Here is a 57,671-nt window from a genome sequence, read left to right on the forward strand (position 1 = left end):
GGGCGGGGAGGAGGGCGGCGTCGCCGCGTTCTCTATGACCGGACCACGACGCGATTGCTCCGGCGCCTGAGGGCGCTTCTTCTCCGCAGACGGGAGCGTGTCGCGGACGACGTTGCGCGGGCCGGACGGCTCTGCCGGCTTCGGCGTGATGATCGGCGCCGGCTCAACGTCGACCGGAGCCACCTGATCGGCAGGCGCCGGCCCCTCGACCGGGGAGAACAGCGGTGCGAAGGGGTCGAGCACGCCGAGGTCCGTGAGCGCCGCTGTGCTCGTCGTCGCCGGAGCATCGTCTGCGGTGCCTCGCAGGATCGCGGCCCCCGCTGTGCTGGTGGCCACGCCTGCGGCGACCACGACTGCTGCGATCGTCACGACGGCCGGTGTCGCCGTGCGGACGGATGCGGGACCGAAGATCGGGATCAAGCGCCTCCGTCGAGGTCGCGGCGCCGCATCCGCCTGGATATCGATGCTCGGTTGCTCGGCAGCCGTCTCCGTCGGCAGAGCGGCGACGGACCGACGCTCTGCGCCGAGTTCCTCCAACACGAGCACCGCAGCGCCGAACGCAGCGGCGCCATCCGGGGCGGAGACGAGAGGCCGGTCGAACCGCTCGGACAACCGCTGAGCGACCAACGGGACATGCGAGGACCCGCCGATGAGCAGGATGTGATCCACCTGGTCCGACCGCACCTGCGCGTCGTCCAGAGCGCGCTCGAGGGCCTCCACCGTGCGATCGAGCGTCGAGTCGATCATCGTGTCGAGCTCCGAGCGGGTGATCCGCACGCTCGCGCTGCGCCCGGCCAGGGTCACGGGGATGGCGGCGTCGGAGTCGAACGAGAGCGACTCCTTGGCCGAGACGCACGCTCGCCGCAGCCGTGCAAGGGCCACGCGGTCGCCGGCATCCGGAATCGACGAGCCATCAGCGCCGGCGGACATGCGGATGGCGTGCTCGAGCACGAGGTCGTCGAACAGCGCGCCCCCGGCGTCCGGCAGGGCGACCGGCTCACCGATGATCCGATACTCCGCCGCTCCGTCCTTGCGCAGCACGGTCGCCTCGAACGTCTCGCCACCCAGGTCGTAGACCGCGGTGATGCTGCCCGTCGCCAGGGCGGGTGCGTCCATGTCGCGGAGCATCCGCTCGTGGTGATGCAGAGCAGCTGCCGCAGACGTCATCAGGTGAGCGTCCTCGAGCCCGGCGTCGCCGAGCGCTGTGCGCAGCGCATCGATCCGATGCGCACTCCACGACGACGGGTGCGCGATCGCGAGAACCGGGGGCCGCGCGTTGTGCCGCTCGGCGAGCCCTGCCGCCCACGAGATCAGCGCGGCGGTCAACTCGGCCGCGGTGATCGAGCGCGTCCCGGCGACGAGGGGCACGTCGTCGCCGACATCGCCGATGAACGAGCGGATGAGGTTCTCCGGGTGGGTGAAGCCGCGCTGCTCTGCGACGTCGCCGAACAGCAGATCGCCCTCGGGAGTCACATAGGCGAGCGCGGCGAGGGGGCCGCTCCGGTGCCCCAGCACCTTGGAGTCGGCGTCGATCTCTTCACTCTGCGCGAGACCCGCTGATGCCGCTGTGATGCGGCTGTTCCCCAAGTCAAGCGCGAGTACGAATTCGGACTCGCCCATTCCCTTTCCGCCTACCATCCCCCAGCTGTGGAGTCGGACACGCTCACTATAGGTCGTTTGGCCGCCGGGCGGTAGGGGTGTTCCCGGCGAGGGCTAGTGTGAATCTGTGACCCCCGATGCGCCCGCGAGAACCAGTGCGGCGGGAGTCGCCTACGCGGGCGGGGCCTATCTGCTGTGGGGGTTCCTGCCCCTGTACTTCCTGCTGCTCGTCCCGACCGGCCCGTGGGAGGTCGTCGCCGCGCGCGTGCTGTTCTCGTTCGTCTTCTGCGTGCTGCTTCTGACGATCATGCGCGGTTGGCGGCGGATCATGGCGATCATCCGGCAGCCGCGGCTGCTCGTCTGGACGGCGCTCGCCGGCGTGCTCATCTACGTCAACTGGCAGGTGTTCCTGATCGGAACCTTGAGCGGTCGGGTGGTCGAGACGGCGCTCGGCTACTTCATCAACCCGATCACCACCGTGCTGCTGGGCGTCTTCGTGCTGCATGAGCGGATCCGTCGCCTGCAGTGGATCGCGATCGGGATCGCCGCGCTCGCCGTCGTCGTCATCGTCGTCGCGTACCGCTCCTTCCCGTGGATCGCGCTGTCGCTGACGGCGTCCTTCGGCGTCTACGGCCTGATCAAGAAGAAGATCGGACCGGCGGTGGATGCCGTGAGCGGTCTGACCCTGGAATCGTTCTGGCTCATCCCGATCGCGATCATCCAGCTCATCGTGGTCGCGCAGGCGGATGGCATCACCTTCGGCACCGTGAGCGCCTGGCACACCGCGCTCATGCTGTTCGCGGGCATCGCCACGGCCGTCCCGCTGCTGCTGTTCGCGGCAGGCGCCCGACGCATCAACCTCACGGTGATCGGGATGATCCAGTTCGTCACCCCGATCCTGCAGTTCCTCACCGGGGTGCTGATCCTGCACGAGCCGATGCCGCTGGAGCGCTGGGTTGGCTTCATCGTCGTGTGGATCGCCGTCGGGGTGTTCGTCGTCGATCTGCTGCTTGCGACCAGATCGTTAGCGCACCGAGACCCACCGGCCCCGCCCGCACCATAAAGTTGGATCACCCGAGAGCATGCATGCATGCCCATCGTTGCAAAGGAGCACTATGAACCGCACGCTGTCGCGTACGAAGTGGCTGACTGGCCTTGCGCTCGTCAGCGCCTCGGCGCTTGTGATCACGGGCTGCAGCAGCAGCACACCCGAACCCGAATCCAGTGAGGGCACGAACACCGAGCGCCCGGCCGATGTCGACCTGACACTCGAGCTGGGATCGCTGCTTCCCTCGACCGGATCGCTCGCCTTCCTGGGCGCCCCGATGGAGTCAGGCGTGCAGCTCGCCGTCGCCCAGATCAATGAGGCGGATGCCGGCATCCAGGTCAACCTCACCCCCGCTGACGAGGGCGACCTCGACAACAAGGCGTACGAGACCTCGATCACCAACCTGCAGAGCGCAGGCATCACCGCCATGGTCGGTGCCGCCTCGTCGAGCGTCACGAAGCTGATCCTCGACGGCAACGCCGGCTCAGGCATCCTCACCGTCTCGCCGTCGAACACGTCGCCGGACTTCACGGGCATCAACCCGATGTACTTCCGCACGGCGCCGAGCGACAACCTGCAGGGCGAGGTGCTGGGCAACCAGATCGCCGAGGACGGTCACAAGACCCTCGGCATCATCTACCAGAACGACCCGTACGGCACCGGCCTGTTCGAGGCGATCAAGTCCACGTTCGAGGGCACAGGCGGCGAGGTCGTCGCCGAGACGTCCTACAACCAGGGCGACGGTCAGTTCAACGCCCAGGTGCAGGAGGTCGCAGCGGCCAACCCGGACGCCGTGGCCATCGTCTCGTACGACCAGTTCGCCACGATCGCCCCGCTGCTCGGCAACGCGGGCGTCGACACCGGCGCGCTGTACCTGGTCGACGGAAACCTGAAGGACTGGCCGGACCTCGGTGTGAGCCTCGAGGGCTCGAAGGGCACGCGCGCAGGCGCTGAGCTGCCCGACGACTTCATCGACCAGCTCAACGAGGTGTGGACCGCGCAGGGCAACCAGCCGATCGACGCCGTGACGTACTCCGCTGAGGCGTACGACGCGACGATCCTCATCGCACTGGCTGCTCTCAAGGGCATCTCGGTCGAGGGCAAGGACATCGCGGCCAACATGCAGGAGGTGTCCGGAGGCTCGGGCGAAGGCGAGAAGTGCACCACGTTCGCCGACTGCGCCGAGATCATCAACGGCGGAGGCGTGGCCGACTACGACGGCCTCTCCGGCGAGGTCACGTTCAACGACGACAACGACCCGCAGGGTGCCGCGATCGGCGTCTACGAGTTCGATGCCGACAACGTGACCACTCGCATCAAGTAACAACAGCACACAGGAAGCGCCCCGGATGCAGCATCCGGGGCGCTTTCGTGTGTGCCGGCTTTCTACCCGGCGGAGCGGGCGTGGGCGATCATGCGGTCGAACTGCGCGTCGCGCTCTGCATCGACGACCTGCGCCTCCGGATGCGCGTCGTGGTACGAGACGGCCCGCCGCGCGCCCTCGTCGAACGTGATCGTCGTGGCGAACTCGGGCACCAGCGCCTGCAGCTTCGACGTGTCGAAGAGGGTCGAGTTCGCCTTGTCTCCGATCAGGGTCGGGCCGAGATCCGGCGCGAACGCCGCGATCGTGTCGGATGCCACGTGCACGAGCTCCGGCGCATCGACACCAGCCGCAGCGCCCATCCAGGTGTAGATCTGATTCCACGTCGGCGCGTGGGAACCGGTGATCGTGAAGTCCTCGCCGATCGCGCCCTTGTGACCGATGAGCCCGGTGAAGCCGACGGCGAAGTCATCGGCGTGCGTGACGGTCCACAGGCTCGTGCCGTCGCCGAGCACGACGACCGGGCGTCCGGCGCGCATGCGCGCGATGTCGTTCCAGCCGCCCATCGTCGGGAAGCGGCGCTCGTCGTAGGTGTGCGAGGGGCGGATGATCGTGATCGGCAGTCCGCGGTCGGCGGATGCTGCGCGCAGCAGGTCCTCGCACGCGATCTTGTCGCGGGAGTACTGCCAGAACGGGTTCTCGAGCGGCGTGCGCTCGGTGATCGGCAGCTGCGCCGGCGGCTTCTGGTACGCCGACGCTGAGCTGATGAACACGTACTGTCCCGTGCGCCCCTCGAACACGTCGAGGTTGCCGGCGATGTCCGCAGGGGAGAAGGACAGGAAGTCGGCCACCGCATCGAACTCGCGCCCGGCGAGTGCATCCCTCAGCGCCGCGGGGTCGCGGACATCCGCCGACACCGTCGTCACGGCATCCGGCAGACCACGCCGACCGCTGCCGCGGTTGACCACAGTCACGTCGTGGCCTCGTTCGACGGAGCGGCGCACACACGCCGCGCTGATGGTTCCGGTGCCGCCCAGGTAGAGAATGCTCGTCATAGGACGAGCCTAGGGCGGGCGCCAGAACCTACGCGGCGTCCGTGCCCAGCGTGCCGAGGTACAGCCCGATGACCTTCGGGTCGTTCAGCAGGTCGCGCCCTGACCCCTCGTATGCATCCCGACCCTGGTCGAGGACGTAACCGCGATCGCAGATCTGCAGGCAGCGGCGAGCGTTCTGCTCGACCATGATCGTCGTGACACCGGCCTTGTTGATGTCCGAGACGCGGATGAACGCGTCATCCTGACGCACCGGTGACAGGCCGGCGGACGGCTCGTCGAGCAGTAGCACAGACGGGTCCATCATCAGTGCCCTCGACATCGCGACCATCTGCCGTTCTCCGCCCGAGAGGGAACCGGCACGCTGCTTCAGGCGCTTGCCGAGCTCGGCGAAGATGTCGCTGACGAACTCCAGACGCTCGGCGTAGATCTTGGGGTTCTGGTACAGCCCCATCTGCAGGTTCTCCTCGATGGTGAGCGAGGGGAAGACGTTGTTCGTCTGCGGTACGAACGCGACACCGCGTCTGACGAGCTTGTCGGCCTTCAGACCCACGATGCTCTCGCCCTTGACGGTGATGTCGCCGTCGCGGACCTGCACCATGCCGAAGATGGCCTTCAGCAGCGTCGACTTCCCCGCACCGTTCGGGCCGATGATCCCGATCAGCTCCCCGCGGCGCGCCACGAGGTTGGCGCCGTTGAGGATGTTCACGCCCGGCAGGTATCCGGCGTGCACGTCCTTCATCTCGACGATCACGTCATCGGCGCCCTGCCCGGTCGACACGTTGTCGGTCATGCCTTCTCCTCGTCGGTGGCCGCACTGTCGGCCTCGAGCTCTGCTTCTGCCTCTGCCTCGATCTGCTCGCGCAGCTCGGCGGCGTCGGCATCCGGGATGACCTGCAGGCGTCCGGTGACGGCGCCGAGGTCGACGTCCTGGTGGGCGCCGAGGTAGGCGTCCACGACGGCCGGATCCTCCATCACCGTGTCCGGCGGGCCCTCCGCGACCACTCGGCCCTCAGCCATCACGACGACCCAGTCGGCGATGTGGCGGACCATGTGCATGTCGTGCTCGACGAACAGCACCGTCATGCCGAGTTCCTTGAGATCCAGGATGTGATCGAGCAGCGACTGCGTCAGCGCCGGGTTGACGCCGGCCATCGGCTCGTCGAGCATGACCAGCTGAGGGTCGCTCATCAGCGCGCGCGCCATCTCGAGCAGCTTGCGCTGACCGCCCGAGAGCGAGGCGGCGAAGTCCTTCTCCTTCGCGTCGAGCTTGAACCGGGTGAGCAGTTCACGGGCTCTCTCCTCGATCTCGGCGTCCTGCGCCCGCCAGAGGAACGGGAACAGACTCGCCCAGAACCCCTCGCCGCGCTGGTGCGTCGCACCGAGCTTCATGTTCTCGAGCACCGTCAGCAGCGAGAGCGACTTGGTGAGCTGGAACGTGCGCACCTGGCCCATGCGGGCGACCTTGAACGACGGGATGCCTGACAGGTTCTTGCCGTCGAACGACCACGTGCCGGTGTTCGGGCGGTCGAACCCGCACAGCAGGTTGAACAGGGTGGTCTTGCCGGCGCCGTTCGGCCCGATCAGCGCCGTGATGGCGCCGCGGGGGATCTCGAGGTGATCGACGTCGACGGCGGTGAGTCCGCCGAAGCGGCGGGTCACGGCATCCGCGACGAGGATCGGATCGACCTTCGCCACGCCCGGTGCAGCCGGTCCCTTGGCGAGGCCCGCCGTCTTCGGACGGCGGATGCTGCCCGTTTGGGCCCCTTCGACAGGCTCAGGGGTCGAAATGTTACTTGACAAAGGTCATCTCCCTCTTGTTCCCGAGGATGCCCTGCGGACGGAAGATCACGATCAGCATGAGCACGATGCCGATCACGATGTAGCGGACGACGTCGGCCTGGTTCGTCGTCATCGGCAGCCAGCCGACGCGCGCCATCTCGGGCAGCAGTCCGCCGAGGAAGGCGAACACGACCCAGAAGAGCACCGCACCGAGGGTGGGGCCGAACACGGTCGCAGCTCCGCCGAGGAGCAGGATCGTCCAGAGGAAGAACGTCAACGACGTCGAGTAGCTGCCGGGGATCACGGCCGACGGCAGGACGAAGACGACGCCGCCGAGTGCGCCGATGATGCCACCGACGACGAGCGCCTGCATCTTGTATGCGAAGACGTTCTTGCCGAGCGAGCGCACGGCGTCCTCGTCCTCGCGGATGCCCTTGATCACACGGCCCCACGGGCTGCGCATGAGCGCCCAGACCACGAGCACCGACAGCCCGAGCACGATCAGGCCGAACAGGCGCACCCACAGGTCCGTGGCGTTGTACGTCCACGGGCCGAAGCCGTAGGTGCCCTCGGGGAACGGGTTCATGTCGCGGAAGCTCTGGTGGTACCCGCTGAGACCGCCGGCCGAGTTCGTCCACTCGCGGAAGAGCTCGGTCAGGAACAGCAGGCGGACGACCTCGGCCGTCGCGATGGTCGCGATGGCGAGGTAGTCGGCTCGCAGACGCAGAGTCGGGATGCCGAGGAGCAGCGCGAACACGGCGCCGGCGAGAACGCCGAACGCCACACCGCCCCACCAGGGGAAGCCGAAGCTGAGGATCGAGATCGCGTAGCCGTATCCGCCGACGGCCATGAATGCCGCCATGCCGAAGTTGAGCAGACCCGCGTAGCCGAAGTGCACGGCCAGACCCGTCGCGGCCAGCGCGTACGCGATGGTCGTCGGGCTGAGCAGGTACGAGGCGGTATTGCCGAAGATGTTGCCGAAGTCCATGATCAGCCCAGCCTTTCCCTGCGTCCCAGCAGACCCTGGGGCCTGACGAGGAGGATCACGATCAGCGCCACCAGCGCCGTCGCGTACTTCAGATCGGAGGGGACGCCGAGCAGCGTTGACACCTCGACGGCGAGGCCGACGATGATGGAGCCGATGAGGGCGCCGATCGCCGACCCGAGGCCGCCGAGCGTGATGGCGCAGAAGATCAGCAGCAGCATCTGCATGCCCATGTCCCACTTCACACCGGGGCGGAAGTACGCCCACAGGACGCCGGAGACCGCCGCGAGCATGCCGGCGAGGACCCAGACGATGCGGACGACCCTGTCCACGTCGATTCCGGATGCCGCGGCCAGCTGCGGATTGTCGGAGATGGCCCTCGTGGCCTTGCCGACTCGGGTGCGCGTGAGGAAGTAGGCGACGCCGAGGATCACGATGATGCTCGTGCCCATGCCGATCATGTCGATGTACGACAGCGACACGGGGCCGAGCTTGATCGGGGTCGGGCTCGCGCCCTGCAGCTGGTATGTGGCGCCGCCGATCATGTACTGCAGGAAGTAGCGCAGTGCCAGCGAGAGCCCGATGCTGACGATCATGAGCTGCACGATGCCCAGGCCCCGGTGGCGAAGAGGACGCCAGAGTCCGGCGTCCATCGCGAGACCGAGCAGGCCGCCGGCGATGATCGCCGCGATGATGCCGAGCCACATCGGCAGGTGCCAGAACGAGGTGCACAGGAGCGCGATCACGGCGCCCCAGGTGACCATCTCGCCATGGGCGAAGTTCGACAGGCGGGTGGTGCCGTAGATCAGGGCCGCGCCCATGGCCGCGAGTCCCAGCAGCAGGCCGAAGTTCAGGCCGCCGACGATGCGGGACAGCAGCTGATCGATGAACGACGTGGTCTCTCGAACGCCCTCGCCGAGGAAGAGGTTGACGATCTTCGTGTTCGTGAGGGCGAACTCAACCTCCTGCGATGCCGAGTCGCCTTCGACGATCACGCCCTCGGGGAGCGTGTCCTCGTCGACCGTCAGCGTGTAGGTCTCCTTCTCGGGGACGTACAGGCGCCACTTGCCGTCGGCATCCGTCGTGGTCTCGGCGTCGAAGCCGTTGCCGTCGATCTTCACCGTCACATCGGGAACCGGCTCATCGTCGAAGGTGATGACCCCGGCGAAGTAGTAGTCGGTGACCTCCTGCCCGTCGTCCGTCTCGGCGAGCGCGGATGCCGCGGGCTGGAATATCAAGAACGAGAGCGCCATCAGCACACCGAGCGCGGCGACCATCCATGGTCGGGCTCGACGGACGGCAACGGACGTGGGTCTCACGCATCCTCCACATTGAGTGCTCGCCGCGGCTTCGGGTCGGCCAGGCGTGGGTTTGAGCGTACTGTGGCGCGCGGCCATTCACTAGTCACGCGCCCGAACCGAGGAATTTTCGTTACGTCTGCGCCGTTTAGACTTGGTGAACGCGCCGCTCTCGCCTGCAGGAGGATCATCCATGGACCAGCACGATCCCTTCGGTTTCGTCGGACTCACCTACGACGACGTCCTTCTCCTCCCCGGGCACACCGACGTGATCCCGAGCGAGGCGGACACCTCCTCGCGCATCACGCGCCGCATCTCGGTCGCGACTCCGCTGCTCTCGAGCGCGATGGACACCGTCACCGAGTCGCGCATGGCCATCGCCATGGCCCGAGAGGGCGGCATCGGCATCCTGCACCGCAACCTCTCCATCGCCGACCAGGCAGCGCACGTCGACCGCGTCAAGCGGAGCGAGTCGGGGATGATCACCGACCCGATCACGACGAGCCCCGACGCCACCGTCGAAGAGGTCGACCAGCTGTGCGCGAAGTACCGCATCTCCGGCCTTCCCGTCGTCGACGGCGATGGCCGGTTGGTGGGCATCATCACCAACCGGGACATGCGCTTCGTCTCGGGCTTCGAGCGGCCCACGACGTTCGTCAAGGACGTCATGACTTCTGAGGACCTCGTCACGGCGCCCGTCGGCGTCGCGGCGGGCGAGGTCATCGCGCTGTTCGCGAAGCACCGCGTCGAGAAGCTGCCGCTGATCGACGAGAGCGGCAAGCTCGCGGGTCTCATCACCATCAAGGACTTCGACAAGAGCGAGAAGTACCCGCTGGCCACGAAGGACGAGCAGGGCCGCCTGCGCGTCGGAGCGGCGATCGGGTTCTTCGGGGACGCGTGGGAGCGCGCAGAGGCGCTGCGCGACGCCGGTGTCGACGTGCTCGTCGTCGACACGGCCAACGGCCAGTCGCAGGGCGTCATCGATCTGGTGCGGCGTCTGAAGGCGGACGAGTCGTTCGCGCACATCGACGTGATCGGCGGCAACGTCGCGACCCGTGAGGGCGCCCAGGCCCTCGTGGACGCCGGCGTGGATGCCGTCAAGGTGGGCGTCGGTCCCGGTTCCATCTGCACGACCCGTGTCGTCGCCGGTGTCGGCGTTCCGCAGGTGACCGCGGTCTACGAGGCTTCGCTCGCCGCTCGTCCAGCCGGCATCCCGGTCATCGCGGACGGCGGTCTGCAGTACTCCGGCGACATCGCCAAGGCCCTTGTCGCCGGTGCGGATGCCGTGATGCTCGGCTCGCTGCTGGCAGGAACCGACGAGTCTCCCGGTGAGATCGTCTTCCAGTCGGGCAAGCAGTTCAAGCAGTACCGCGGCATGGGATCGCTCGGTGCGATGCAGACGCGCGGCAAGCAGACCTCGTATTCGAAGGACCGCTACTTCCAGGCGGACGTGCCCAGCGACGACAAGCTCATCCCCGAGGGCATCGAGGGTCAGGTCCCGTACCGCGGCCCGGTGTCGGCGGTGGCATACCAGCTCGTCGGCGGCCTGCGGCAGTCGATGTTCTACGTCGGCGCGCGCACCATCGAAGAGCTCAAGACCCGCGGCAAGTTCGTGCGCATCACGGCGGCAGGACTCAAGGAGTCGCACCCGCACGACGTGCAGATCGTCGTCGAGGCGCCCAACTACAAGAAGTAGGTCGTCCCGCCCCAGTGTCGAGCCCTCGGTGTCGAGCCCCCGTCTTAGTGTCGAGACCCCGTCTCATTCACGCTTCTACGACGGGGCCTCGGTAACAAGACGGGGGCTCGAGTGCGTGAGGGGTGCTCCCGGGGTTCCGGATGCCGCGACCGCGGCGTAGCGTGACGGGCATGTGCCGCAACATCGTCCCGCTGAACAACCTCGAACCCGCCGCGACCGACGACGAGTGTCAGGACGCGGCCCTGCAGTTCGTGCGCAAGATCTCCGGGTCGAACGCGCCGTCCAGGGCCAACCAGGCCGTGTTCGACCGCGCAGTCGCCGAGATCGCAGAGGCGACTCGCCGTCTCCTCGACGACCTGGTGACCACAGCGCCGCCGAAGAACCGCGAGCACGAGGCTGCCAAGCGCCGGGCCCGCTCCGCCGATCGCTACGAGGCGATACGGGTCTTTCAGGCCGAGAAGCGCGCAACCCGCGCCGCGAGCTAGCGGGGCGGACTACGCCGCATGACGCGGTGTGACGGTGGATGACAGCATCCATCGCGGACGAAGTCCGGCGTCGTTATCGTCGCGCTATGACTCTTCTCCAGGACCAGAATGCACCCGTCGCCGATGCGACCAAGGACGAGCGCGCACAGCGCCTCACCGACGCCGGAGCCGCGTGGAACGAACGCATCGCGGCCGACGCGACGAATGCCGAGCTCACCTACACGGTGGTCGGTCGTGGCGTCGGTTCCGTGGCGACCGAGGTGCGAGCGGGAAAGCACCGCTTCCTCGTCGACGAGCCAGGCGCGCTCGCCGGCGACGATGCCGCCGCGAGCCCCGTCGAGTACGCGCTCGGCGCCCTCGTCTCCTGTCAGGTCGTCGTGTTCCGCCTGTACGCGCAGGCGCTCGGCCTGACCATCGACGAGATCGAGATCACGGCGGAGGGCGATCTGAACGTCCAGAAGCTCTTCGGGATCGACGAGTCGGGTCGCGCCGGCTTCCACGATGTGCGCCTGAAGGTCGACATCACGGGCCCGAACTCCGACGAGGATTACGCGAACCTGCGCAAGACAGTCGACGCGCACTGCCCTGTGCTCGATCTCTTCGCGAACCCGGTTCCGACCTCCAGCGCTCTGGTCTGAGGATCCGCCCAGCCGAACTGATAGCCTGATCGGCTCGGCAGAGGGGCGGAAGGACGGCAACACCGGTGGGCTACATCGATGTCTCGGCGATCTCGCTGACCCTGCCTGACGGCAGACCGCTTCTCGACGAGGTGACGTTCCGCGTCGGCGCAGGTTCCACGACGGCCCTCATCGGCCCGAACGGCGCAGGCAAGACGACGCTGCTGCGGATCATCCGCGGCGACCAGACGGCGGATGCCGGTGTCATCAGCATCGACGGCGGTCTCGGAGTGATGGACCAGTTCGTCGGGCACGGCGAGGCGGGGCAGACCGTGCGCGACCTGCTCGTGGCCGTCGCTCCTGGTCGCATCCGCGCCGCGGCCGATGCACTGGAGGCCGCGGAGAACACCCTTATCGAGCGCGATGAGCACGACACCCAGATGCGCTACGCCACGGCGATCGCCGAGTACGCGGACGCCGGCGGCTACGAACACGAGACCGTGTGGGACCAGTGCACCGTCGCCGCGCTGGGCGTGCCGTTCGAGCGCGCCCGCTACCGCGATCTGACCAGTCTCTCCGGCGGCGAGCAGAAGCGACTGGCGCTGGAGGCGCTCCTTCGCGGCCCCGACGCCGTGCTGCTGCTCGACGAGCCGGACAACTACCTCGACGTGCCGGCCAAGCGCTGGCTGGAGGGGCAGCTTAGGCAGACGCCGAAGACCGTCCTGCTCGTATCGCACGACCGCGAGCTGCTCGCCCGTGCCGCCGACCGCCTCGTCACTCTGGAACCAGGAGGTGCAGGCGCTAGCGCCTGGGTGCACGGCGGGGGCTTCGCGACCTACCACCGGGCACGCATCGCGCGGATGGACCGGCTGGACGAACTGCGCCGCCGGTGGGACGAGCAGCACGAGAAGCTACGCACCCTGGTCGCCAACCTGAAGGTCAAGGCCGAGGCGAACGACGGCTTCGCCTCCCGCTACCGCGCAGCGCAGACCCGGTTGCGCAAGTTCGAGGAGGCGGGTCCGCCCGAGGAGCGCCCGCCGGCGCAGGAGTTCGACATGCGGCTCAGGGGCGCACGAACGGGCAAGCGCTCGGTGGTGGTCGACAAGCTCGAGCTCACCGGGCTCATGCGCCCGTTCGACGCGGAGATCTGGTACGGCGATCGCGTCGGCGTGCTCGGCTCGAACGGCTCGGGCAAGTCGCACTTCCTGCGGCTGCTGGCACGAGGCGGCACCGACCCCGATCCCACGCTCGGTCACGTGACGTCGACCGGTGAGCAGGTGGATGCCGTCGCCCACTCCGGGCGCGCAGCACTCGGCGCCCGCGTCGTCCCCGGGCTCTTCGCGCAGACCCACGCTCACCCGGAGTTCGCCGGGCGCACCCTGCTGGAGATCCTGCACAGGGGAGACGATCGACGAGCTGGCATGCCCCGGGATGCCGCGAGCTCGGCCCTCGACCGCTACGGGCTCGTGCGGCAGGCGCAGCAGACCTTCGAGTCGCTGTCCGGCGGCCAGCAGGCGCGGTTCCAGGTGCTGCTGCTCGAGATATCCGGTGCGACTCTGCTGCTCCTCGACGAGCCGACGGACAACCTCGATCTGGAGTCGGCTGAGGCGCTCGAAGAGGCGCTCACGCAGTTCGACGGCACGGTGCTCGCCGTCACGCACGACCGCTGGTTCGCTCGGACCTTCGACCGCTTCCTCGTCTTCGGCTCCGACGGCGAGGTCTACGAATCGGACGCTCCGGTGTGGGATGAGCGCCGAGTCGCGCGGACGCGGTGACCGTTCCCCGGGGGAGCGGGCCGGGTAGGCTGGACGGGTGAGCATGGACATCGAACTCGGTCGAGGCAAGCGCGCGCGCCGCGCATACACGTTCGACGACATCGCGGTGGTGCCGTCGCGGCGCACCCGCAACCCGGAGGACGTCTCGACCGGGTGGTCGATCGACGCGTTCTCGTTCGACACCCCGGTGATCGGCGCCCCGATGGACTCGGTGGTGAGCCCGCAGACCGCGATCATGCTCGGCAAGCTCGGCGGCCTCGGAGTCCTCGACCTCGAGGGCCTGTGGACGCGCTACGAGAACCCAGAGCCACTGCTCGCCGAGATCGCTGCCCTCCCGGCCGACAAGGCCACCGTACGGATGCAGCAGCTGTACTCGGAGCCGATCAAGCCCGAGCTCATCACCACGCGCATCGCCGAGATCCGTGAGGGCGGGGTCACCGTCGCGGCATCCCTCACCCCGCAGCGCACGCAGGAGCTCTACGACACCGTCGCCGCTGCCGGCGTCGACCTGTTCGTGATCCGCGGCACCACGGTGTCGGCCGAGCACGTCTCCAGCGTCGACGAGCCGCTGAACCTGAAGAAGTTCATCTACGACCTCGACGTGCCCGTGATCGTCGGCGGAGCCGCGACCTACACCGCGGCCCTGCACCTCATGCGCACCGGCGCAGCCGGCGTGCTCGTCGGATTCGGCGGGGGAGCGGCATCCACCACTCGCGCGACGCTCGGCATCCACGCTCCGATGGCCACCGCCGTCTCGGACGTCGCGGCGGCACGTCGTGACTACCTCGACGAGTCCGGCGGACGCTACGTGCACGTGATCGCCGACGGCGGCGTCGGCACCTCCGGCGACATCGTCAAGGCGCTCGCGATGGGCGCGGATGCCGTCATGCTCGGTGTCGCGCTCGCGCGCGCCACCGACGCCCCCGGCCGGGGCTTCCACTGGGGTCCCGAGGCTCATCACCCGCAGCTGCCGCGCGGCCGTCGCGTCGAGACACCGGGCATCGCGACGCTCGAGGAGATCCTGTACGGACCGGCGCCCGTCGCCGACGGCACCGCCAACCTCATCGGCGCGCTCCGCAAGTCGATGGCCACGACGGGCTACTCCGACCTCAAGGAGTTCCAGCGCGTCGAGGTCGTACTCGCCCCGTACGAGTCGTGACGGGCGCGCGCTGCCCGTGACGACCACGCCCGAGATCCCGCCGACTCAGGAGTTCCCGCCGACTCTGCGCGAGGTGATGCTGCGCGGGCGCTGGATCGGCGTGCTGTGCGCATGCCTCGTCGTGGCCGGTGTCTTCGCGTTCCTCGGCCAATGGCAGCTGGAACGCGCCATCGACACGGATCCGCCGCCGGCAGGGATCACGGAGGAGGTGCGGCCGCTCGCCGACGTCCTCGAACCGGGCGAGTATTTGGCGGAGCCGCTGGTCGGACAGCGGGTCGAGACCTCCGGCACCTGGGTGGGCGGTGACTTCCTCGTCGTCTCGTCGCGGTTCAACGACGGCGACGGAGCCGATGAGGGAACGTCGGGCTACTGGGTGACGGGGCAACTCCGCGTCGCCGATCGCACATCGATCGCCGTCGCGCTCGGTTGGGCGCCCGATCGTGAGAGCGCGGATGCCGCCGTCGCCGATCTGGACAGGAATGCCGCCGGTGCCGATGCCGAGATCACCGGCCGCATCATCTCCGATGAGGGCGCTGCCCTCCCACCGGCCGACGAGCCCTTCGCGCTGAGCAAGATGTCGCCGGCGATGCTGCTGGGGCAGTGGCACGACGTGGAGCAGCTGTCGATGTACCGTCCGTACCTCGCATCGGTGGATGCTCCGGACGGACTCGTCGACATCGTCTCGCCTGCGCCGCACGAGCTGTCCAGCGTCAATTGGCTGAACGTCTTCTACGCCATCGAGTGGGCCGTGTTCGCCGGCTTCGCGTTCTACATCTGGTACCGGCTCGCGAAGGACCGGTGGCAGCTCGAGGTCGAGGAGTTCGAGGAGCGCGCGGCCGCGGCATCCTGATCGGAGCAGCACGGCCCTTCCACTTTCGTCCAATGACTGCCGACGTTGCGCCCTGCCGAAAGTCGTAACGCAGGTCGGCTCGGAAGAACTTCCGGTTAGCGATCTCTGAACTCTCTCGGGAAAGTCTCAGCCCGCTCATAAGCTCACACGCGAGTGGCCGCATGCACCGACCCTGTGCGTCGCGAAAGCTCCCTCGTGCGCCTCATGGCGACGCCCGGGGTCTCATCTGTCGACGAGGAGAACAACCGAATGATGTCGTCCACCCCTGACGGTGCAGCGCGTCGCGCTGGGTCGTCCATCGCACGCAGACGGGGGCGCATCGCGACCCTCGCCCTGACCACCACATGCGCGCTGAGCTTCGGAACGCTCGTCGCCGCGCCCGCCTTCGCCGCCGCAGACGGCACAGGCGTCGTCATCAACGAGGCGTACCTGTCCGGCGGCAGCGCCGGTGCCGCCTTCAAGAACAAGTTCGTCGAGCTGTACAACCCGACCGATGCCGACATCACCCTCGACGGCATGTCGATCCAGTACCGGTCGGCGACAGGCACCGGCAACTCGAACGGCGTCGTCGCGCTCTCGGGCGTCATCCCCGCCGGCGGGTACTATCTCGTCCAGGGCGGCTCGAACGGTGCGAACGGAGCCGTGCTGCCTGAGGCCGACGCCGCGGGGAACCTCAACCCGAGCGGCACCACCGGCACGCTCGCCCTGGTGCAGGGCACGGCGGCCGTCACCCTCGGAACCGGTTCCGTCGTCGGCGCCGACGGCGTCGTCGACGTGCTCGGCTACGGCACGTCCAACACGTTCGAGACCGCACCGGCGACGGCTCCGGCCGGCAACACCGACGTCAAGTCCCTGAACCGAACCGACGGCGTGGACACCGACGACAACTCGGCCGACTTCACGCTCTCGGCCACCATCACCCCGCAGGCCTCCGAAACAGACCCGGGCGACCCCGGTGACCCCGGCGACCCCGATCCCACGACGGCGACGATCGCCGAGGTGCAGGGCACGACGGACGTCTCGCCCCTGAACGGACAGACCGTCACCGTCGAAGGCGTCGTCACGGCGGACTACCGCACCGGCGGCTACAACGGCATCGTCATCCAGACGAAGGACTCCGGGGGCGAGAACGACGCGACCCCCGGTGCCTCCGACGGCGTCTTCGTCTTCCTGAACGGCAAGACGGTTCCCGGAGCCATCGGCGACCTCGTCTCGGTCACCGGAACCGTCTCCGAGTACTTCGGGCAGACCCAGATCAGCCCGGCGGACGCCGCCGGCGTCACGCTCGTGACCGCCGGTGCGGGTGTTCCCGCAGCGACGCCGCTCCCCGGGACAGTTGTCGGCGGCGACCGCGAGGCGTACGAGAACATGCTCGTCGCCCCGTCCGGCGACTACCTGATCGCGTCCAGCCACCAGCTCTACAACTTCGGCACCCTGTGGCTGAACCCGGGCGAGCTCAACGTCAAGAGCACCGAGCTCGAGCGCCCCGGTGACGCGGCGAATGCGATCGCAGCATCCAACCGCGCCGATCGCATCCTCCTCGACGACGGATACAACGTCCAGATCAGCAACAGCGCGCACCCCGGCGACCAGCCGTACTTCACGAAGGACACGGTGGTCCGCAACGGCGACGCCGTCGACTTCGCCCAGGACGGCTACGTGCTGCAGTACGGATTCGACGACTGGCGCCTGCAGCCGGTCACGCCGATCAACAGCGACACGGCCGCCGCCGACAAGGCGACGTTCGCCACCGAGAACCCTCGGTCTGCGACGGCCCCCGAGGTCGGCGGTGACGTCCAGGTCGCGGCGTTCAACGTCTTCAACTACTTCACGACGTTCTCGGAGGACGACCCCGACGCCCGCGGGGCGAAGAACCAGGCGTTCTTCGACATCCAGCGCTCGAAGATCGTCACGGCGATCAATGGCCTGGATGCGGACGTGGTCGCGCTGATGGAGATCGAGAACTCGGTGCATTTCGGCGACGGAACGCCCGACGTGGCGCTGCAGAACCTTGTGAACGGTCTGAATGCCGACGCGGGCAGCGACGTGTGGGACTACGTCGAGACGCCCGACGAGCTGCTCGACACGACGACCGACGTCATCACGAGCGCGATCATCTACAAGAAGGATGCCGTCACCCCGGTGGGAGACAGCATGGCGAAGATCGACGAGACGGTGTGGGGCAACGCCCGCGAGCCGATCGCGCAGACCTTCGACATGGATGGTCGCACGATCTCGGTGGTCGCCAACCACTTCAAGTCGAAGTCGGGCGACGGCGCAGAGCCGGCCGACGGTCAGGGACACTTCAACGCCGACCGCACCGCTCAGGCGCAGTCTCTGCTGGAGTTCACCGACGAGATCACGGAGGCATCGGGCAGCGACGACGTTCTGCTCCTCGGCGACTTCAACGCGTACGCGAAGGAGGACCCGATCAACGTGTTCTCCGAGGCGGGCTGGAGCGACCTCGTGCCAGCGAACGCCGCAGGTCAATACACGTACTCGTTCGACGGCGAGCTCGGCTCCCTCGACCACGCCATCGCCTCGCCGTCCCTTTCGGCGTCGATCACCGGCACTGGTGTCTGGACGATCAACTCGCCGGAGTGGAGCGACCGCGGCTACGCGTTCGGCGCCACCGAGGCGGGCACGCCGTTCCGCTCCAGCGACCACGACCCGGTCATCGTCGGCATCTCGAGCGAGATCCCGCCGGTCGACATCGACATCGTCACGATCAACGACTTCCACGGTCGCATCGAGGCCGACGGTGCGGCGGCCGGTGCCGCCGTGCTCGCCGGGGCTGTGAAGTCTGTCCGCGACGCGAACCCGAACACGGTGTTCGCCGCTGCGGGCGACCTCATCGGAGCATCCACGTTCACGTCGTTCATCAACGACGACAACCCCACGATCGACGCGCTGAACGCCGCCGGGCTCGAAGTGAGCGCCGCCGGCAACCACGAGTTCGATCAGGGCTGGGAGGACCTTCGCGACCGCGTGCAGGACCGCGCGGACTGGGAGTACATCTCCTCGAACGTGTTCCTCACCGAGACCGGCGAGACCGCCCTGGCCCCGGCATGGGTCAAGGAGATGGACGGCGTCCGCGTCGGCTTCATCGGCGCTGTGACCGAGGAGCTCGACTCGCTCGTCTCGCCAGAGGGCATCGCCGATCTGGAGGTGCGCAGCATCGTCGACTCGGTGAACGACGTGGCCGATGATCTGACCGACGGCGACTCCGCCAACGGCGAGGCCGATGTGCTGATCCTGCTCGTGCACGAGGGTGCGACGTCCACGGACGTCGCGAGCATCACGCCCGAGTCGGCGCTGGGCACGATCGTCGACGGCGTCGACGACAGCGTGAGCGCGATCGTCTCGGCGCACACCCACCTCGCGTACAACCACGTCATCGACGGCCGCCCTGTGGTCTCGGCGGGTCAGTACGGCGAGAACTTCGGCCTGATGAACCTGCAGGTCGACCCGGAGACGAAGGAACTGCTCTCGATCACCAACGAGATCAAGCCCCTCACGCAGGACGGTGCTCCGCTCTACGAGCCGATCGCCGAGGTGCAGTCGATCGTCGACGATGCCAAGGCAGAGGCCGACGTCCTCGGTGCTGAGCCGGTCGGAACCATCACCGGTGACTTCAACCGGGCGCGTCAGACGAACGGCTCGGAGAACCGCGGCGGCGAGTCCACGATCGGCAACTTCGTGGCCGACGTGCAGCAGTGGGCGACCGGTGCTGACCTCGCGATCATGAACCCCGGTGGCATCCGAGCGAACCTGACGTACGCGTCGTCCGGGGCATCCGATCCGGACGGCAACGTGACGTTCCGTGAGGCGGCGACGGTGCAGCCGTTCGCCAACACGCTGGTCACCCTGAACCTCACCGGTGCGCAGCTGAAGGGCGTGCTCGAGGAGCAGTGGCAGCCGGCGGGTGCGAGCCGTCCGTTCCTCAAGCTGGGGCTCTCGGAGGGTCTGCAGTACACGTACGACCCGACGGCGGCGGCGGGGGAGCGGATCACCGCGATCACGCTGAACGGCGACCTGATCGACCCTGAGGCGTCCTACGTCGTCGCGGCCAACTCGTTCCTCGCAGCCGGTGGAGACAACTTCTTCACCCTCGCCGAGGGCACGAACAAGGCCGACACGGGCAAGATCGACCTGCAGTCCATGGTCGATTGGTTCGACGCCAACGGCACGGCGACGCCCGACCTCGCGCAGCGCGCCGTCGGCGTGACGCTCAGCGCTCCGGATGCCGACGGCTACAGCGCTGGCGACGAGGTCACCATCGACCTCTCATCGCTCGCGTTCAGCGGCGGCGACCCGGCGCCGGGTGAGGTCAGCGTCTCGCTCGGTGACGTCGTTCTCGCCAGCGGCGCGGTGGATCCGACGGTCGTCGACACCACCGACGAGGCCGGCCGAGCGAGCCTGACGTTCACGGTCCCGGAGGGGGTGTCCGGCGAGCAGCTGCTCACCGTCGCGGTCGTGGATGCCGGCACGAACGTCCGCGTTCCGATCACGTTCGCGGATGCGGGCGAGGAGGAGTTCGAAGGGACGATCGAGGTCAAGGGCAACACCGTCAGCGCAGGCAAGAAGCTCGCCGTCTCCGGCGACGACTTCACGCCGGGCGAGACGGTGACCGTGACCCTCGAGTCGAAGAAGGGCAAGCTCGTCGAGCTCGGCACCGTCGTGGTCGACGAGGACGGCTCGTTCTCCGCATCCCTCACGGTGCCGAAGAACACGGATGCCGGGCGCTACACCGTGATCGTCGCACAAGCCGATGGCGACCAGGCCACCGATCAGGTCACGGTCAACAAGGGCGGCGGCAACGGCGGCGGCCTCGGCGGCATCATCAAGGCGGTGGTCGACTGGCTGTGGGATCTGATCTCCGGCTGGTTCTGAGCGACTGACGGCGAAGGCCGCCGGGAGCATTCCCGGCGGCCTTCGCCGTGCGCCGCGCGCTAGTAGACTTGAGGCCATGCCCGAACCGAAAGCCGCCTCGTTCCCGAAGATCCGCGGGGCGCTGAGGTTCTATCAGGTCGCCTCGATCATCACCGGTGTCATGCTGCTTCTGTTGCTGGCCGAGATGATCCTCAAGTACAGCCCCACGCACCTCGAGCTGTTCGCCGGCGGCTCCGGCGGCCTGCTCTGGTTCGCAGACGTCATCGTCGGCGACGGATGCCAGTGGTATTCACTGTTCGTTCCCGGCGGCATGGGCTGCGAGCTCACCTCCGTCGGCGACGGGACGAACATCTCGCTGCTCATCCTCGTCGCGCACGGCTGGTTCTACGTCGTGTACCTGTTCGCGATCTTCCGCCTGTGGAGCCTGATGCGCTGGCCGTTCGTCCGCTTCATCATGCTCGCCCTCGGCGGCGTCATCCCGGCCCTCTCATTCATCATGGAGGTCCGCGTCTCTCGCGAGGTGAAGGCCTACCTCGCATCACGCGAAGCATCCGTCGCCGAAGCATCACTCACCCAGGAGGCAGCGCTATGAGCGCCGACACCGCCCAGCGCCCCGTCCTCGTCGTCGACTTCGGCGCCCAGTACGCGCAGCTGATCGCCCGCCGCGTCCGTGAGGCCGGCGTCTACAGCGAGATCGTCCCGCACAGCGTCTCGGCCGCCGAGATCAGCGAGAAGAACCCGGTCGCGCTCATCCTCTCCGGCGGGCCGTCATCGGTCTACGAAGAGGGCGCACCAGCGCTCGACTCCGCGATCTTCGACCTCGGCGTTCCGACCCTCGGCATCTGCTACGGCTTCCAGGTGATGGCGCGTGCGCTCGGCGGCGAGGTCGCCAACACCGGCCTGCGCGAGTACGGCGCGACGGATGCGGTGATCGCTGAAGACGGCGGCGTGCTGCTCGGCGGTCAGCCGAGCACGCAGAACGTCTGGATGAGCCACGGCGACCAGGTCTCCCGTGCGCCAGAAGGCTTCGACGTGCTGGCATCCACCACCGACACCCCCGTCGCCGCGTTCGGCAGCGATGAGAAGTGCTTCTACGGCGTGCAGTGGCACCCCGAGGTCAAGCACTCCGATCACGGCCAGGAGGTTCTCGAGAACTTCCTGCACAAGGCCGCCGGCCTCGCCTCGGACTGGAACAGCGGCAACGTCATCGACGAGCAGGTCGCCCGCATCCGCGAGCAGGTCGGCTCGGCCCGCGTCATCTCGGCCCTCTCCGGCGGCGTCGATTCCGCCGTCTCGACGGCCCTCGTGCACAAGGCCATCGGCGACCAGCTCACCGCCGTCTTCGTCGACCACGGCCTCCTCCGCAAGGGCGAGCGCGAGCAGGTCGAGAACGACTACGTCGCCTCAACGGGCGTCCGCCTGATCACAGTGGACGCCGCCGACACCTTCCTCGGGCACCTCGAAGGCGTCAGCGACCCGGAGCAGAAGCGCAAGATCATCGGACGCGAGTTCATCCGCGCGTTCGAGAAGGTGCAGCTCGACCTGGTCGCCGAGGCCAAGGCCGAGGGCGAGCCGATCAAGTTCCTCGTCCAGGGCACCCTGTACCCCGACGTCGTCGAGTCCGGTGGCGGAACGGGGACGGCGAACATCAAGTCGCACCACAACGTCGGCGGCCTTCCGGAGGATCTCGACTTCGAGCTCATCGAGCCGCTGCGCACCCTGTTCAAGGACGAGGTCCGCGCGATCGGCCGCGAGCTGGGACTGCCTGAGGCGATCGTCGGACGGCAGCCGTTTCCGGGCCCTGGCCTCGGCATCCGCATCGTGGGTGAGGTCACCGCTGACCGCCTCGAGATTCTGCGCGAGGCCGACGCCATCGCCCGCGAGGAGCTGACCAAGGCCGGCCTCGACAGCGAGATCTGGCAGTGCCCCGTCGTGCTGCTCGCCGATGTGCGCTCGGTGGGCGTGCAGGGCGACGGACGCACCTACGGGCACCCGATCGTTCTGCGCCCCGTGTCCAGCGAGGACGCCATGACGGCCGACTGGACCCGACTGCCCTACGACGTGCTCTCGAAGATCTCCAACCGCATCACCAACGGCGTCCGCGATGTCAACCGCGTGGTGCTCGATGTGACCTCGAAGCCCCCGGGGACCATCGAGTGGGAGTGAGATCGGTTGAGATTTTTTCGCAGCCGATGTCGATCTGACGTCTTCCCGTTCGACGTCTTCAGTGAGAGGGTCGGAACCGACCCCGCAACTGAAGGAGAACATCATGAAGTTCATGCTGATCATGCGCGCGACCGACGAGGCTGTCCAGGCGTACAGCGAGATTCCGTTCGACCAGATCATCGAAGCCATGGGCAAGTACAACGAGTCGATGATCAAGGCCGGGGTCCTGGCCGCCGGCGAGGGCCTCAGCGACGCCTCCGAGGGGTTCGTCGTCGACTTCAGCGCCGAGAAGCCGCTCATCACCGACGGCCCCTACGGCGAGACCAAGGAGCTGTTCAACGGCTTCTGGATCATCGAAGTCTCCTCGCGTGAAGAGGCAGCCGAATGGGCGAGCCGCGCCCCGCTGACCGCAGGCAACTTCCTCGAAGTGCGGCGCGTCCAGGAGATGGACGACTTCCCGGCCGATAACGAGTGGATCCAGAAGGAACAGGGCTGGCGCGACGAGGCCGAGCAGCGCGCGCAGCAGTGAACCGGCGATGCCATGAGCTCTGCTGAAAGCGGCGAGACGGTGCGTTCCACAACTGATGCGGAGCGCGCCGTCGCCGCCGTATGGCGCATAGAGTCGGCGAAGATCGTCGCCACGCTGACGCGCATGGTCGGCGACTTCGGCCTCGCGGAGGACCTGGCACAGGACGCGCTCCTCGAAGCACTGCAGCAGTGGCCCCAGGTCGGTGTGCCGCGCAACCCCGCGGCCTGGCTGACGGCCGTCGCCAAGCGTCGCGCGATCGACGGCTGGCGCCGTCAGGAGCGCTATGACGACCGGATCACCACGATCGCGCACGACCTCGAAAGCGAGAACGCGGACGCGATGGATGCCGCTCCCTGGGACCCGGATGCCATCGACGATGACGTCCTGCGCCTGATCTTCATCTCCTGTCACCCCGTGCTCTCGCGGGAGGCCAGCGTGGCACTCACACTGCGGGTCGTCGGCGGTCTCGGAAGCGAAGAGATCGCCCGGGCCTTCGTCGTCCCGACGGCCACGGTGCAGCAGCGTATCGTGCGAGCGAAGAAGACCCTGGGAGCCGCGAAGGTGCCGTTCGAAGTCCCGTCGCGCGAGGACTACGCCGAGCGGTTGAGCGCGGTCCTCGGGGTGCTCTATCTGATCTTCAACGAGGGGCACGCGGCCTCGAGCGGCGACAGCTGGATGCGCCCTGAGCTCAGCCACGAGGCGATCCGGCTGACGCGCGTGCTCACGGCGCTGGTGCCTGGAGAGCGCGATGCGCACAGCGTGCTCGCGCTCATGGAGCTCACCGCCGCCCGGTTTCCCGCGCGGATCGACGCGAACGGCGAACCGATCCTCCTCGCCGATCAGGACCGCAGCCGCTGGGATCGCAGCCGCATCTCGCGCGGCCGGGCAGCACTGGAGAAGGCCGATGCCATCGGCCAGGGGCGAGGCTCGTACGGACTCCAGGCCGCGATCGCCGAATGCCACGCTGCCGCGCCGTCCGTCGGTGAGACCGACTGGGACAGGATCGTCCTGCTGTACGAGGCGCTCGGCCGGATCGCGCCGTCTCCCGTGGTGGAGCTGAACCGGGCCGCGGCCGTGGCGATGGCGACGGGGCCGGCATCCGCTCTGCGGATCATCGACGAGGTCGCAGCATCCGGCGCACTCGCCGGCTATCACCTCCTTCCGGCGACACGGGGCGAGCTGCTGCTCAGGCTGGGGCGGAAGGACGAGGCCCGCACCGAGTTCGCCACTGCTGCGAGACTCGCGGGGAACGACAGAGAGCGCGCCCTTCTGGAGTTGAAAGCCGAAGGCTGACGCAGCGAGGCCCCCGGGTGGTGACACCCGGGGGCCTCGCTGGCGCGTCTACGCGCGGAGATCGGCTAGTCGCGCACCTTGTTGCCACGACCCACGATGAGGCCGTAGATCAGCAGCACGATGATCGCGCCACCGATCGCGAGAGCCCACGTGCCGAGATCGAAGAACTCCTCGAGCCCGCGGCCGAAGAGCAGGCCACCGATCCAGCCTCCGAGCAGTGCGCCGACAACGCCCAGGATCAGCGTGACGAACCAGCCGCCGCCCTGCTTGCCGGGGAGGATCAGCTTCGCGATCGCCCCGGCGATGAGTCCGAGAAGAAGGAATCCGAGAAAACCCATGATGTGCTCCTTTACGTCTGTGATTGTGACGGTGGCTACATGATCCTCTTGTCTGTGAGTTTCATGTACCCCGTTGACGGAGTGTCGCAGATACGGCAAGGGGCCCGTCTCCGAAGAAACGGGCCCCTTGAGACGATTCGGATCAGTTGCTTCCGCGGGCGATCGCGATGATGCGCAGGATCTCGACGTACAGCCAGACAACCGTGACCATGATGCCGAAGGCGCCCATCCAGCCGAACTTGCGCGGCGCGCCGTTGCGGACGCCCTGCTGGATCTGGTCGAAGTCGAGCACCAGCGAGTACGCGGCCATGATGACCACGAGCACGCCGATGATGAGGCCGAGCGGGATGCCGGCGATCTCGGTGCTGAACAGGCCGAAGGCGTTCTGGTTGATGCCGGTCCACATCAGCACGAGGTTCAGGAGCGAGAAGACCAGGTAGCCGACCATCGCGATCATGAAGACCTTGGTGGCCTTCTTCGACGCGCGGATCTTGCCGCTGGCGAAGAGGGCGAGGGTCACGCCCACCACCGCGACCGTCGCGAGCGTGGCCTGCGTCACGATGCCCGGGTAGATGACTTCGAAGAACGCGGAGATGCCGCCGACGAAGAGCCCCTCGAAGACCGCGTAGGCGAAGATCAGAGCGGGACGCACCTTCTTGCGCGCGGTGAAGGTGATCACCATGGCGAGGACGAAGCCGCCGAGCGCTCCGACGATCCACGGCAGCATGTTCGGCGCGAAGTCCGAGTACGGGTTGTACTCAGGGGCGGCGATGCCGCCCAGGGTCCACACCCAGCCGACAGCCGCGGCGACGAGGAGGATGCCGAACAGGCCGGCGGTCTTCCACACCGTGTCCTCGACGGACATGCGGTCCGTCTCGATGGCGCCGGCGGACGGGGCCGTGTACATGCCCTCGAGCTGCGCGTTGGCCGCGGCATCCATGCTCGCGTGCTGGAAGGACGCGGTGTGAGCGCCCTGCATACCGGTCTGAGCGCCAGGCGCGCCCGGATAGGTGGCCACGTTGCGCGGATCCTGCTTCTGGAACGCCGGGTTGTTGAAGGCGAAGTTGCTCATGATTGTGGGCCTCACTCCGAAAGTGGTTGAAGGTCGCTTTCTTCAACGATACCGGCGGATTCCTATGCGTGGGGTGTTCTAACCTGAATCCATGCCCAGGAAGTCCCCGCTCGTCATCGGACATCGCGGCGCCCCGGGTTATCGCCCGGAGCACAGCCGCTCCTCATACGAATTGGCGCTGGCGATGGGCGTCGATGCCGTCGAACCGGACGTCGTCGCCACCAGCGACGGCGTGCTCGTCATCCGGCACGAGAACGAGATCTCCGGCACGACCGATGTCGCCGACCGTCCGGAGTTCGCGGCACGCAAGACGACCAAGCGCATCGACGGGCAGCCGCTGACCGGATGGTTCACCGAGGACTTCACCTGGCAGGAACTGTCGATACTTCGCACGAGGGAGCGGCTGCCGGAGGTCCGCCCTTCCAGCGCAACCTTCGGCGATGCCCAGCCGATGCTGCGCCTGATCGACCTGCTCGATCTCGTGCGGGCCGGTTCGACCGAGCACGGTCGCGAGATCGGCGTCGTGCTCGAGATCAAGCACGCCACCTACTTCTCGAGCATCGGCCTCGACCTCGCACCGCTGATCGCGCGTGATCTGCGCGCGGCCGGCTGGGCGGACGGCGAACTGCCGCTCACGATCGAGTCCTTCGAGTCGACGGTGCTCGCCCAGCTTCGGGCGGAGGGGATCTCGGCCTCGTACATCTACCTGATCGAGGCCTCAGGTCGCCCCTACGATCAGTTCGTGGCCGTCGGCAGGCACGCCGCGTCGTACAAGTCGGTCGTGACTCCCAAGGGTCTGGATGCCCTGATCGGCAGAGTCGACGGCATCAGCGTGAACAAGCGGATGCTGCTCGCCCGCGACAACACGATCGTCGCCGACGCGCATGCACGCGGACTGAAGGTGTTCACGTGGACCGCGCGCCCGGAGAACGCGTTCCTCGCGGCCGAGTTCCGCGGGGACGGGGGGCGCCAGGCATACGGGGACTACGAGGCCGAGTGGGCGGTCCTGGCCCGCAGCGGCATCGACGGCGTGTTCGTCGACCATCCCGATCTCGGCGTGGCGTTCTTCCGTCGCTGATTCCCTGCCAGACTGACCGCATGACCGGAATCGTCGCCGAGGGCGTCAGCAGATCGTTCGGTACAGGAGCGAGTACCGTGCAGGCCGTCCGCAGTGCGAGTTTCCGCGCTGAGCCGGGTCGCGTGACCGGCCTCGTCGGGCCCAACGGCGCGGGGAAGACGACGCTGCTGCTCATGCTGGCATCCCTGCTCGCCCCCGATACGGGCACGATCCGGATCGGCGAGGTCGACCCGATGGACGATCCGCTGAGCGCCAGACGCCTGCTCGGGTGGATGCCGGACGCTCTCGGCGCCTGGCCTTCGCTCACCGCCCGCGAGACGATCGTCACGACCGCGCGGTTGTACGACATCGAACGGGACGCAGCGCAGCAGAAGGCAGCCGAACTGCTCTCGCTCGTCGGGCTGGGCGAGCTCGCCGATTCTCCGGCGAAGGTGCTCTCCCGCGGGCAGAAGCAGAAGCTGGGCCTGGCCCGCGCCCTCGTGCATGATCCGCAGGTTCTGCTGCTCGACGAGCCGGCATCGGGCCTCGACCCCGCCGCTCGCGTGCAATTGCGTGTTCTGCTTCGACGGCTGGCGGCCGAGGGTCGCACGATCCTTATCTCCAGCCACATCCTCTCCGAGCTCGAAGAGGTGATCGACGACGCCGTCTTCCTCGTCGCCGGTGCTGTCGTCGACGCAGCCCCGGCGAACTCGACCGCCCGCGGCTGGCGCATCCGCCTCGCCGGCGCCGACCCTGCACGCGGGATGGCGGACGCGGATCGGATAGCCGCAGCGCTCGGGATGGAGCCCGGTGCGCTGGGCATCGACCGCAACGCGGCCGTCGCCGGGTTCGAGAGCGAGCAGGCGGCGGCCGCAGGGCTCCGCCTCATCGTCGAAGCCGGACTCGACGTGACCGAGTTCTCACCCGCGCAGAGCGCGCTGGAGCACACCTTCCTGAACCTGCCGCAGACGGGGCCGAACGCATGAACCTCACGCACATCGGCATCATCGCCCGGCTCGAGCTCACGCAGCGGCTCCGCAGCGTCGGCTGGTACATCCTGCTCGGCGTCTACGCGCTGATCCTGCTCGGCATCACCGGTCTGTCGTTCGCGGTGTACTCGTACACCGGCATGGCCGGCGCCGGCGTGTACTCGATCGTCGTCAACATCGTGCTGCTGCTGGTCGTCCTCGTCTCGCCCACGCTCAGCGGCAACGCCATCAACGGCGATCGGGATGCCGCCACCCTCGCGGCCGTGCAGGTGACGGCCGTCTCCACCGGCGACATCATGCTCGGCAAGCTCCTTGCGGCTGTCGCGACGGGCGGGGCGTTCCTGCTCGTCGCCGTGCCGTTCCTCGCGATCTCGCTGATCGGCGGGGGAGCGCACCCCGGCACGCTCGCGGTGTCACTGATCGTGCTCGCCGTGGAGATCATCGTCGTCGCCGCGATCGGCGTCGGCTTCAGCGGTCTGATCGCCCGGCCGCTGTTCTCGGTCGCTGCCACCTACCTGGTCGTCGCGGCGCTCGCGATCGGGACGCTCATCGTCTTCGCCCTCGGCGGCACGGCGCTTCGCACCGAGACCACGAACTACAACCGGCCCTACGACAGCTTCGGCAACGTGGACTGCGACCGCTGGGAGACCTACACCTACGAGACGCCGCGATTCGATCGCGTCTGGTGGGTGCTCGCGGCGAACCCCTTCGTCGTGCTGGCCGACGCCACGCCCACTGTCTACGGCGACGGCGGATGGCCGGCCGACATGTTCGGTCAGATCAAGTACGGCGTCCGCAGCGCGCAGCTGCCGCCGCAGGACTACCGCTGGGACGAGTGCAACCCGGACGAGTCGCAGGCCCAGGACCGGACCGCCCAGGAGGTCATCGACAGCACCGTTCCGAGCTGGTTCGTCGGTCTGGGCGTCCAGATCGTGCTCGCCGGTGGATTGTTCGCCGGCGCCTGGGCGCGAACGACGACGCCGGCGCGGATGCTGCCACCCGGTACCCGCATCGCCTGACCGCGTTGCTCATCTGGATCGGGTTGCTCGCCTGACCCCGTTGCGACACGGGCCGTTCACCTTCTGGACGGACCCCGTGCGACTGCCGGACAGCCGGAATCGGTCGACTGAGGCACGTTCGTGTCCCGATCCCGATTCTTCTGGAGTCACATGTCTCGCCTGACCAGCGGGCTGGCAGCATCGGCGGTGTGCGCCCTCGGCGCAGCCACCCTGTTCGCCGTGCCCACCGCAGCTCTCGCCGAAGCGGCGCCGCTCGGCGTCCGCATCAATGAAGTCGTCTCGAACAGTGGCAGCCCGGATGACTGGATCGAGTTCTACAACTACTCCGGGACGCAGGTCGACCTGAGCGGCTACATCGTCCAGGACAACAGCGACAAGAACCCGTACACGCTTCCCACCGGGACGGTTCTCGAGCCCGGTGCGTACCTCGTGCTCGACACGCTGGTGGACGGCGTGGGCGACTTCGACTTCGGCCTGGGCAAGGGCGACAGCGTCCGGTTGTTCGCGCCCGGTGACGCGAACGGGCAGACTCCGCTGCTTGAGGCGACCTGGCCCGCCGAGACTCACGCTGTTCCCAGTTGGGGTGCGAAGGGCGACGGCGCTGACGTCACGTATGGGCTGACCGCTGAGGCGACCAAGGGCGCAGAGAACGTCTTCTCGTCGGGAGGCGAAGGCGAGCCCGGTGGTGGCGAGCCCGGTGGTGGAGAACCCAGTGCCGGCGGCGATGTCGTGCTGAACGAGATCATCTACGACGAAGCATCCGGATACACCGACCGCGTCGAGATCGTCAACACGGGCACCGAGCCCGCTTCGATCGCCGGCTGGACGATCTCCGACGACAAGCGCGATCGCTTCAGCACGCCGTTCGCCGAGGGCACGACCCTCGCGCCCGGTGCGTTCGCAGTGCTCGTGACCGATGTCGACTTCACATTCGGGCTCGGCAAGGGCGACGAGGTCGTCCTCTACGACGCCGCGAACGCCGAGGTCGACGCGTACACCTATGAGGCGACCTCGCCGACCGCGACCTGGGCGCGCTGCCCCGACGGCACGGGCGACTGGGTGCACGCGACGACTGCGACGCCCGGCGCGGCCAACGACTGCGCGCCGGCCTCCGTCCCCGGCTCCGTCGTGCTCAACGAGGTCGACTCGCAGCCGTCCGACTGGGTGGAGCTGCACAACCCCGGCACCGAGGCATTCGATCTCTCCGGCTACGAGATCCGTGACAACTCCGACGACCACCGCTGGGTGTTCCCGGCTGGCAGCACCATCGCGGGCGGCCAGTTCCTCGTCGTCGAGGCGAACGCTGCGGGCACGATCTACGACGACCAGTCGAAGACCTACGTCGACGGCATCTTCTCAGCGGCGATCGGCATCGGCGGCGCCGACGAGGTCCGCCTGTTCGACACCGCGCTCGAGCTGGTCGACCGCACCGGAACCTGGCAGGAGCACGCCAGCATCGACGGCGACTTCGCTGCGGCGACGCTCGCGCGCTGCCCCGACGGCACCGGCGACTTCGTGCTCGCCTTCGAGACCAAGGGCGCGGCGAACGAGTGCGTGCCGCCGACCGTCGCGATCAACGAGATCGAGTCGAACGGCGACGCCACCGACTGGGTGGAGGTCGTCAACATCGGTTCCGCGCCCGTCGACATCTCCGGCTGGACGCTCATGGACAGCGACCCGGTCGGTCACGCGGGCGAGACCACGCCGCTGCCGACCGGCACGGTGCTCGAACCCGGCGCATACTTCGTCTTCGACCAGAACACGAACTTCGCGTTCGGCCTGGGCGGCGGCGACACGGTCACCGTGCGCGATGCCAACGGCAGCACCGTCGACGAGCACGTCTACGCAGAGCACGCAGCGGGCGTCCTCGCACGATGCGAGGACGGCACCGGCGAGTTCGTCGACGTCGCGGTCAGCACCAAGGGCCTCCGCAACGCCTGCGGCAACCCCGTGCGCATCAACGAGGTCGAATCGGACGGCGACCCCGACTGGGTCGAGCTCGTCAACCCGACCGCCGAGGTGCTCGATGTCTCCGGCATCGTCGTGAAGGACGACGACGACACCCACGTTCACGAGATCGCCGCGGGCACCAGCATCCCGGCGAACGGCTACCTCGTTCTCGACGACCTCGAGTTCGGAATCGGCAAGGACGACACGATCCGCGTGTTCGACGGCGACATGCTCGTGGACTCCACCTCGTGGGGTGCAGGGCACGTGGCTCCGACCTGGGGACGCTGCCCGGACACGACCGGCGCATTCGCCGCGACGGCGGAATCGACACCCGGCGCGGCGAACGTCTGCGTCGGCGAGATCCCGGTGTCGCCGTGGCCCGGTTCGGCCGACGTGCGTGCGCTCGACAGCATCCCGACCTTCCTCGAGGACAGTTCAGGGCTCGACGTCCAGCAGACCGCAGATGGGACGTTCCTCTGGGCCGTGGACAACGGCACGGGAAAGATCTGGAAGATGACGGCCTCAGCGGACGGATCCGTCGCGTTCGCTGACGGCTGGGCCGACGGCAAGCGCGTGCGCTTCCAGAAGGACGCATCCGACCCGAACGCGGCCGGCCCCGACACCGAGGGCATCACCGTCGACGGCAATGGCCTCGTCTACGTGGCATCCGAGCGCGACAACGGCGACAAGGGCGTCAACCAGAACAAGATCCTGCAGGTCGACCCGAACGCACCCGGCCCCGACCTGGTCGCTCAGACCGAGTGGGACCTCACCGCCCAGCTGCCTGCGGTAGGCGCGAACCTCGGAATGGAGGCAGTCGAGTGGGTGCCGGATGCGGCGCTGGCCGGCAAGCTCTACGACGACAACACGAAGGCGCCGTACGAAGCTGCGACGTACGCCGGCGGCGGACTGTTCTTCGTCGCCGTCGAGGACAACGGCGGCGTGTACGCCTTCGCGCTCGCAGCGGGCGGGTTCGCAACGCTCGTGTCGACCATCGACCCCGGCCTCGCCGGTGTCATGAGCCTCGACTACGACTCGTTCCTGGGCGTCCTGTGGGCGGTGTGCGACGACGGCTGCGGCGGCACCTCGGCGCAGGTGACGCTCAACGGGACGGACAAGCCCGGCATCGCGCACTTCGCGCGCCCGGCCGGCATGCCCGACATCAACAACGAGGGCTTCGCCACGGCGCCTGCTTCGCTGTCGACCGACGGCCAGCGTCCGGTGTGGTGGTTCGCCGACGGGTTCACGTCGGAGGCGCTGCACGTCGGAACAATGCCTGGTCTCGCAGACACCGACCCTGGAGAGGGCCCGGGTGAGAACCCCGGCGAGAACCCGGGTGGCGGCGGATCCGACGACGGCGGCAACCAGCCCGGTCCGTCGGTCGAGCCGCTCCCCGGCACCGGCCTGGTGGACGACAACCGCGGTGGCGCGACCGTCGACCAGACGGTCGTCGCACCCGGCGGCCAGGTGACGATCACGCTGGGTGCTCAGCACGCCGGTGTGGACGTCGAGGTGTTCATGTACTCCGACCCGGTCTTCCTCGCGGCGGGTACGCTGAACGCCGCCGGTGCGATCACGGTCACCATCCCCGCGGATGCTCCGGCCGGCGCCCACCGCCTCGCGGTGTACTCGGCCGACGGCGAACTGCTCGGATGGGCGAACATCCAGGTAAGCGGCGAGCTCGCGACGACCGGTGCCGAGACGTCGGCCGGTGGACTCGTCCTCGCGCTCGGCCTGCTGCTCGCCGGCGGCCTGGCCCTGACGCTGCGCCGCCGCATGCAGAACGTGTAACCGGACCGCGCACGAAGGCGCGTGGGGCCCAGCGCTCCACGCGCCTTCGGCGTATCCCCGCAGTCCCATGCGGGATCAGTTCGGTCGGTTATGGCGCGGAATAACCGACCGAACTGATACCGCCTGAGCGAACTAGAGTCCTCGTATGGGAGCGACGGCGCGATGGCGGGGCGCAATCGCGCTCCTCGTCGTCCTGGGGCTGCTCGCCGCAGGCTTCGGGGTGTCGCTGGCCGTCGGCGACGCGCTCGGCATCCGCTCCGAGCCCGCCGAAAGGATGGGGACGAGCGAGTCGGCGGATGCCCCGATCCTGCCGGCGGTCGCACCGCCGCAGTTCTCGGTCGAGGCCCCGCAGGACGACCCCCGGGTCCAGGCGGCGGTCGACGCGTTGAGCGACGCCGTGGCGGCGCGCACCACCGACGGCGCAGTCGGTCTGACCGTCACCTACGCTTCGGCGGACGGCGATGACGACGCGTACACGCTGTCGGCCACAGCATCCGCTCTGAGCATCGAAGCATCCACGGCCGCCGGCGCCGTGCGGGGCGTGTACGACATCGCCCGTGCTGTCCGCGACGGTCGCGAAGTCGCGACGCTGATCGGCGAGGTCCCGGCATCCCGACTGCCGCTGCGCATGGCCGACCTGGGTGCCGTCGGGGTCGCAGCCGACCCGGTGCAGTGGCGATCGGGCAGTGACTACTCGCACGCATCGAAGGCGTTCGCCGACGTGTTCCTCGCGGATCCGCCATACATCGACGAGGCAGCGCTCGCCGCCGCCTACGACGAGTACGACGCGTACCTTCGGCAGATGCTCGCCGACGGGTACAACGCGATCGCGTTTCCCGGTTTCGTGGAGTTCGCGACGTTCTCGGGCGTCGACGGCGTCTATCCCGACGGCGACGCTCACATCGCGAAGGCACTGGCATTGCGTGAGGCGTTCGGCCCGTTCTGGGAGCGTGCGGAGGAACTCGGCACGAAGGTGTTCCTGCGCACCGACATGCTCACGCTCACGACGCCGCTCGAGGCGTATCTGCAGGATCGCTTCGGCGGACTGGACACCGAGAACCCCGAGCTCTGGGACGTCTATGCGGCGGGGCTCGACGAGCTGTACGCGGCCGAGCCAGCGCTCGACGGCGTGCTCATCCGCATCGGCGAGGCAGGCAACGTCTACGACGTCGAGGGGTGGGACTACTACTCCGCGCTCGCCGTGACGACGACGGATGCCGTTCGCGCGATGCTCACGGCACTCACCGCCCAGGCCGAGAACGCGGGACGCGAGGTGATCTTCCGCACCTGGAGCGTCGGCGTCGGGGCCGTCGGCGACATGCACACGAACGTCGCATCCTACGAGGCCGTGCTCGGAGGCATCGATTCGCCGGCGCTGATCGTGTCGACCAAGTACACGCTCGGCGACTTCTACAGCTGGCTGCCGCTGAACGACACGCTGCTCCACGGCGACCAGCGCCGGATCGTCGAGTTCCAGAGCAGACGCGAGTTCGAGAACAACGGCGCATTTCCGAACGACCTCGGCCCGGAGTACCAGTGGGCGCTGCAGACGCTGCTCGCGGGCAACGAGAACATCGAGGGCATCTGGGCCTGGACGCAGGACGGCGGGCCGTGGCGCGCGGGCCCGATGATCCTCTACCAGAAGGCCGGCTTCTGGCAGCTCGCCGATCTGAACACCCGGGTGGCCGGTCGCCTCGCGCAGGACCCGGAGGCGGACGTGCGGCAGATCACGGCGGACTGGGCGCGGGAGTGGTTCTCGGATGACGCCGAAACTGTCACCGCGATCGTCGACGTGATGGCGGCGTCGAGGGAGGCGATCGAGCAGGGCCTGTACATCCAGCCGTTCGCCGAGGAGCGGGTGTTCGCGATCGGGCTCGAACCGCCGCCGATGATGTGGATCTTCGAGTGGGACATCCTCACCGGCGATTCCGCCGTGCTCGATGTCATCTACACGATCTCGCGTGATCGGCTCGATGAGGCGCTCGCCGGGGGAGCGGATGCCGTCGCCGCTGTCGAGCGCATGCGGAAGGCGATCGCGGCGACAGATGCCGACACGTGGCGCGACCCTGAGCTGCGCCATCGGTTCATCGACACCCTCGACTACGAGCTCGACACGCTCGACATGCTCGCAAGCTACCGCGGAATGATCATGCATCAGGCGCAGTGGCATGACACGCTCACCCCGGATGCCTATGCGGCTTGGCAGGATTCCCGTGACGCCTTCGCAGTGCAGGCGGAGAAGCACCTGGCGACGTACGAGGGCGACGTCGACTACCCGGCGTACAATCTGACAGCCGCCCAGCTCGGCATCGAACGCGCCGACCGCGACCTCGCGATGGCGTGGACTTCGCGGGTGCTGCTCGCCTTGACGATCGCCTGGATCGTGATCGGGATGCTGGCCGCCAGAACTCGCCTCGTTCGGCGACCAGGCGCCGCTGCGGCGCGGGCGAGCTGGGTGAGCGCGACCAGACCCTGGCGGGCCGAGGAATCGACGCTCGGAATGCTGCGCGCCGACCGCGTACTTCTGGTCGCGGTACCGGCCGCTCTGCTGGTCGCGACGAGGGCCGTGCAGACGTCGCTGCTGTCGTGGACGCATCTGGCCGTCGTCCTCGGCGCCTGGGCGGTGTTCCTGACGGTGGTTCTCCTCGCGTCGCGCCGGCGTTCGCCGTGGCCGGTGATCGCCGTCGTCGGCGGCGTGATCATGCTGCGCTGCGCTCTCACGCTCGCCGTGCTGTCGCTCAGCGGGCCCGGCGGCTACTGGTTCGCGTTCTGGACGGAACCGCTGCAGCGGTCGATCTACATCACGCTCGCCGTCGCCCTGTTCGTCTGGATGTTCGCCGCCGCCGGCTGGGTGCTCGCGGGTCAGTGGGGGCGCCGCAGAGCATGGGGCATCGTGCTGAGCGGGATCGGGGCAGGGCTCGCCGTGCCTGCCACTGTCATCGCGGTCGTCGGGCTCGAGCGCGCCCTGACGATCTGGAACGATCAGATGGGCCTGCTGCCGTGGGGGCTGTCGCGGATCCTCGGCATCACGGTCTACCTCGACATCCCGGCATCCACCGCCGTGTACGCCGCCGTCGCCGGCGCGGTCGTCTGCGGCATCGGCACCCTGCTGGCCGTGCCGTGGCGGCGTCGCGGCTGAGAGGACTACCGGCTGCTTCGGCTACTTCCCGTCGAACGGGCCGCGCCGCGTGGACACGATGTCCTTGCCGAGCGGCATGAGCGAGATGGGCACCATCTTGAAGTCGGCGATCGCCATCGGGATGCCGATGATCGTGATGCACAGCGCGAGACCGGACAGGATGTGCCCGATCGCGAGCCACCAGCCGGCCAGCACCACCCAGATGATGTTGCCGAGGAATGCGCCCACACCCGAGGTGGGCTTCTCGACCACGCGCCGCCCGAACGGCCAGAACGCGTACCCGGCCAGACGGAACGAGGCGATGGCCCAGGGGATCGTCACGATCGGGATGCACAGCAGGATGCCGGCGACCACGTAGCCGAGGAAGAGCACCCAGCCGGCGAAGACGACCCAGATGACGTTGAGGATTGTGCGCATCGATCCGTCCTTCGATCAGTGCTGTTCGCGGCGGACGCGACGGCCCGAGATGCTGTCGATGGCGAGTCGCAGCGGGGTCGCGCGATCGCTGCCGGCCCAGGGGGATACGCGTCGGAGCCCTTCCGGAGGGTCCTCGTCCGCGACCACGGAGAGGCGCCCGTGAATCAGCACGCTCCACCCCGTGCCGCCGAGGTCGTCGTGGTAGTCGACCTCGAACGCGACCTGCGCGCCGTGGTCAGCGATTCGACGCAGAATGCCGTCCGATGCGGTGCGCAGGACGAGATCTTGTCCCGAAGCGCGAAAGTTCACGGGAAAGATCTCGACGCGCTCGTCGAGAACGAACCCGATTCTTCCCACCGTGGTGCTGGTCAGGAGCTCGTAGCACTCCTTCTCCTGCAGATCGCTGATCATCTCGTCCTCCTCGATGCGGCTCGCAAGCGGGTGTCTGCGGCCCAGCCTAGACTCGTAGGGCCATGACCGAAGCCCCTCTCACTGACTCTGCACGGATCGTTCCCTCCTCCGCCGGTCCCGGATCCTCGGGAGCGCCCGACGGGAACGACCTCCTCGCCGGACTCAACCCGCAGCAGCTCGCCGCCGTCACCTACCGGGGACCTGCGCTGCTCATCGTCGCGGGCGCCGGCTCGGGAAAGACGAGCGTGCTCACCCGTCGCATCGCGTCGCTGCTGCGCGCGCGTGAGGCGTGGCCGAGCCAGATCCTCGCGATCACGTTCACGAACAAGGCAGCGGGCGAGATGCGCGAGCGGGTGGCCGCTCTGGTCGGCGAGGCATCCCGCGGCATGTGGATCTCGACATTCCACTCGGCCTGCGTTCGGATCCTGCGTCGAGAGGCCGAGCAGTTCGGTTTCACGAAGTCCTTCACGATCTACGACTCCGGCGACTCGCGGGCGCTCATCAAGCGCCTCGTGAAAGAGCACGAGGCCGACGCGTACGGGCTGACGCCGGCATCAGTGCAGGGCCGCATCTCCAAGCTCAAGAACGAGCTGCAGGACTCCGAGTCCTACGCTCGCGACGCGAACATGAGCGACCCGGCCGAGCAGAAGTTCGTCGAGATCTTCGCCGATTACCAGCGGCAGCTGCGCAAGGCGAACGCCTTCGACTTCGACGACCTGATCGGCCAGACGGTCTATCTGTTCCGCGCTTTCCCTAAGGTCGCCGACACGTACCGTCGCCGCTTCCGTCACATCCTCGTCGACGAGTATCAGGACACGAACCACGCGCAGTACGCCCTCATCCACGAGCTGACCCGCCCGGTCTCGGCAGAAGCCCCAGACCCGTATGCCTCGAACGGCATGATGATCTTCGAGCCGTCCCATTCAGACGCGGCGACGCCCGAGCTCGAGGGCGCATCGCTCACCGTGGTCGGCGACTCCGATCAGTCGATCTACGCCTTCCGCGGGGCGGACATCCGCAACATCAGCGAGTTCGAACGCGACTTCCCCGGGGCGAGGGTCGTCCTCCTCGAACAGAACTACCGCTCGACGCAGAACATCCTCTCGGCGGCGAACGCGGTCATCGGGCACAACTTCGACCGCAAGGACAAGAAGCTGTGGAGCGATCGCGGCGACGGCGACAAGATCGTCGGCTTCACCGGGTACTCGCAGCACGACGAGGCTCAGTTCGTCGCCGACGAGGTCGAGGCACTGCGCCGAGCAGGCATGCCGTACTCCGAGATGGCGGTGTTCTACCGCACGAACTCGCAGTCCCGCGCGCTGGAGGAGATCTTCATCCGCTCCGCAGTGCCGTACAAGATCATGGGCGGCACGAAGTTCTACGAGCGCGCCGAGATCAAGGACGCGCTGGCCTACCTCATCGCGGTCGCGAACCCCGCCGACGAGATGGCGGTGCGCCGCATCCTGAACAAGCCCCGTCGCGGAATCGGCGGGGTCACCGAGGCCAGCATCGCGCAGTTCGCCGAGACGCACGGGATCACGTTCCGCGAGGCGCTGTCGGTGCCGGGTCAGCTGGGCGTCGGACCCAAGATCCAGGCGGGCATAGGTCAGTTGGATGCCGTGCTGCGAGAGGCGACCGAGCTGATGCTGCCGGCATCCGGCGAGGTTCCGGCGCCCACCGTCGTCGCCGACGGGCTCAGCCTGCTGCTCGCGAAGAGCGGCTACCTGGACGCGCTGCGTGCCAGCCGCGACCCGCAGGACGAGGCCCGCGGCGAGAACCTCGACGAGTTCGTCGCCGTCGCCCGCGACTTCGCACGCAACAATCCCGAGGGCACGATCGCCGACTTCCTCACCGAGGTCGCGCTGGTCTCCGACGCCGATGATCTGGACGACGAGTCCGGCTCTGTGTCGCTCATGACGATGCACACCGCCAAGGGACTCGAGTACGACGCGGTGTTCGTAACCGGCGTCGAGGAGGACCTCATCCCGCACCGGATCTCGGCGGGGGAGCCCGGCGGCCCGCAGGAGGAGCGTCGGCTGTTCTACGTCGGCATCACCCGTGCCCGCAAGCGCCTGCACCTGTCGCTCGCCATGACCCGCGCGCAGTTCGGGGAGGTCTCGGTGGCGATGCCCAGCCGCTTCCTGCAAGAGATCCCGGCCGAGCTCGTCGACTGGCGGCAGTCGCCTGGCGATGTGAACTCCCGCGGCGGCACCCAGTCACGCGCCCTCAACGCCCGTCGCGGCGGATTCGGCGGCGGCAACGGCGGCGGCGACAGGTTCGGCATCCAGCCGCTCGCGAAGCGCGACGGTCTCAAGCCGCTGTCGACCGCGATGGACAAGTTCCCGAACAAGGTCACCGGCAAGGTCCGTGACAACGGCGACCTCGAGCTCGTGGCAGGCGACCGCATCCGTCACGACGACTTCGGCGAGGGCCGGGTGGACGCCGTGACGGGCGAGGGCGCGAAACGCATCGCCCACGTGCGATTCGACTCCGCGGGCCTGAAGAAGCTCCTCATCAAGATCGCGCCGATCGAGAAGCTCTGACGCTGACCTCTCAGCCGTTCGGGTTCGCACCCGTCATGGCTGCGGCGTCGCGTACGGCATCCTCGAATCCGGCGGACTGCGAGAGCCCGGCGACGCCGAGGCTTCGACCCTGCGGATCGCTGGCGATGACCCGCATGCCGCGCGCCCGGCACCACGTGGCCAGGGCGGCGAGCATCCAGACCGCAACGGACTGAAGCTGCGTCACCTCGGTCAGATCGAGGACGATCACCGCCGGCGATTCACGGTCGGCAGGGCGCGCGTCGAGCCAGGCGTCGAGGTCGAGCAGCAGCCGTTCGGCGCCGTCGAAGTCGATGTAACCGCGCAGACGCCACACCGCCAGATCATCGGCGTTCTGCTGCAGGATCTGCGCCGCGGCGGCATCCTGCTCTGCGCCGAGGCCGGCCGCCAGCTCGTCGTTCGCGGCCATGACCTCGGATGCCGACAGCGTGAGCGGACGATGCAGCACGTGCAGCCCGAACCGGGTGGCGAGCTGCTGAGCGGCCACGACGCTGCGCACGCTCGCCCCGCTCGAGTCGAGCCTCGGGCTGAACAGGCCGAGCCCGAACTCGCCGGGCGAGCTCGCAACGAGCCCTCCGGCGACGCCGGACTTCGCCGGCAGGCCCGCCCGAAGCAGCCACTCACCCGCATAGTCGTACATGCCGCACGTGGCCATGATCGTCATCACGTGCTGGCACGTCTCCGCGCTGGTCACCCGCCTGCCGGTGACCGGGTTCACGCCGCCGTTGGCGAGCGTCGCCCCCATCACGGCGATGTCCCGCGCGGTCACCAGCACGGAGCACTGCCGGAAGTACGTGTCGAGCGTCTCCAGAACAGGAGCCGTCAGCGACCCGGCGCCGCTCATCAGGTAGGCGAGCGCTCGATTGCGGTCGCCCGACTCCTGCTCGGACGCAAGCACCGCCTCGTCGACCGACAGGTCACGGCCGGCGAACGCGCTGAGCCTGGCGAGGATGCGCGCGAAGCGATCCTCGGATGAGCGGCCGCCCACGAGCGACGTCGTGACGATCGCACCGGCGTTGACCATCGGGTTAGGCGGGCGCCCGGTGCCGGCCTCGAGCTTGACGGAGTTGAACGCCTCGCCGCTCGGCTCCGCACCGACCCGGTCGTGGACGGCGTCGAGGCCGCAGTCGTCGAGGGCGAGTGAATACACGAACGGCTTGGAGACCGACTGGATGGTGAACTCTTCCCGGGTGTCTCCGCTCTCGTACACGCGGCCGTTGAGGCCGCACAGTGCGATCCCGAACAACTCGGGGTCGGCATCCGCCAATTGCGGGATGTAGTCGGCGACCGCCCCGCGTCTGTCGCTGATGAGGCGGTCGTGGACGATGTCGAGAAACGACGTGACGATGTCAGAGAGCTTCTCCGGGGCTGCCATACGCCCCATGCTACGGGCCGACCCGGACTGCCGACCGGGTTAGGCTGAGCGATATGGCACTGTTCTCTCGCCGCAAGAAGACCGACGACGCACCTTCCGACCCGCAGACGCCGACCGAGGCGGATGCTCCGGAAGACGCCCTGCACGAGGAACAGGCTCCCAGCGAGCCGGTGCCCGAGATCGGCATCTCGGTCCAGGCGTTCCGCGGCGTCGGCGCTGACGCCGGCCCCGAGGTGAAGCTTCCCGACCCCGATGCCGCTAGCGCCGCTCGAGCCGCAGCGCCCACGGTGACGGCATCCGCTCCACAGGCCCAGCAGAGTCAGCGGGCCCCGCAGAAGCGCGCCCTGCCGCTGGCCCCTGCCCTGCCCCCCGAGCCGACCGAATCGGTGCCGGGGATGAAGGACAACGTCCTGCTGCGCGCAGCGCTCTCCGAGCTGGAGGAGGGCGCGACCAACGAGCAGCTCGTCGGCGTTCTGCGCCAGATGATGCAGAACCATCTGTACCTGCGCGTCCACGGCGACGCCCGAGAACAGCTCGCCGAGGGCAAGCCCCTGTCGATCGCAGTCGTGCGCGACGGCGATCGCAGTTACATGCTCGCGTTCAGTTCGGCTGCCGCCGTGCGCGAGTCGGTCCAGCGCGAGACCGACCCGACAGCGACGTCCGCCATCGCGCAGCCCGTGACCGCGGTGCTGCACCAGGTCGTCACGGGCGAGTTCGCCGGACTCATCCTGGACAACGCCTCCGGTGTCCACCGCGCGGTGTTCCCCGTCGAGGTGCTGTCGAAGGCCCTTGAGCAGGCCGACGCGAACATGACGATCAAGATGCTGCTCGCAGCGCCCCGTGACGCGGACTCGCAGCAGAAGGTCGGCGACGCGCTCGCCGAGACGAAGATGTGGGTGGCCGTCAACGACGGCAGCGGCAACGGGCAGGTCGGCATCGCCGAGGCGCAGACCGCGGACGGTCGTCGCTTCCTCCAGGTGTTCTCGCACCCGCTCGAGATCGTCGCCCTCGGCCGCGGCGACAAGCCGATGCCGTTCGAGCCGGAACAGCTCGCGAAGGTGCTGTCGGGGCACGACTCCCTGGCCGGTGTGATCGTCGACTCGGCAGGGCCGTCGATGGTCGTCGAGCGCGCGGCGCTCGGAGCCGTGCTCGTCCGCGCAGTCGATGTCAGCGAGTGAATGTCAGCGAGTGAACGTCGTCGGGTGACCGCCGGCGGGTGACCCCTACCGCGTGACGCGCGGCGCCCATAGGGTCGGAACATGGCCTCTGAACGCGTGACGCTGACGGTTTCGGATCCCGACGGGGAGCACGACGTCGACCTGTCGAGTCCGAACAAGGTGATCTGGAAGGACTCCGACATCACCAAGGCCGAGCTCGCGGACTACGTGCAGACCGTGGCGGAGCCGTTCCTGAACGCGAACGGTCACCGTCCGGTGTCCCTTGAGCGCTTCCGCAACGGAGTGACAGCCGGATCCGAGAGCTTCTTCTCGAAGAACCCGCCCAAGGGCACTCCCGATTTCGTCGATGCCGTGACCGTCACGTACAACAGCGGCCGGCAGCATCCGCAGATCGTGCTCAACCGCCCGAGCGCCATCGTGTGGGCCGTGCAGATGAACACGATCGTGTTCCACCCGTGGGCCTCGCTCGCCTCCGACACCGACAACCCGATCGAGCTGCGCATCGACCTCGATCCGCAGCCTGGTACCGACTTCAAGGATGCCGTCGTCGCAGCCCACGGGCTGCGTGAAGTGCTCCGTGAGGCCGACCTCGAGCCGTTCATCAAGACCAGTGGCAACCGGGGACTGCACGTGTTCTGCCCGATCACGCCTGCGCACGAGTTCCTCGACGTCCGCCATGCCGTGATCGCTGCCGGGCGCGAGCTCGAGCGCCGGATGCCGGAGCAGGTCACCATGAACTGGTGGAAGGAAGAGCGCGGCGAGCGCATCTTCATCGATTTCAATCAGGCCAACCGCGATCGGACGATGGCCGGCGCCTACAGCCCGCGCGCCCTGCCCACGGCGACGGTGTCGACTCCGGTCGAGTGGGAGGAGCTGGACGAGGTCGAGCCTGCGAGCTTCACGGTGCGCAGCATCCCGCAGCGCCTGGCCGACGTCGGCGATCCCTGGGCGCGGATGCAGAACAAGCCAGGGCGCATCGACACGCTGCTCGGCTGGTGGGAGCGCGACGTCGAGAACGGGCTGGGGGAACTGTCGTTCCCGCCGGAGTTCCCGAAGATGCCCGGCGAGCCGCCCCGCGTGCAGCCGAGCAAGCGCGTCGCCGAGAACTGGGACGCCGAAGGGAACCGTGTCGGCGACTAGTCGAGCGCCTCTGATCCATGCGCCGCGGGAGCGTCAGGCGGTCGGCGCCCGATAGGCCTCAGCCGCATCCGGGTCGGCGATGCTCTCCGGGTCGCGCCAGATGTCGACGTTCGACGTGTCGGAGCCGTCGTCGGCGAACCACAGCAGAACCGTGCCGCCCACGATCGGAGCGGTCTCCGGCGTGGTGATCGTGCGGCCCTCGGCGTGATGTCTGCCTGAGGGCGTGTCGTACTCCGCCGTCACGGTGAACAGCGGGGCATCCCCGCCCACCCAGGTGTTGTGGAACCGGACGTCGACGACGTCCGCACGAACGCGGGTCCCCTCCGCGTGCAGCGCGTCGACACGAGCCAGCTCCCGATCGTGGGAGCGCGCCTCGCGAACCGCGCTGCGGTAGCGCCGCCAGGCGAACCACGCGAACACGACACCGATCGCGCCGGCGATGACCACGATGGCGGCTGCATCGCGAACGGCGACGGCGAAGGTGACCGAGGCGGCGAGAGACCCGAGCGCGGAGCCGGCGAGCGATGCGGCGCTCCCCGAATCGGACAGCAGCGGCAAACGGTCGGTCCACAGGGATGAGTAGTCGAGCACGAAGCCGAGCACGACACCGACGATCATGGTGCCGACTGCCAACCACAACAGCGCGGTCTGGTCACGCGGCCCGACCTCGCCGGTGCCCAGCGCCACGGGGGCGAGGAAGGCGACGAACGCCCAGGCGCTCACGGCGCAGCACGCGACGATGACGGCCAGGATCACCGAGAGGACCTTCCACCCGCGCATCATGCGAGCACGTCGGCGAGGTCGTAGCCGGCGACGGTGTCGAGCTGGTCGTACGTGCACGAACGCGCTTCCCGATCGGGCCGCCAGCGCTCGAACTGCACCGTGTGCCGGAAGCGCGCACCCTCGAGCTGGTCGTAGCGCACCTCGAGAACGCGCTCCGGTCGCAGCCGAACGAACGACACGTCCTTCGCACCGGTGAAGCGGCTCCGCTCGCCCTCGGCCTTCATCGCCTCCCCCGAGTCGTCTCGCTCGACGAGAGGGGCGAGCTCGTCGATGAGCTCTTGCCGACGCTTGTCGCTCCAGGCCGCGACGCCGCCGACCTGATGGAGGGTGCCGTCGCCGTCATACAGACCGACGAGCAGCGATCCGACCCCCGAGCCCGACTTGTGGATGCGGTAGCCGAGCGCGACGACGTCGGCGGTGCGGGCGTGCTTGATCTTGATCAGGGTGCGCTTGCCCGGCGCGTATGGCTGGTCGAGGGGTTTGGCGACGACGCCGTCGAGTCCTGCGCCTTCGAACTCGTCGAGCCAGCGCGTCGCCGTCGCGTGATCGGTCGTCGTGCGCGTCAGGTGCAGCGGATGCCGCGCGTCGGCGAGCAGCTCCTCGAGCCGCGCGCGGCGCGCGTGGAACGGCTCGTTCAGCAGGGACTCGTCGCCGAGGGCGAGCAGGTCGAAAGCGACGAACATCGCCGGCGTCTGCTCCGAGAGCAGCGCGATGCGCGACGCCGCCGGGTGGATGCGCTGACTCAGCGCCTCCCAGGCCAGCCGCTGCGACCCCTGCTCTCCCATGGCGACGACGATCTCCCCGTCGAGCAGGCACGGCTGGGGGAGGATCTGCGGCAGAGCCTCCACGAGTTCGGGGAAGTAGCGCGTGAGCGGCTTGGCGCCGCGGGAGCCGATCTCGACGGTGTCGCCGTCCCATGCGATCAGGCCCCGGAACCCGTCCCACTTCGGCTCGAACAGCATCCCACCGGGTGTCTTCGCCGGGTCGGGGACGCGTGCTGCCGCCTTGGCCAGCATGGGGGCGGGGATCTCGTAGCGCATGCGACCATCTTCGCGCGCGGATGCCTCCCACCGCGAGATCGGTTGAACACGGGACGGATGGCTGGAGGATGGGGCGCGCGGCTGTCCGTTCTCGCCCGAACATCAGCCAGGTGTGCGAACGTCCAGCCGGGTGTTCCGGGCGAGGTCACGCGAACAGGTCGGCGAGCAGCCGACTGTCGTCGAGCGCGTCGAACGTGCCGGCATCCTCGAGGACGGTGCTGGCCGCGTGCCAGCCGGCCATGCCGTTCACGCCGGGCCCCGGCGGAGTGGAGGCGGATGCCAGATACACGCCGCGCACCGGTGTGCGCCACGGCCGCGTCGACAGGACGGGGCGACGCAGCGCCTGGGAGATCGTGAACGCTCCGCCGAGCACGTCGCCGCCGATCTCGGCCGGATTGATCGCCTCCCGGTCGGATGCCGGGACGGAATGCGTCGCGAGCACGCGGTCGCGGAAGCCGGGGGCGAACCGTTCGATCTGCCGGGTGATGAGCTCGGTGGCATCCAGATCGGATCCGTGGGGAACATGGATGTAGGCCCAGAGCACGGCCTTGCCCTCCGGCGCCCGGGAGTCGTCGAATACCGACGGCTGCACCGTCAGAACGTATGGCCGCTCGGACACGCGGCCGGTCGCGACGGCGTTCTCGCTCGCCCACACCTCGTCGCGGGTGCCGCCGACGTGCACGGTCGGGGACTGCGCGACCTCCTGGTTCGCCCACGGGACTGGCCCGTCCAGCGCGAAGTCGACCTTCGCGGCCGCCGGGCCGTACCGGTAGCCGCGCAGCGCCCGCGCATATGACGACGGGATGCTGTCCAGCGTCAATGCCAGCCGCGGAGACGTGTTCAGCAGCAGCACATCGCCCTGAGACGGGTCGCCCCAGTCGAGGGTGTCGAGGTCGCGCACCCGCGCGCCGGTATCGAGCGTGCCGCCGTGCGTCTGCAGGTCTGCGATCAGGGCGTCCGCGATGCGCTGGGCGCCGCCTCGCGGATACATCCAGCCGCCGGCGTGCGCTTGAGCCGCCAGCAGGAGACCGGCCGCAGCGCCGGCGAGCGACGGCAGGGGAGCATTCGCGTGGGCGAGCACGCCGGAGAGCAGCGCGGAGCCCTCGTCGGTGCGGAGAGAAGCGCGTGCGAGGGGTGTGCCCTGCTCCAGCATCCTGACGGCGTATCGGAACGCGGTCACCGGATCCCGCGGCATCCGCAGCAGCTGGTTGCCGGTGAAGTCGACGACGCCGTCGATGTGCCGGCTCAACGGCCTCAGGAGCGCGAGCCAGGCGCGCGCGTCCCGTCCGAGCGCAGCCGCCGTCCGTTCGATGTCGCGCCACGCGACACCCGCCCGGCCGCCGTCGATCGGGTGGGCGTACGAGATCTCCGGGGTGATCCAGTCGACTTTCTCGGCAAGCCCGAACGCCCGGAAGAACGGGGAGGCGAGGGCGGCCGGATGCACGGCGGAGCACACGTCGTGGGCGAAACCGGGCAGGGTCGACGCCGTCGTGCGCAGGCCGCCGCCGGCGTTGTCCGCCGCCTCGACCACGCGCACCTCATAGCCCGCGCGGGCGAGGGAGACGGCTGCCGCGAGCCCGTTCGGTCCGCTGCCGACGATCGTCGCGCGCCTCATGTCCCTCAGTCTTTCAGACGGTCCTCGAACGTGCGATCCTGGAGGTGATGAACGAGACCCAGGGCCCGACGCCCACCGGCACTTCCCGACCGTACCGAAATCTGTCCGACGCGCTTCGCGCGCACCGGATCGACCCGGCGAACCACGAGTTCATCACCGCGATCGTGGATGCCGTCGGCATCTCGACGCTCATCGACCGTGGCCGCTACATCGAGGCGATCCGCCGTGGCGACGGCGCACCGCTGCACATCGGTCGCACCTACACGAACGGCTTCGCCGAGGACGAGACGATCGTCGTCGGGTCGGCGCCGCTGCGTCTGCAGCCCAGCGAAGGCCGCGCACCGTACTTCTACGCGGTGCATCCCAGCGAGTTCCTGCCGGTGACGACCTCGACGAAGAAATCGACCAGAACGCCTCGTGCGACGCCTGTCTCGCCGGCGAAGCCCAAGGCGAAACCGGTCGCAGAGCGCGACTACGGGGTGTGCGACGTGTGCTTCATGGTCCGCAACGCCTCCGGCGGCTGCGGCTGCGACTGAGCCCGGCCCGGACTACTTCTCGAGCTGCGACTGCAACCGGCGCGAGATCTCCGCGATCGGCATCGCGCGGGGGAAGACCGCCACGACGACATCGTCCGCGGCATCCGCGTCGCCGTCCTGGAACACACCGTAACGGCGGCGCACATCGTCGAGCGCCGACTGCAGCACCGCCGGCGCGACGCGCTTGGTGCCGCGCAGCAGCTGGCGCAGCACGTGATTGTGGACCGCGGTGACCAGGGCGGCGAAGCCGACGGCATCCAGCGGATCGATGCCGGGGAGCGATCGGCGCAGGTAGTCGTCGAAGAGCCGTTCGTAGCGGAACACCGTCACGATCTCGCGCTCGCGCAGAGCGGGCACCTGGCGCACCACCTGGTAGCGCAGCCGCGCGAGGTCCGGATCGTGCGCGAAATGATCGAACACGTGCTGCGATGCGCGGCACACCGCCTCCCACGGGTCGGGGTGGCCCTCGGCGAGGAAGTCGCGCAGTTCGCCCAGCAGCACCTCGTGGTCGGCGAAGACCACGTCCTCCTTGCCGCCGAACTGGCGGAAGAACGTCGACCGCGAGACACCGGCTGCCTTGGCGATCTGCTCGACCGAGGTCTGATCGAACCCCTGCGACTGGAACAGGTCGAGTGCGGCGGCAACGACGCCGCCCGGCATCCGCGCGGACTCATGCATAGCGAGAAGCCTAATGCCGAGTGAACGCGGCTACCGGCGGCAGGGCCGTTCAGGCAGGAGTAGTAAGCTTTGTTCCTGGTCGATATCTCGACATCGAGAGACTTTCCGCCCCCGCAGCCCAGTGAAGGAAGCACAGTGGATCTGTACGAGTACCAGGCACGAGACGTTTTCGAGAAGTACGGAGTGCCGGTCCTCGCCGGCATCGTCGCGGACACCCCCGAGGAGGTGAAAGCGGCAGCGGAGAAGCTCGGCGGCGTGGTCGTCGTCAAGGCTCAGGTCAAGACCGGCGGTCGTGGCAAGGCTGGCGGAGTCAAGGTCGCCAAGACCCCCGATGAGGCGTACGAAGCAGCCAAGGCGATCTTCGGACTGGACATCAAGGGCCACATCGTCAAGCGCGTCATGGTCGCCGCCGGCGCCCGCATCGCCGAGGAGTTCTACTTCTCCGTGCTGCTCGACCGCTCCAACCGCTCCTACCTGTCGCTGTGCAGCGTCGAGGGCGGCATGGAGATCGAAGAGCTCGCCGTCGAGCGCCCCGAGGCCCTCGCCCGCATCGAGGTCGACCCGCTGACCGGCATCGACAAGGCCAAGGCCGTCGAGATCGCCCGTGCGGCGAAGTTCCCCGAGGACCTCATCGAGAAGGTCTCGGACGTCTTCGTCAAGCTGTACGAGGTCTACAAGGGCGAGGACGCCACCCTCGTCGAGGTCAACCCGCTCGTCCGCACCGAAGAGGGCGACATCATCGCGCTCGACGGCAAGGTCACGCTCGACGAGAACGCCTCCGAGATCCGCCACCCCGAGCACGAAGAGCTCGAGGACAAGGACGCTGCCGACCCGCTCGAGGCCAAGGCCAAGAAATCGGGCCTGAACTACGTCAAGCTCGACGGCGAGGTCGGGATCATCGGCAACGGTGCTGGCCTGGTCATGTCCACGCTCGACGTCGTCGCGTACGCGGGCGAGAACCACGGTGGCGTGAAGCCCGCCAACTTCCTCGACATCGGCGGCGGAGCATCCGCCGAGGTCATGGCGAACGGCCTCGACGTCATCCTCGGCGACCCGCAGGTGAAGTCCGTCTTCGTCAACGTCTTCGGCGGCATCACGGCGTGCGACGCCGTCGCCAACGGCATCAAGGGCGCTCTGCAGACGCTCGGCGACACGGCGTCCAAGCCGCTCGTCGTGCGCCTCGACGGCAACCGCGTCGAAGAGGGTCGCGCGATCCTCGCCGAGTACGCCCACCCGCTCGTGACCCTCGCCGCCACCATGGACGAGGGCGCCGACAAGGCCGCCGAGCTGGCGAACGCCTGAACGCCTGAGATCTGAGAAAAGGAATAAGAAGAAATGTCGATCTTCCTGAACAAGGATTCCAAGGTCATCGTCCAGGGCATCACCGGCGGTGAGGGCACCAAGCACACCGCCCTCATGCTCAAGGCCGGCACCCAGGTCGTCGGCGGCGTCAACGCCCGCAAGGCCGGAACGACCGTCTCGCACACCGACAAGGACGGCGCTCCGGTCGAGCTGCCCGTCTTCGGCTCGGTCGAAGAGGCCATGAAGGAGACCGGCGCCGACGTGTCGATCGCCTTCGTCCCCGGTGCCTTCACCAAGTCCGCCATGATCGAGGCCATCGACGCCGAGATCCCGCTGCTCGTCGTCATCACCGAGGGCGTCCCCGTCGGCGACTCGGCCGAGGCGTGGGCGTACGCGAAGAGCAAGGGCAACAAGACCCGCATCATCGGCCCGAACTGCCCCGGAATCATCACGCCGGACGAGGCGCTCGTCGGCATCACCCCGGCGAACATCACCGGCAAGGGCCCGATCGGACTCGTCTCGAAGTCGGGCACCCTGACCTACCAGATGATGTTCGAGCTGCGCGATCTCGGCTTCTCGACCGCCATCGGCATCGGCGGCGACCCGGTCATCGGCACGACGCACATCGACGCTCTCGAGGCGTTCGAGGCCGACCCCGAGACCAAGGCGATCGTCATGATCGGCGAGATCGGCGGCGACGCCGAGGAGCGTGCGGCCGAGTACATCAAGGCGCACGTCACCAAGCCGGTCGTCGGCTACGTCGCGGGCTTCACCGCGCCAGAGGGCAAGACCATGGGCCACGCAGGCGCCATCGTCTCCGGCTCGGCCGGTACCGCCCAGGCGAAGAAGGAGGCCCTCGAGGCCGCCGGCGTCAAGGTCGGGAAGACCCCGTCCGAGACCGCCGACCTGATGCGCGCGATCGTGGAGTCGCTGTAAGCAGGTAGACTCTCAGTGAAGGCCCCGGGCTCCACCCCGGGGCCTTCACTCGTATCCGGCCGTCGTCCGGGCCCCCAGACTGTCGAGCGGATAGCGGATACCGGATGCCGGATGCCGAATCAGAAGAGGCCGGCGGCGGACTTCTCCCGGTCGAGCACCCATTCGAGGAGTGCATCGGGTCGGTTCGTGATGATGCCGTCGACACCCATCGCCGTGAGCGCCCGCCAGTCCGTCTCCGCATCCTGCGTCCAGACGAACACCCCGAGCCCGGCGCGGTGAGCGCGAGCGACTCCCCGTGCGGTCGCGGTGCGCGGGTTCACGGCGTCGGCTTCGATAGCCGTCGCCGTCGCGACGGTCGACGCGTCGAGATCCTCGGTGAGCCACCCCACCGTCAATTCGGGGGCGGCATCCGCGATGCGAGCGACAGTCTTCTGACTGAAGCTCTGGGCGACGACCGTGCTCGTGAGCCCGACCGCCTCGATCATGTCGACCGTCGTCTTGACGCCTGCCTTGCTCCATGTGCCCTTGTACTCGATGAGCACTCGCGTCCCGCTGGAGGCCGCCAGGGCGAGCACTTCGTCGAGTGTCGGGATCGGTGTCCCGGCGAACGTTTCGGAGAGCCAGGAACCGGCATCCAGCGCCCGCAGTTCGCTGATCGTCATCTCCGAGACGGCACCCGCCCCGTTCGTCGTCCGATCGACGGTGCGGTCGTGGATGACGACAGGGACGCCGTCCTTCGACAGACGGATGTCGATCTCGCAGTACTCCGCACCGCTCTCGATCGACGACACGAACGCCGGCATCGTGTTCTCCGGAGCCGCCGACGAATTGCCGCGGTGCGCGATGATCGCTCCCGCCTCGCCGGGGCCGCGCAGCACAGTGAGCGGTCGCAGGATGATCGCGTCGAGCGCCGCGAGCGAGGTCTTCGCCGCGGGAGCAGACGCAGTGGAGACCTCTGCTGCTGGACGGGAATGCGCAGGGTGGGACGCCAGCGCTTCAGCGGGCGGGGAGGAGAACGTCGCAAGGGCCAGGGACGCGGCGACGCCGATGGCTCCTGTGCTCCACAGGCGTCGACGGCGACCGCTCATGATCCGCATCCTGGCAGAGAAGCCGCCTCGAAGTCGAGACCTTTTCGTTACTTTCTTCTGACGCCGTCCAACGGAACGAAAGCGGGGCGGATGCCGCAGCATCCGCCCCGCTGATCTGCCATGGTGTGCGCGTCAGGCGACCCCGAAGGCCGCCTCGATCGGTCCGCGGGCGAAGAACAGCACGAAACCGGCCGCTACGGTCCACAGCAGCGGGTGCACGCTCTTCGCCTTGCCTCCGAGCGACTGGACGAGCACCCAGCTGACGAAGCCCGCACCGATGCCGTTGGCGATCGAGTAGGTCAGCGGCATCACGGTGACGGTGAGGAACACCGGCAGCAGGACGCCGAAGTCGCTCAGATCGATGTGCTTGATCTGGGCCATCATCATCGCGCCGACGATCACCAGTGCGGCCGCTGCGATCTCGGTCGGGACGATCGACGTCAGGGGCGTCAGGAACATCGCGAGCAGGAACATCACGCCGGTGACGACGTTGGCGAATCCGGTGCGGGCGCCCTCGCCGATACCGGCGCCGGACTCGATGAACACCGTGTTCGACGACGATGAAGTGCCACCACCGGCGATGGCGCCGACGCCCTCGACGATCAGGGCGGACTTGATGCGGGGGAAGTCGCCCTTCGCATCGGCGAGGCCGGCCTCCTTGGCGAGTCCGGTCATCGTGCCCATGGCGTCGAAGAAGTTCGAGAAGACGAGCGTGAACACGATCATGACCAGGGCGACGACGCTGACCTTGCCGAAGTCGAATCCGAAGTCCACGGCGCCGACCAGGCTGAGGTCGGGCAGGCTCACCGGCGTACCCGTGAGCGCGGGAACCGTGAGGCTCCAGCCGCCGGGGTTGACCGAGCCGTCATCGCCGAACTGCGGACCGAGGTGCCAGATCGCCTCGACGATCACGGCCAGCACGGTGCCGGTGACCAGGCCGATGAGCAGCCCGCCCTTGACTTTGCGAGCCACGAGGATGCCGGTGATGATCAGGGTCGCCACGAACAGCAGGGTCGGAACGGTGGCGACGGAGCCGCCGATGCCGAGCCCGACGGGCGGCGATGCGCTGCCGGTAGAGGTGACGAAACCGGAGTTCACGAAGCCTATGAAGGCGATGAACAGGCCGATGCCGACCGTGATGGCGATCTTCAGCTGGAACGGCACGGCGTCGAAGATCATCTTCCGAAGGCCGGTTGCGGCCAGCAGCACGATCACCGCACCGTTGATCATCACCAGTGCCATGGCCTCGGGCCAGGTGACCTGTCCGACGACCGAGAACGCGAGGAAGGCGTTGATGCCCAGGCCCGCCGCGAACGCGAACGGCAGACGGGTGATCAGACCGAACAGGATGGTCATCACGCCGGCGGTCAGCGCGGTCGAGGCGCCGACCGCGCTGAAGCTCAGAGTGTTGCCGTCGATGTCGGCCGCGCCGGACAGGATGATCGGGTTCAGGATCACGATGTACGCCATCGTGACGAATGTGACGATGCCGCCACGGACTTCTGTGCCGATCGTCGAGCCCCGCTTGGTGATCTCGAAGAAGCGATCCAGCGCGTTCTTCGGCTCGGCGGTCTGATCGGGTGCGGACGAGGGGGCAGTTGTCATCGGGGAACCTCCTCGGGAACGATATCGTGTCTGCGCCCTCGCGCGCGCCCGCGCGGGACCGCCAGGTTCTCGTCGTAGTCTCGTTGAGACATGCAACGCCTCCTCGTCGCGATCCTCGCCGCGGTCGACGCTGCCATCGCGGCGGCAGTCGGCCTCGCCGTGCTGCTCGCACCTCTCACTCTGCTGTGGACGCTCGCGTTCGGTGCGACGGCCGATTGGGGCGGCCTGTGGCCGGCCACCGGAACGCTCTGGCAGTTCGGCCACGGCGTCCCGCTCGAGATCGCTCTGCCGGATGCCGTGGTCTCCGCCATCGGCATCGCGCCGGATGCCGCGAACTTCACGCTCTCGCTCACGCCCCTGGCGTTCCTCGTGTTCACGCTGCTGTTCGCCGGCCGCTCCGGAGTCCGGGCCGCGCGTTCGGGTGCCTGGGGTCTCGGGGTGGCTGCGGGCACTCTGACCTTCGCGGTGATCGCGGCCGCCGTCGCCGTCACGGCGGGTACGGACATCGCGAGCGTCCCGATGTGGCTGGCGATCCTGCTGCCTGCCGGCGTCTACGTCGTCGGAGCATTGTCCGGTGCCGTCGGCTACGCATGGCGCGAGGGGGATGGCGGGCTCATCGACCGCATCCATGATCGCGTAGACGGGCTCGGGCACTGGAGCGTCGTCCCCGGAGAGGTGGTCCGCGGGACCACCGTCGTCGTGGTCGCCCTCACCGGCATCGCCGGCCTCGCCGTCGCCGTCATGGTCGCCGTGCGCGGGGCGGAGATGGTCGCCCTGTTCGAGGCCGCGCGGGTGGATGCCACCGGCGCCACCGTCCTCACGCTCGGCCACCTCGCCTACCTGCCGACGTTGCTCGTGTGGGCCGTCGCGTGGCTCGCAGGCCCCGGATTCGCCGTCGGCGCCGGCACGTCGGTCTCGCCGGCCGGTACCGAGCTCGGGGTGGTCCCCGGCATCCCGATGCTCGGTCTGCTCCCAGAGAACAGCTCGATCTGGATGCTCATCGTGATCCTGCTGCCCGTCGGCGCAGGGGCGTTCGCCGGGTGGATCGTCCGATCGCGACTGGTCTGGCAGGATGCCGCCGGCCCCCTGGCTCCTCGGGTCGGCATCGCGGCCGGCATCGCGATCGCCGGAGCCGGCGTCGTCGCGATCGCCGTGGTGCTGGCATCCGGTTCGATCGGACCGGGGCGCATGGCGCAGGTCGGTCCCAATGTCGGCTGGACCGCGCTTGCCGTCGGCCTCGAGGTGCTCGTGGGCGCGGCGATCCTGCTGCTCGCTCCGCGGCACCGCGATGAGCTGGCCGAGGAGCGCACCGACCGCTGGGTCGCCGAGATGGGCACCTCGCCGACGGCCGATCCCGATGCGGTGTTCTCGTGGGCGGATGCCGGTACGGCGGACGCGCACGTCCCCGACCAGAACGACACGCAGCCCCTCGACGATCACGGCTTCCTCGGGGACGGCACCCCGACACCTCGCTAGGCGAGGCGCCCCACTAGACTGGCACCGTGCTCACGGTTGCCGTTCTCATCTCCGGCACCGGCTCGAACCTCCGCGCACTCCTGGAAGCAGCAAGCCACCCGGACTTCCCAGCGCGGATCGTCGTCGTCGGTGCAGATCGCGACGCCGAAGGACTCGCGCACGCCGAGGAATACGGCATCCCGAGCTTCACGGAGTCGTTCCGCGACTTCGAGACCCGCGACGCCTGGGGCCAGGCCGTCGCCGCGCAGCTGGACGTCTGGCAGCCCGACCTCATCGTGCTCAGCGGGCTGATGCGCCTCCTGCCGGCCGCGATCGTGGCCCGGTACACGCCTCGCATCATCAACACCCACCCGGCATACCTGCCCGAGTTCCCCGGCGCACACGGCGTCCGCGATGCGCTCGCCGCCGGCGTCACCCAGACCGGGGCCAGCGTCATCGTCGTCGACGACGGCGTCGACACCGGCCCGATCCTCGCCCAGGAGCGCATCCCGGTGCATCCGGGCGACTCTGAGGACACGCTTCACGAGCGCATCAAGCCCGTCGAGAGGCGCCTGCTCATCGACGTCGTGCGTCGCATCGCCACCGGCGACCTCGCCCTCACCCACTGACCGACCCCGCACGCCCACGCAAGAAGGAGATCATCCATGGCCGGCCCGAGCCACGACAAGTCCCTGTACCGCGACCGCGACATCGTCCCGATCAAGCGCGCACTGGTCTCGGTGAGCGACAAGACCGATCTGCTCGCGCTCGCAGCGGCTCTGGCCGATGCGGGTGTCGAGGTCGTCTCCACCGGCTCGACCGCCGCCACCATCCGCGAGGCGGGCTTCGCGGTGACGGACGTCGCTGCCGTCACCGGAGTCGCCGAGATGCTCGACGGTCGAGTGAAGACCCTGCATCCCCGCATCCACGGCGGCCTGCTCGCCGACCTGCGCCTCGAGGATCACGAGCGTCAGCTCGCCGAGCTCGGCATCTCGCCGTTCGAGCTGGTCGTCGTCAACCTGTACCCGTTCGTGGAGACCGTGCAGTCCGGCGCGACCGGGGATGACGTCGTCGAGCAGATCGACATCGGCGGCCCCGCGATGGTGCGCGCGTCCGCGAAGAACCACGCCAACGTCGCGATCGTCGTCTCACCGGAGTCGTACCCGGCGATCATCGAGTCGATCCAGAGCGGCGGCACGACGCTCACGCAGCGCCGCGAGCTCGCAGCCCGCGCGTTCGCGCACACCTCGTCGTACGACACGGCCGTCGCCGCCTGGTTCGCCGAGGGCACCCTCACCGAGGGCGGCGAGCTGCCGGAGCACCTAACGATCAAAGCCGAGCGCCTCGCGACCCTCCGCTACGGCGAGAACTCGCACCAGCGCGGAGCGATCTACAGCCGCGTCGGCGGCCATGGCATCGCCCAGGCCGTGCAACTGCAGGGCAAGGAGATGTCGTACAACAACTACGTCGATGCGGATGCCGCGCTGCGCGCCGCGTTCGACATGATCCTGCCGGCCGTGGCGATCGTGAAGCACGCGAACCCCTGCGGCATCGCGACGACGGCCCCGAACGCTCTCGACCCGATCGCCAGCGCCCACCTGCGTGCGCACGAGTGCGACCCGGTGTCGGCGTACGGCGGCGTCATCGCCACGAACGGCACCGTCACCCTGAAGATGGCCGAGAACCTCAAGGACATCTTCACCGAGGTCATCGTCGCGCCGTCGTTCGAGCCCGCTGCGCTCGAGGTCTTCAAGGCGAAGAAGAACCTGCGTCTGCTGCAGCTGCCGGACGACTGGCAGCAGGAGCGCATGGACGTGCGCCTGGTCTCGGGCGGCCTGCTGCTGCAGGACGCCGACCGGTTCCCCGATGACATCCAGTCGGTCGCCAAGGACTGGCAGCTCGTCACCGGCGAGCAGCCTGACGAGGCCGAGATGGAGAACATGATCTTCGCGTGGAAGGCCTGCCGCGCCGTGAAGTCCAACGCGATCGTGCTCGCCAAGGGCAACGCCACCGTCGGCATCGGCATGGGCCAGGTCAACCGCGTCGACTCCTGCCGCCTCGCGGTGGAGCGGGCAGGCGACCGGGCTGCCGGGTCGGTGGCGGCATCCGACGCCTTCTTCCCGTTCGCGGACGGACCGCAGGTGCTGCTCGACGCCGGCATCTCGACGATCATCCAGCCCGGCGGCTCGGTGCGCGACGACGAGGTCATCGCGGCGGCGAAGGCGGCCGGTGTGACGATGTTCTTCACGGGCGAGCGCCACTTCTTCCACTGACGCTTCGCCAGGCCACGCGAGACCCCGTCTTGTTGTCGAGACCCCGTCGTACTGACGTGTGTACGACGGGGTCTCGATGCGAAGACGGGGCCTCGATTGTAGGTGTCACTGTTATGTCCGATTTCCGCGAGCCGGCGGCTTTCGGACGTGTCAGAGTGGAGGCATGAGCCTCCTGACGATGGCAACCAGCTCTCTGAGCGGCATGACATTCGACGAGCGGTATCGCGCGATCGACGCGCGCGACACCCGCTTCGACGGGCAGTTCGTCACGGCCGTGCACTCCACCGGCATCTACTGCCGCCCCTCTTGCCCTGCGCGCACGCCGAAGCGCGAGAACGTCAGCTTCTTCCCGACGAGCGCCGCAGCTCATGAGGCCGGTTTCCGCGCATGCAAGCGCTGCCTTCCCGAGGCCGCGCCCGGCTCGCCGGCGTGGGACGTGCGGGGGGATGCCGCGGCACGCGCCATGCGCCTCATCGCCGACGGCGTGGTGGAGCGCGAGGGCGTTCCGGGGCTGGCATCGAGGCTCGGATACTCCAGCCGCCACCTCACGCGGTTGCTGACCGCTGAACTCGGCGCAGGACCCTTGGCCCTCGCCCGGGCTCACCGCGCCCACAACGCCAGGATGCTGCTGGTCGGCACCGACCTGCCGATCGCCGACATCGCGTTCTCGGCCGGATTCGCCAGCATCCGCCAGTGCAACGAGACGATCCGCGAGGTGTTCGGGCTCACCCCGACCGAGCTGCGCGCGAAGCGGCACCGCGGGATCGAGACGCCGGGCGAGATCGACCTGCTTCTGCCGCACCGTGAGCCGATGGATGCAGCCGGCATCTTCGCCTGGATGATCGCCCGCGCCATCCCCGGCGTCGAGACGGCGACCGCGACATCGTTCGCCCGGCACCTGCGGATGCCAGGCGGGCCGGCGTGGTTCGAGGTGCGCCAGGGCGTGGACCGACGACTGCGACTGCGAGCCCGCGTCACCCACCTCGGCGACCTCGCTCCGCTGGTCGCCACAGCGCGCCGGATCTTCGACCTGGATGCCGATCCCGTCGCGATCGACTCGGCGCTGTCGGCTCATTCAGAGCTGGCGCCGCTCGTGGCTCGGGTCCCCGGCATCCGCGTCCCGGGCGCGGCCGACCCGCATGAGATGCTCATCCGGGCCATGGTCGGCCAGCAGATCACCGTCGCCGCCGCCCGAACGGCGTTGACGTCGCTGACCGAGGCGCTGGGGGAGAGAGCGGCCGACGACGGACTCCTGTTCCCGACCGTGACGGCGATCGCCGAGCACGGGGCTGAAGTGCTGCGCGGGCCCGCCGCGCGCATCCGCGCCGTCACCGGCGCTGCCGCCGCACTCGCCGACGGCTCGCTCGCCCTCACG

45 protein-coding genes (1 of these 45 running past the window's edge) are annotated in these 57,671 nt (G+C 68.4%); 28 read left to right on the forward strand and 17 right to left on the reverse strand.

The window, feature by feature from the left end:
• Window positions 1–1,620, reverse strand: a 1,620-nt coding sequence (locus LQZ87_RS02765) for an Hsp70 family protein (RefSeq protein WP_230101935.1), incomplete at its 3' end; no start/stop codon positions are given.
• Between the two features lie 106 nt (window positions 1,621–1,726).
• Here LQZ87_RS02765 and rarD point away from each other — a divergent pair.
• The gene (rarD, locus tag LQZ87_RS02770) at window positions 1,727–2,662 is read left to right on the forward strand and encodes an EamA family transporter RarD (RefSeq protein WP_230101936.1); all 936 of its coding nucleotides are present in this window, start codon (window positions 1,727–1,729) and stop codon (window positions 2,660–2,662) included.
• A gap of 52 nt (window positions 2,663–2,714) precedes the next feature.
• Complete coding sequence (locus LQZ87_RS02775; RefSeq protein ID WP_230101937.1) at window positions 2,715–3,971, forward strand: ABC transporter substrate-binding protein; 1,257 nt, start codon at window positions 2,715–2,717, stop codon at window positions 3,969–3,971.
• Between the two features lie 62 nt (window positions 3,972–4,033).
• Here the strand turns inward: LQZ87_RS02775 and LQZ87_RS02780 are convergent, their stop codons facing one another.
• Genes LQZ87_RS02780 through LQZ87_RS02800 form a run of 5 tightly spaced genes read right to left on the reverse strand, consistent with a single transcriptional unit; the run spans window position 4,034 to window position 9,106 of the window.
• Window positions 4,034–5,023 (reverse strand): NAD-dependent epimerase/dehydratase family protein, encoded by a 990-nt coding sequence (locus LQZ87_RS02780; protein ID WP_230101938.1) that lies wholly within the window; start codon window positions 5,021–5,023, stop codon window positions 4,034–4,036.
• 28 nt (window positions 5,024–5,051) lie between these two features.
• Window positions 5,052–5,813, reverse strand: a complete 762-nt coding sequence (locus LQZ87_RS02785) for an ABC transporter ATP-binding protein (RefSeq protein WP_230101939.1) — start codon at window positions 5,811–5,813, stop codon at window positions 5,052–5,054.
• The gene (locus LQZ87_RS02790) at window positions 5,810–6,769 is read right to left on the reverse strand and encodes an ABC transporter ATP-binding protein (RefSeq protein WP_230102324.1); all 960 of its coding nucleotides are present in this window, start codon (window positions 6,767–6,769) and stop codon (window positions 5,810–5,812) included. The genes LQZ87_RS02785 and LQZ87_RS02790 overlap by 4 nt, the downstream gene beginning before the upstream one ends.
• Window positions 6,770–6,812: 43 nt before the next feature.
• A complete protein-coding gene (locus LQZ87_RS02795) occupies window positions 6,813–7,790 on the reverse strand; it encodes a branched-chain amino acid ABC transporter permease (RefSeq protein WP_230101940.1) in 978 nt (325 codons plus the stop codon).
• A 2-nt stretch (window positions 7,791–7,792) separates the two neighbouring features.
• Complete coding sequence (locus tag LQZ87_RS02800; protein ID WP_230101941.1) at window positions 7,793–9,106, reverse strand: branched-chain amino acid ABC transporter permease; 1,314 nt, start codon at window positions 9,104–9,106, stop codon at window positions 7,793–7,795.
• Between the two features lie 172 nt (window positions 9,107–9,278).
• On the opposite strand from LQZ87_RS02800, the gene guaB reads away from it, so the two are divergent.
• The 11 genes from guaB (at window position 9,279) to LQZ87_RS02855 (ending at window position 24,548) form a co-directional block, all read left to right on the forward strand.
• The gene (guaB, locus tag LQZ87_RS02805; RefSeq protein ID WP_230101942.1) at window positions 9,279–10,781 is read left to right on the forward strand and encodes an IMP dehydrogenase; all 1,503 of its coding nucleotides are present in this window, start codon (window positions 9,279–9,281) and stop codon (window positions 10,779–10,781) included.
• 170 nt (window positions 10,782–10,951) lie between these two features.
• Window positions 10,952–11,266, forward strand: a complete 315-nt coding sequence (locus LQZ87_RS02810) for a DUF2277 domain-containing protein (protein WP_230101943.1) — start codon at window positions 10,952–10,954, stop codon at window positions 11,264–11,266.
• An 86-nt stretch (window positions 11,267–11,352) separates the two neighbouring features.
• Window positions 11,353–11,904, forward strand: coding sequence for an OsmC family protein (locus tag LQZ87_RS02815; RefSeq protein ID WP_230101944.1), 552 nt, complete (start codon window positions 11,353–11,355; stop codon window positions 11,902–11,904).
• 65 nt (window positions 11,905–11,969) lie between these two features.
• Window positions 11,970–13,658 carry an ATP-binding cassette domain-containing protein gene (locus LQZ87_RS02820; RefSeq protein WP_230101945.1) on the forward strand — a complete coding sequence of 563 codons (1,689 nt, stop codon included), beginning with the start codon at window positions 11,970–11,972 and terminating at the stop codon, window positions 13,656–13,658.
• A 43-nt stretch (window positions 13,659–13,701) separates the two neighbouring features.
• A complete protein-coding gene (locus tag LQZ87_RS02825) occupies window positions 13,702–14,817 on the forward strand; it encodes a GuaB3 family IMP dehydrogenase-related protein (RefSeq protein WP_230102325.1) in 1,116 nt (371 codons plus the stop codon).
• 76 nt (window positions 14,818–14,893) lie between these two features.
• Window positions 14,894–15,667 (forward strand): SURF1 family protein, encoded by a 774-nt coding sequence (locus tag LQZ87_RS02830; protein WP_230102326.1) that lies wholly within the window; start codon window positions 14,894–14,896, stop codon window positions 15,665–15,667.
• 249 nt (window positions 15,668–15,916) lie between these two features.
• Window positions 15,917–20,560 carry an ExeM/NucH family extracellular endonuclease gene (locus tag LQZ87_RS02835; RefSeq protein WP_230101946.1) on the forward strand — a complete coding sequence of 1,548 codons (4,644 nt, stop codon included), beginning with the start codon at window positions 15,917–15,919 and terminating at the stop codon, window positions 20,558–20,560.
• Between the two features lie 76 nt (window positions 20,561–20,636).
• Window positions 20,637–21,152, forward strand: coding sequence for a DUF3817 domain-containing protein (locus LQZ87_RS02840; RefSeq protein ID WP_230101947.1), 516 nt, complete (start codon window positions 20,637–20,639; stop codon window positions 21,150–21,152).
• Window positions 21,149–22,726: a glutamine-hydrolyzing GMP synthase gene (gene guaA / locus LQZ87_RS02845; RefSeq protein WP_230101948.1), complete on the forward strand. Its 1,578-nt coding sequence runs from the start codon at window positions 21,149–21,151 to the stop codon at window positions 22,724–22,726. Before LQZ87_RS02840 ends, guaA begins: the two co-directional genes overlap by 4 nt.
• A gap of 103 nt (window positions 22,727–22,829) precedes the next feature.
• Window positions 22,830–23,255, forward strand: coding sequence for a YciI family protein (locus LQZ87_RS02850; protein ID WP_230101949.1), 426 nt, complete (start codon window positions 22,830–22,832; stop codon window positions 23,253–23,255).
• A 12-nt stretch (window positions 23,256–23,267) separates the two neighbouring features.
• Window positions 23,268–24,548 carry an RNA polymerase sigma factor gene (locus tag LQZ87_RS02855; RefSeq protein ID WP_230101950.1) on the forward strand — a complete coding sequence of 427 codons (1,281 nt, stop codon included), beginning with the start codon at window positions 23,268–23,270 and terminating at the stop codon, window positions 24,546–24,548.
• A gap of 65 nt (window positions 24,549–24,613) precedes the next feature.
• Here LQZ87_RS02855 and LQZ87_RS02860 read toward each other — a convergent pair whose 3' ends face one another.
• Both LQZ87_RS02860 and LQZ87_RS02865 read right to left on the reverse strand, forming a co-directional pair.
• A complete protein-coding gene (locus LQZ87_RS02860; protein WP_230101951.1) occupies window positions 24,614–24,886 on the reverse strand; it encodes a GlsB/YeaQ/YmgE family stress response membrane protein in 273 nt (90 codons plus the stop codon).
• A 142-nt stretch (window positions 24,887–25,028) separates the two neighbouring features.
• Window positions 25,029–25,958, reverse strand: coding sequence for a Bax inhibitor-1/YccA family protein (locus LQZ87_RS02865; RefSeq protein ID WP_230101952.1), 930 nt, complete (start codon window positions 25,956–25,958; stop codon window positions 25,029–25,031).
• 91 nt (window positions 25,959–26,049) lie between these two features.
• Here LQZ87_RS02865 and LQZ87_RS02870 point away from each other — a divergent pair, with 91 nt between their 5' ends.
• From LQZ87_RS02870 to LQZ87_RS02890, 5 genes are all read left to right on the forward strand, one after another.
• Window positions 26,050–27,036, forward strand: coding sequence for a glycerophosphodiester phosphodiesterase family protein (locus tag LQZ87_RS02870; RefSeq protein ID WP_230101953.1), 987 nt, complete (start codon window positions 26,050–26,052; stop codon window positions 27,034–27,036).
• A 20-nt stretch (window positions 27,037–27,056) separates the two neighbouring features.
• A complete protein-coding gene (locus tag LQZ87_RS02875) occupies window positions 27,057–28,001 on the forward strand; it encodes an ABC transporter ATP-binding protein (RefSeq protein ID WP_230101954.1) in 945 nt (314 codons plus the stop codon).
• Window positions 27,998–29,023: an ABC transporter permease gene (locus tag LQZ87_RS02880; protein WP_230101955.1), complete on the forward strand. Its 1,026-nt coding sequence runs from the start codon at window positions 27,998–28,000 to the stop codon at window positions 29,021–29,023. Before LQZ87_RS02875 ends, LQZ87_RS02880 begins: the two co-directional genes overlap by 4 nt.
• Window positions 29,024–29,173: 150 nt before the next feature.
• Window positions 29,174–32,764 carry a lamin tail domain-containing protein gene (locus tag LQZ87_RS02885; protein WP_230101956.1) on the forward strand — a complete coding sequence of 1,197 codons (3,591 nt, stop codon included), beginning with the start codon at window positions 29,174–29,176 and terminating at the stop codon, window positions 32,762–32,764.
• Between the two features lie 145 nt (window positions 32,765–32,909).
• Entirely contained in the window at window positions 32,910–35,903 is a 2,994-nt protein-coding gene (locus LQZ87_RS02890; protein WP_230101957.1) for a hypothetical protein, read from the forward strand.
• Window positions 35,904–35,924: 21 nt separating this feature from the next.
• On the opposite strand, the gene LQZ87_RS02895 is transcribed toward LQZ87_RS02890, so the two are convergent.
• Entirely contained in the window at window positions 35,925–36,320 is a 396-nt protein-coding gene (locus LQZ87_RS02895; protein WP_230101958.1) for a YccF domain-containing protein, read from the reverse strand.
• A gap of 15 nt (window positions 36,321–36,335) precedes the next feature.
• Complete coding sequence (locus LQZ87_RS02900) at window positions 36,336–36,731, reverse strand: pyridoxamine 5'-phosphate oxidase family protein (RefSeq protein ID WP_230101959.1); 396 nt, start codon at window positions 36,729–36,731, stop codon at window positions 36,336–36,338.
• Window positions 36,732–36,793: 62 nt separating this feature from the next.
• Between LQZ87_RS02900 and LQZ87_RS02905 the strand changes: the two genes are divergently transcribed.
• Entirely contained in the window at window positions 36,794–39,274 is a 2,481-nt protein-coding gene (locus tag LQZ87_RS02905) for a UvrD-helicase domain-containing protein (protein WP_230101960.1), read from the forward strand.
• A gap of 10 nt (window positions 39,275–39,284) precedes the next feature.
• On the opposite strand, the gene glsA is transcribed toward LQZ87_RS02905, so the two are convergent.
• Window positions 39,285–40,667: a glutaminase A gene (gene glsA / locus LQZ87_RS02910; protein WP_230101961.1), complete on the reverse strand. Its 1,383-nt coding sequence runs from the start codon at window positions 40,665–40,667 to the stop codon at window positions 39,285–39,287.
• Between the two features lie 53 nt (window positions 40,668–40,720).
• Here glsA and LQZ87_RS02915 point away from each other — a divergent pair, with 53 nt between their 5' ends.
• The gene (locus LQZ87_RS02915) at window positions 40,721–41,845 is read left to right on the forward strand and encodes an SseB family protein (RefSeq protein WP_230101962.1); all 1,125 of its coding nucleotides are present in this window, start codon (window positions 40,721–40,723) and stop codon (window positions 41,843–41,845) included.
• Between the two features lie 81 nt (window positions 41,846–41,926).
• Window positions 41,927–42,985 (forward strand): non-homologous end-joining DNA ligase, encoded by a 1,059-nt coding sequence (ligD, locus tag LQZ87_RS02920; protein WP_230101963.1) that lies wholly within the window; start codon window positions 41,927–41,929, stop codon window positions 42,983–42,985.
• Between the two features lie 33 nt (window positions 42,986–43,018).
• Here ligD and LQZ87_RS02925 read toward each other — a convergent pair whose 3' ends face one another.
• The 3 genes from LQZ87_RS02925 to LQZ87_RS02935 all read right to left on the reverse strand — a co-directional run bounded on the left by LQZ87_RS02925 (window position 43,019) and on the right by LQZ87_RS02935 (window position 46,423).
• On the reverse strand, window positions 43,019–43,768 hold the full coding sequence (locus LQZ87_RS02925; protein ID WP_230101964.1) for a hypothetical protein: 750 nt from the start codon (window positions 43,766–43,768) through the stop codon (window positions 43,019–43,021).
• Window positions 43,765–44,808 (reverse strand): ATP-dependent DNA ligase, encoded by a 1,044-nt coding sequence (locus LQZ87_RS02930; RefSeq protein ID WP_230101965.1) that lies wholly within the window; start codon window positions 44,806–44,808, stop codon window positions 43,765–43,767. The genes LQZ87_RS02925 and LQZ87_RS02930 overlap by 4 nt, the downstream gene beginning before the upstream one ends.
• 145 nt (window positions 44,809–44,953) lie before the next feature.
• Window positions 44,954–46,423 carry an NAD(P)/FAD-dependent oxidoreductase gene (locus LQZ87_RS02935; protein WP_230101966.1) on the reverse strand — a complete coding sequence of 490 codons (1,470 nt, stop codon included), beginning with the start codon at window positions 46,421–46,423 and terminating at the stop codon, window positions 44,954–44,956.
• A 47-nt stretch (window positions 46,424–46,470) separates the two neighbouring features.
• Between LQZ87_RS02935 and LQZ87_RS02940 the strand changes: the two genes are divergently transcribed.
• Entirely contained in the window at window positions 46,471–46,959 is a 489-nt protein-coding gene (locus tag LQZ87_RS02940; protein ID WP_230101967.1) for a hypothetical protein, read from the forward strand.
• Between the two features lie 12 nt (window positions 46,960–46,971).
• Here LQZ87_RS02940 and LQZ87_RS02945 read toward each other — a convergent pair whose 3' ends face one another.
• The gene (locus LQZ87_RS02945) at window positions 46,972–47,637 is read right to left on the reverse strand and encodes a TetR/AcrR family transcriptional regulator; helix-turn-helix transcriptional regulator (RefSeq protein WP_230101968.1); all 666 of its coding nucleotides are present in this window, start codon (window positions 47,635–47,637) and stop codon (window positions 46,972–46,974) included.
• Window positions 47,638–47,772: 135 nt separating this feature from the next.
• Between LQZ87_RS02945 and sucC the strand changes: the two genes are divergently transcribed.
• Both sucC and sucD read left to right on the forward strand, forming a co-directional pair.
• Window positions 47,773–48,939: an ADP-forming succinate--CoA ligase subunit beta gene (gene sucC / locus LQZ87_RS02950; protein ID WP_230101969.1), complete on the forward strand. Its 1,167-nt coding sequence runs from the start codon at window positions 47,773–47,775 to the stop codon at window positions 48,937–48,939.
• A gap of 33 nt (window positions 48,940–48,972) precedes the next feature.
• Window positions 48,973–49,875: a succinate--CoA ligase subunit alpha gene (sucD, locus tag LQZ87_RS02955; protein ID WP_230101970.1), complete on the forward strand. Its 903-nt coding sequence runs from the start codon at window positions 48,973–48,975 to the stop codon at window positions 49,873–49,875.
• A 119-nt stretch (window positions 49,876–49,994) separates the two neighbouring features.
• Here sucD and LQZ87_RS02960 read toward each other — a convergent pair whose 3' ends face one another.
• A complete protein-coding gene (locus LQZ87_RS02960) occupies window positions 49,995–50,963 on the reverse strand; it encodes a glycerophosphodiester phosphodiesterase family protein (RefSeq protein ID WP_230101971.1) in 969 nt (322 codons plus the stop codon).
• A 132-nt stretch (window positions 50,964–51,095) separates the two neighbouring features.
• On the reverse strand, window positions 51,096–52,568 hold the full coding sequence (locus LQZ87_RS02965; protein ID WP_230101972.1) for an NCS2 family permease: 1,473 nt from the start codon (window positions 52,566–52,568) through the stop codon (window positions 51,096–51,098).
• A gap of 90 nt (window positions 52,569–52,658) precedes the next feature.
• Here LQZ87_RS02965 and LQZ87_RS02970 point away from each other — a divergent pair, with 90 nt between their 5' ends.
• The 4 genes from LQZ87_RS02970 to LQZ87_RS02985 form a co-directional block, all read left to right on the forward strand.
• A complete protein-coding gene (locus LQZ87_RS02970) occupies window positions 52,659–54,044 on the forward strand; it encodes a DUF6350 family protein (RefSeq protein ID WP_230101973.1) in 1,386 nt (461 codons plus the stop codon).
• 26 nt (window positions 54,045–54,070) lie between these two features.
• A complete protein-coding gene (purN, locus tag LQZ87_RS02975; RefSeq protein ID WP_230101974.1) occupies window positions 54,071–54,652 on the forward strand; it encodes a phosphoribosylglycinamide formyltransferase in 582 nt (193 codons plus the stop codon).
• 36 nt (window positions 54,653–54,688) lie between these two features.
• Window positions 54,689–56,296 carry a bifunctional phosphoribosylaminoimidazolecarboxamide formyltransferase/IMP cyclohydrolase gene (gene purH / locus LQZ87_RS02980; protein ID WP_230101975.1) on the forward strand — a complete coding sequence of 536 codons (1,608 nt, stop codon included), beginning with the start codon at window positions 54,689–54,691 and terminating at the stop codon, window positions 56,294–56,296.
• Between the two features lie 163 nt (window positions 56,297–56,459).
• Window positions 56,460–57,671 carry the 5' portion of an Ada metal-binding domain-containing protein gene (locus LQZ87_RS02985; RefSeq protein ID WP_230101976.1) on the forward strand. It continues 348 nt past the right edge of the window, so the window shows 1,212 of its 1,560 coding nt (coding positions 1–1,212); the start codon lies at window positions 56,460–56,462; its stop codon lies off the right edge, out of view.

The organism is Microbacterium sp. Bi121, assembly GCF_918698005.1.
Lineage (GTDB): Bacteria > Actinomycetota > Actinomycetes > Actinomycetales > Microbacteriaceae > Microbacterium.

Coding starts and splice junctions, on each gene's coding strand:
- LQZ87_RS02970 (WP_230101973.1), top strand. CDS start 52,659: ATGCAACGCCTCCTCGTCGCGATCCTCGCCGCGGTCGACGCTGCCATC.
- LQZ87_RS02905 (WP_230101960.1), top strand. CDS start 36,794: ATGACCGAAGCCCCTCTCACTGACTCTGCACGGATCGTTCCCTCCTCC.
- LQZ87_RS02930 (WP_230101965.1), bottom strand. CDS start 44,808: ATGCGCTACGAGATCCCCGCCCCCATGCTGGCCAAGGCGGCAGCACGC.
- LQZ87_RS02850 (WP_230101949.1), top strand. CDS start 22,830: ATGAAGTTCATGCTGATCATGCGCGCGACCGACGAGGCTGTCCAGGCG.
- LQZ87_RS02835 (WP_230101946.1), top strand. CDS start 15,917: ATGATGTCGTCCACCCCTGACGGTGCAGCGCGTCGCGCTGGGTCGTCC.
- LQZ87_RS02890 (WP_230101957.1), top strand. CDS start 32,910: ATGGGAGCGACGGCGCGATGGCGGGGCGCAATCGCGCTCCTCGTCGTC.
- LQZ87_RS02965 (WP_230101972.1), bottom strand. CDS start 52,568: ATGACAACTGCCCCCTCGTCCGCACCCGATCAGACCGCCGAGCCGAAG.
- LQZ87_RS02795 (WP_230101940.1), bottom strand. CDS start 7,790: ATGGACTTCGGCAACATCTTCGGCAATACCGCCTCGTACCTGCTCAGC.
- LQZ87_RS02900 (WP_230101959.1), bottom strand. CDS start 36,731: ATGATCAGCGATCTGCAGGAGAAGGAGTGCTACGAGCTCCTGACCAGC.
- LQZ87_RS02860 (WP_230101951.1), bottom strand. CDS start 24,886: ATGGGTTTTCTCGGATTCCTTCTTCTCGGACTCATCGCCGGGGCGATC.
- LQZ87_RS02940 (WP_230101967.1), top strand. CDS start 46,471: ATGAACGAGACCCAGGGCCCGACGCCCACCGGCACTTCCCGACCGTAC.
- LQZ87_RS02875 (WP_230101954.1), top strand. CDS start 27,057: ATGACCGGAATCGTCGCCGAGGGCGTCAGCAGATCGTTCGGTACAGGA.
- LQZ87_RS02830 (WP_230102326.1), top strand. CDS start 14,894: ATGCTGCGCGGGCGCTGGATCGGCGTGCTGTGCGCATGCCTCGTCGTG.
- LQZ87_RS02870 (WP_230101953.1), top strand. CDS start 26,050: ATGCCCAGGAAGTCCCCGCTCGTCATCGGACATCGCGGCGCCCCGGGT.
- LQZ87_RS02915 (WP_230101962.1), top strand. CDS start 40,721: ATGGCACTGTTCTCTCGCCGCAAGAAGACCGACGACGCACCTTCCGAC.
- LQZ87_RS02945 (WP_230101968.1), bottom strand. CDS start 47,637: ATGCATGAGTCCGCGCGGATGCCGGGCGGCGTCGTTGCCGCCGCACTC.
- LQZ87_RS02840 (WP_230101947.1), top strand. CDS start 20,637: ATGCCCGAACCGAAAGCCGCCTCGTTCCCGAAGATCCGCGGGGCGCTG.
- LQZ87_RS02885 (WP_230101956.1), top strand. CDS start 29,174: ATGTCTCGCCTGACCAGCGGGCTGGCAGCATCGGCGGTGTGCGCCCTC.
- purH (WP_230101975.1), top strand. CDS start 54,689: ATGGCCGGCCCGAGCCACGACAAGTCCCTGTACCGCGACCGCGACATC.
- LQZ87_RS02895 (WP_230101958.1), bottom strand. CDS start 36,320: ATGCGCACAATCCTCAACGTCATCTGGGTCGTCTTCGCCGGCTGGGTG.
- LQZ87_RS02810 (WP_230101943.1), top strand. CDS start 10,952: ATGTGCCGCAACATCGTCCCGCTGAACAACCTCGAACCCGCCGCGACC.
- LQZ87_RS02880 (WP_230101955.1), top strand. CDS start 27,998: ATGAACCTCACGCACATCGGCATCATCGCCCGGCTCGAGCTCACGCAG.
- LQZ87_RS02815 (WP_230101944.1), top strand. CDS start 11,353: ATGACTCTTCTCCAGGACCAGAATGCACCCGTCGCCGATGCGACCAAG.
- LQZ87_RS02825 (WP_230102325.1), top strand. CDS start 13,702: ATGGACATCGAACTCGGTCGAGGCAAGCGCGCGCGCCGCGCATACACG.
- LQZ87_RS02855 (WP_230101950.1), top strand. CDS start 23,268: ATGAGCTCTGCTGAAAGCGGCGAGACGGTGCGTTCCACAACTGATGCG.
- glsA (WP_230101961.1), bottom strand. CDS start 40,667: ATGGCAGCCCCGGAGAAGCTCTCTGACATCGTCACGTCGTTTCTCGAC.
- ligD (WP_230101963.1), top strand. CDS start 41,927: ATGGCCTCTGAACGCGTGACGCTGACGGTTTCGGATCCCGACGGGGAG.
- LQZ87_RS02865 (WP_230101952.1), bottom strand. CDS start 25,958: ATGAGCAACTTCGCCTTCAACAACCCGGCGTTCCAGAAGCAGGATCCG.
- guaA (WP_230101948.1), top strand. CDS start 21,149: ATGAGCGCCGACACCGCCCAGCGCCCCGTCCTCGTCGTCGACTTCGGC.
- sucD (WP_230101970.1), top strand. CDS start 48,973: ATGTCGATCTTCCTGAACAAGGATTCCAAGGTCATCGTCCAGGGCATC.
- LQZ87_RS02775 (WP_230101937.1), top strand. CDS start 2,715: ATGAACCGCACGCTGTCGCGTACGAAGTGGCTGACTGGCCTTGCGCTC.
- LQZ87_RS02785 (WP_230101939.1), bottom strand. CDS start 5,813: ATGACCGACAACGTGTCGACCGGGCAGGGCGCCGATGACGTGATCGTC.
- LQZ87_RS02925 (WP_230101964.1), bottom strand. CDS start 43,768: ATGATGCGCGGGTGGAAGGTCCTCTCGGTGATCCTGGCCGTCATCGTC.
- LQZ87_RS02960 (WP_230101971.1), bottom strand. CDS start 50,963: ATGAGCGGTCGCCGTCGACGCCTGTGGAGCACAGGAGCCATCGGCGTC.
- LQZ87_RS02780 (WP_230101938.1), bottom strand. CDS start 5,023: ATGACGAGCATTCTCTACCTGGGCGGCACCGGAACCATCAGCGCGGCG.
- LQZ87_RS02935 (WP_230101966.1), bottom strand. CDS start 46,423: ATGAGGCGCGCGACGATCGTCGGCAGCGGACCGAACGGGCTCGCGGCA.
- guaB (WP_230101942.1), top strand. CDS start 9,279: ATGGACCAGCACGATCCCTTCGGTTTCGTCGGACTCACCTACGACGAC.